The sequence below is a fragment of the Eionea flava genome, from assembly GCF_055393785.1.
Map to the genome: position 1 here is coordinate 1 of NZ_AP036018.1, position 57671 is coordinate 57671.

The following is a 57671-nucleotide window of genomic DNA, read 5'->3' on the forward strand; positions in this document are numbered from 1 at the left end:
AATTATGCATTAGTAACATAATAAATGCGTTAAAGAGTAACGGGCGGGATCAATGGCACGCAAAAACGGCAACCGCAACTATAAATAATAGAGAAAAATAATGACGGTTTCTATTTGGCAGCAGTGTTTGTCATCTTTACAACAAGAACTCTCCTCTCAACAATTTAATACTTGGATTAGGCCTCTCACTGTGGATGAGTCGGTTGATTCCCCCTATGAGTTTTGTTTGTTGGCGCCGAATCGTTTTATTTTAGATTGGGTTAACGATAAGTTTTTATCTCGTATTAAAGAGTTGGTGCAACAGTTCTTTTCAGACGCACAATTACCCTCTCCGCAAAAAATAATGCTAAGGGTCAATGCTCAGTTACAACCACGATTTGCGCCTCGTGGCTCATCTCTACGTAAACAGCCATCGGCGGCACAATTCCAACCGTCATATGAAGAGAGTGCAGCTAATGTCCCGTCTCTTGCTTCGGGTAATGAGTCAATAGCTCGAGTTGAGTCAATAGAGAGTACCAAAGATGGTACACCGAAAAATCTAAGCCAACAGACATCTAATGAGTGGGCTGAGCATCAACATGCCGTTAGTCGCCCAGAAGATGCTTATCTTAAAGCAACGGCTTATTTGTCTGAAGATGCTAACTCTGAACCCTCTCGTTTTGATGATAACTTGCGTGAAATCGATAAGTTTATCGAATCTCCAGTATTAAGTGATATTTCTGAGGCAGAACAAGCGAGTATTACACAAAACGTTACTAGTCAAAGTGAGACAATGGGCTATCAAATGCCTACAGCAACCCCTTCGAATAGAAGTACGATATCGGGGGCTAATAGTGCAGAAGGAGGTTTGCAGCATCGTAGTGCACTGAATAAGTCATTTACATTTGATAGTTTTGTAGAAGGGAAGTCTAATCAAATGGGCTTGGCGGCTGCCCAGCAAGTGGTTGAGAATCCAGGAGGGTCATACAACCCTTTGTTTATTTACGGAGGGGTGGGTTTAGGTAAAACGCATTTAATGCATGCGGTAGGTAACGAAATGCAGCGTCGTAATCCCAACGCTAAAATTGTTTACCTGCATTCCGAGCGATTTGTTGCTGATATGGTAAAAGCATTACAGTTAAATGCGATTAACGACTTTAAGCGTTACTATCGCTCGGTTGATGCTCTACTGATTGATGATATTCAGTTTTTTGCGGGTAAAGATCGTTCACAAGAAGAGTTTTTCCATACTTTTAATGCGTTATTAGAAGGTAACCAGCAAATCATATTGACCTGCGACCGTTATCCTAAGGTGATCAATAATTTAGAAGAGCGCTTAAAATCGCGCTTTGGTTGGGGCCTCACTATTGAGGTAGAACCGCCAGAGCTAGAAACCCGAGCAGCGATTCTATTAAAGCGAGCAGAGGAAATTAATATAGAGCTTTCTTATGATGCTGCATTTTTTATCGCGAAGCGCGTACGTTCTAATGTCAGAGAGCTTGAAGGTGCGTTAAAGCGTGTAATTGCTAATGCGACGTTTACTCAGCGTGCGATATCCGTTGACCTTGTCAAAGAAGCGTTGAAAGACTTGCTTGCTTTGCAAGATAAGCAAGTGAGTATAGGTAATATTCAAAAGGTCGTTGGTGAATACTATAAAGTGAAAATGTCAGACTTATTATCGAAGCGTCGAAGTCGCTCAGTTGCTCGACCTCGTCAAGTCGCCATGGCACTTGCTAAAGAACTAACCAACCACAGTTTGCCAGAGATTGGCGATGCCTTTGGTGGGCGAGATCATACGACGGTTCTTCATGCTTGTCGAAAAATAAAAGAGTTAACCGATGTTGATTCAGAGATCCAGCAAGACCTTAAAAACCTTCAGCGCCAACTTACGACATAGCTTGTCATTTAAATGCGTTTGAACATCTAATAAACGACAATCTTTTTTACGAGTATGCGATTAGCCTAGAGCTTGGTCGCAGATTTTATCGTACAATAATGCACAACAGATAATTAAAAAGTTAGTGTTTGCTAACATGGGTGTGTCTCTCTAGTTTTAATAGAATGCCCCATGGTTAAATGGTTTTAATTCCTTTCTTGCCGAGCAAAACACTATCCACAACAACAAAATTAAAGGGAAATCACATGAAATTTTCCGTATCGCGTGAAGCGTTACTTACTCCATTACAACTGGTTGCCGGTGTTGTTGAACGTCGACAAACCCTGCCGGTGCTGGCTAATGTATTACTCGTACTCGACCAAAATACGCTTTCATTAACCGGCACAGATTTAGAAGTTGAAATCGTCGCGCGTTTACCTTTAGACAGCCCTGTTGAAAGCACGGGTGAAATTACTATTCCTGCTAAAAAGCTGGTCGATATTTGTCGTTCTTTACCGGATGGGGTAACGATTGAGTTTGTGTTACAGGAAGACCAAAAAGTATTGGTTAAAAGCGGTCGAAGCCGTTTTACCTTAGCGACCTTGCCATCGAATGATTTCCCTTCTACGGAAAAAAGCGAGGGTGATATGCAGTTCTCTTGCCCTCAATCCATTATAAAGCGTCTGATTGATCGCACAGCTTTCGCTATGGCTCAGCAAGATGTACGTTATTACCTGAATGGCATGTTGTGGGAAGTAGAAAGCAATCGTTTACGTTGTGTTGCTACCGACGGACATCGATTAGCCATGTGTGTTCGAGAGCTTGATATTGACTCGCCAGAAAAAACACAGGCTATTTTACCGCGTAAAGGGGTAATCGAATTGTCTCGTTTGCTCTCAGACCAAGAAGCAGAGATCGATCTAACTTTGGGCACTCACCACATACGTGTTGAAACACCTAACTATACGTTTACCTCTAAATTGGTTGATGGCAAGTTCCCTGACTATGAGCGTGTGCTACCGAAAGGCGGTACTAACGTTGTATTGGGTAATCGTACCGAGCTTAAACAAGCGTTTGCGCGTACAGCGATTTTATCGAATGAGAAGTACCGAGGAGTTCGCTTAAATTTTACGGAAGGTTTGTTAAATATTGTTGCGAACAACCCAGAGCAAGAAGAAGCGGAAGAGCAGGTGGTGATCGATTACAGCGGTGATGATATCGAAATTGGCTTCAACGTGAGTTATTTGCAAGATATTACTAGCGTTCTTAATACCGATAATATCCGTATTACCTTGTCCGATGCTAATAGCAGCGCATTACTAGAGGAGCCAGAAGAAGGTGATTCTGTATATGTTGTTATGCCAATGCGACTCTAACTGAGAAAGATTAATGAAAGAAGTGAGTGTCCTTTTCACAAAGACACTCGCTTTCTTTAGATTAATTGTTTACTGAAGCGTGAAACGTCCTTGTCTGTCTTAAAGACTTTATCTGTCCAGTCCCTCAGAAATCTTGCATCTGTCAATATAGCCTTGTCCCCGTCAATCAATATATTCTATGGTGATAATGGCAGTGGAAAAACAAGTATCTTAGAAGCCGTAGCATTACTCGGCTTAGGGCGTTCTTTTCGCAGTCATAAAAGCCGATCTCTGATCCATCATGACAAGAGTGATCTTACGGTTTTTGCTTCATTACAGTTAGAGGATGATGCTACTTCATTAGAGATCAAATCCGAGTCTCTCTTAAGCCCACAGCAAGAACCTTGTTTTCCTGTGGGTATTCAAAAATTCCGTAACGGCTCTAGCCTTATCAAGTCATCGGGTGAAGTGGTTCGTTCAGCCGCTTTGTTGGCTAAACAGCTACCACTATTAATCATTAATGCAAACTCCTTCCAGTTAATAGAAGGATCACCTGTCCAAAGAAGGCAGTTTTTAGACTGGATAGTGTTTCACGTGAAACCTGAGTTTGCGACATTGTGGCGTGGGTTGCAAAAGATACTTAAACAACGCAATAGCCTCTTGAGACGTGATAAAATAAGCAGAGAAGATCTAGCACCTTGGGATAGTGAATTTATTAGGCTTTCTGAGGCGATAGATCAGGTGCGGCGAGAGGTCTTTGATATTTTTATTCGAGACTTTGAACGTTTTGATACGATATTTTCTCTTAGCTCACACAATATCAGTATGGAGTACTACTCTGGTTGGGATAAAGATCAATCTATAGGCGAGTCCTTAGAAGCAAACTTTGACAGAGATTGTCGTGATGGATATACCCACCATGGGCCTCAGCGAGCAGAAATAAAAATTAAAGCTCAGTCAAAGCCAGCGATTGATGTGCTGAGTAGGGGCCAAGAAAAAGCGCTTGTATGTGCGATGACGATTACTAAAGCACATGTATACCAGCAGTTAGTATCAAAAAAGTGCGTTTTCCTGATCGATGATCTGCTAGCCGAGCTCGATCAACACCATAGTAAAATACTGGTTGATTGGTTGCTTAGCCTTAATGTACAGGTGCTAATTACGGGTGTTATGCAAAAAGAGTTGCTTAAACCGTGGTTGGAAAAAGGTGTTTCACCGGCCGTGTTCCACGTGAAACATGGAGAGGTTGTGCTACAACCACAAGAGAGCGGTAACGAAGAAACCGTGAATAGTCTAAAAAACTAGGAGAATAGGATGACAATTGATGTTTGGCTAACTTTTATAGCTGCCGTTTTAATCTTTGCATTGATTCCTGGCCCAACCGTTGTTCTCGTTGTAGGGCAAGCGATTACTCATGGTAAAAAATCGGTTCTTCCCCTTGTTGCTGGTGTTCTTTGTGGTGATTTTGTGGCTATGTCTTTATCGTTATTAGGGCTTGGTGCTGTCTTAGCAACGTCAGCGACATTGTTTTTTCTTTTAAAATGGTTTGGTGTCGCTTATCTGATTTACCTTGGAGTGAAGACTTGGCGAGAAAAGCCTGATATGGAGTCCGTTTCATTTAAGGGGATAGATATATCTTCCAAAAAAATGTTTCGCTCATCCTTTGTCGTTACCGCTTTAAACCCTAAAGGCATCGTATTTTTTGTGGCTTTTTTACCGCAGTTTGTGAATTCAGAGGCTGTTGCTTTACCTCAGTTATTGATACTCATGGCCACGTTTCTAATGATAGTGGCTACGACAATTACTTCTTTTGCACTATTTGCTGGTTTGATAAATCATAAAATAGGAACTTATCAGACTCGGAAAAGGCTTAATCGAGTAGGTGGCGGTGCATTAATTGGTGCAGGTGTATTAACATCGGCTATGCAGCGTGGTTAAAGTCGTTATTAAGTAAATCTTCAAAATTTGAAAGTAGGGTGGGTATAAATTGATTTCTTAACAAAAAAGAGTTAAGTAAGAAAAAACCGACATTATTTATAAAAGACTCCAGCGTAACGGGATATAAAGCACTATGTCAGACGATAATAAAACTGAAAATAACTACGATTCCTCAAGTATTAAAGTCCTCAAGGGCTTGGATGCAGTACGAAAAAGACCCGGCATGTATATCGGTGATACAGACGACGGTACCGGTTTACACCATATGGTGTTTGAGATCGTCGATAATTCGATTGATGAGGCATTAGCCGGTCATTGCTCTGAGATTCGAGTGGTTATTCACCCTGATGAGTCAGTATCCGTTTCGGATAATGGTCGTGGTATTCCTACAGAAATACACGAGGAAGGGGTCTCGGCCGCAGAAGTCATTATGACCGTACTCCATGCGGGCGGTAAGTTTGATGATAATACCTATAAAGTCTCTGGTGGTCTTCACGGTGTGGGTGTGTCGGTTGTTAACGCCTTATCATCTGAGTTGAAAATGACGATTCGGCGACAAGGAAAAATCCATGAGCAAACCTACCATCACGGTGTTCCTCAAGCGCCGTTAACGGTTATCGGTGATACCGACCAAAGTGGTACCGAAGTTCACTTTACGCCTTCTGCCGAAACGTTTAGTAATATTAAGTTTCATTTTGACCAACTCGCTAAACGCCTTAGAGAATTATCTTTTTTAAACTCCGGTGTTCGTATCGTGTTAAAAGACGAACGTAGTGGCAAAGAAGATGTGTACGAATACCAAGGTGGTCTACATGCTTTTGTTGCTTATCTGAATACCAATAAAAACCCGATTAATAAGGTGATGCACTTTAATAATAGCCGCGAAGAAGACGGTGTCGGTGTTGAAGTTGCACTTCAGTGGAATGACAGCTTCCAAGAAAATATCCTTTGCTATACCAATAATATTCCTCAGCGAGACGGAGGAACGCACCTAGCGGGCTTTCGTGCATCTCTAACTCGTGGCCTAAATAGCTATATTGAACGTGAAGGTTTATTGAAAAAAGATAAAGTTAATACAACTGGCGATGATGCGCGTGAAGGGCTGACAGCCATTATTTCTGTCAAAGTGCCTGATCCTAAGTTCTCGTCGCAGACAAAAGATAAATTGGTGTCTTCTGAAGTTAAGTCTGCCGTTGAGCAGGAAATGGGGCAAGCCTTTAATGAGTACCTATTAGAGAACCCTCAAGAAGCAAAAAGTATTGTGGGTAAAATGATCGAGGCAGCCAAAGCTCGTGAAGCAGCGCGTAAAGCCCGCGAAATGACACGCCGTAAAGGCGCATTAGATATTGCCGGTTTGCCCGGTAAACTAGCTGATTGCCAAGAAAAAGATCCCGCGCTTTCAGAAGTGTACCTTGTGGAGGGTGATTCCGCTGGCGGTTCAGCCAAGCAGGGGCGCGATCGTAAAACACAGGCGATCTTACCGCTTAAGGGAAAAATCCTTAATGTAGAAAAAGCACGTTTTGACAAAATGTTATCAAGTGCAGAAGTCGGTACGCTTATTACTGCTTTAGGGTGTGGTATTGGAGCGGAGGAATTTAATGCTGATAAATTACGTTACCACCGTATTATCATCATGACGGATGCCGATGTGGATGGCTCGCATATTCGAACACTATTGCTAACGTTCTTTTTCCGTCAAACAAGAGAACTGGTAGAGCGTGGTCATATCTATATTGCGCAGCCACCGCTTTACAAAATAGCAAAAGGTAAACAAGAACAGTACTTAAAAGATGATCAAGCATTAACAGACTTTCTTACTAATGCTGCGCTTGATTGTGGGCAAGTGTTTACTAACCCAGAATCGCCCGCTATTTCTGGCGGTACATTAGAGACCTTGGTAAAAGACTACCGCCAAGTGATGGCAACAATAGATCGCTTGTCGCGCTTATATCCAGAAGCCGTACTAGAAAAAATGATCTATATGCCAGCGCTCTCTATTGAGCAGCTAGCTAACCAAGAAGCGGTAAGCCATTGGAGCGAACAGCTATCGGCGGATTTAGGTGAAGGAGAAACCAGTGGTAGTAGCCGCTACTTGGTCACTGTAAAAGAAGACGAAGAGAGACAGTTATTTTTGCCACAGATTGAAAAACTGTCTCATGGCTTGAGCCACGAATATCCCTTTAGCCATGACTTTTTTGCATCTGGCGAATATCAGTCGATCGTCGATTTAGGTCAAAAGCTTGATGGGTTAATTGAAGAGGGTGGAAAAGTAAAACGTGGAGAGCGCGAACAGGCAGTGACTAGCTTTAAAGAAGCCTTGGACTGGCTGATGGTTGAGTCTCGTCGTGGCTATATGATTCAGCGCTACAAAGGGCTGGGTGAGATGAACCCAGATCAGCTATGGGAAACTACCATGGATCCAGAAACTCGACGCATGTTGCAAGTCAGTATCGAAGACGCTATTGCGGCTGATCAAATATTCACCACATTAATGGGGGATAACGTTGAGCCTAGACGCGACTTTATTGAGACTAATGCATTAACAGTGGCTAACTTGGATGTATAAACTAAAAGAGATAGGCACATATATACATATGTGTCTTAGCTCTTACGCCTAACACCTACTCAAGCCGGCTACCTGTCGGCTTTTTGATATATCACACTTCTTATGCTTTTTTGTTCTGTTTCCCAGCGAAACTTAAAATATCGCATATACTTAATAGACCACGCATCAAAACGCGCCATTAGATGAGCGCGGGTTAATCAACTATATAAGTTCTATTAAGATTATGAGTGTATTAGTTCAACAGTCACAACAAAAAATGCAGCAGATAGATGTTATAAAAATCTATGAAAAAAAGCGCTGCTTAGTCGTCGACGATTTAACTGAAGTACGAGCCTTGTATAAACGCATGTTGCGCTCTTTTGGTGTTCGTCAATTAGATACGGCTGCGACTGCCGACCAAACGATGGATTTATGCAGAAATCATAATTACGGAATGATCATTTGTGATTACAACTTGGATGATTCTCGTGATGGTCAACAAATTTTAGAAGAGCTGCGGCATATGCAGATGCTTCAGTACACCACCTTGTTTATTATTATTACTGCAGAAACCTCTCGCGAGATGGTACTTGGAGCGATTGAAAATCAGCCAGATGATTATATTACAAAGCCCATATCACAAAAACTAATGCGCACACGCTTAGATCGTGCCTTGCTTAAACACGAGGACCTGTTTGCGATTAAACTTTGCATGGATAGCAAAAACTTCTCTAAAGCCATTAAGCTATGCGATGAAAAAATTCAAGATAAACACCGTTACGCGCTGGATTGTATTCGCTACAAAGCACAAATTTATATGATGATGAATAAGCCAGAAGAGGCGCGTAAAATTTATGAATCTATGCTGCGTCAAAAAGATTATGCTTGGGCTAAGATTGGCTTAGCAAGAGCGTTGATGGCGAATGAAGACTATGAAAATATTGAGCCATTACTGCAAGAAATTTTAGAAAAAGATCATCGCTATATTGAAGCCCATGATTTATTGGCTGACTATTATGAAAAAACCGATCAACCTGATAAAGCACAAGACGCGACCGAACAGGCAACGGCACTTTCCCCTAAATCTATTCTTCGCCACCGCCGCTTAGCGCAACTAGCGGAAAAAAATGGTGATGATCCTACGTGTTTAAAAGCCTATGAAGAATCCATTCGTTGGAATTATAATTCTTGTCATGCCGTACCAGAAGACTATTTGAGCCTTGCAAGAAAAACGGTCGATGTTGCAAAAACAGCAAGTCCAAGAGATGCTGTCGATAAAACTAAGAAGGCACTGGGCCTTTTAGAGCGTATGCAGCGTCGATTTCCACAACGAAAAAATAAAGTAAAAAGTGGTTTTATAGAATCGCAGCTTTATGCTTGCCAAGGGAAAGATGCATTGGCTAAATCCTTGTTAGAAAAAGCAGAAAGCGAATACGGTATTTTAGAGCCTAAAGATATTGATGCCCGTCTTGATTATTCTTGTGCTCATATAATGAGTGGTGATAAGCAAAAGGCCTATAAAGAATTGCACCTGCTATCAAAAGAACAAAAGAATATTGAAGCGGTACAACAACGTATTGATAGGATTAGTGAAGAGCCCATTAGTATGGCAGGAAAAACCTGTGCCGCTCAGCTATCAAAATCAGGTATTAATGCTTACCAAGCGCGACGTTTTGATGATTCTATCAAAATATTTGGTGATGCCCTAAAAATGTTTCCTAACCATGTTGGCGTTAACCTCAATTTAGTACAGGCGATTCTTGCAAAAACAGAAGCGGATGGAAAAACGAATGAGGCTTATCTACGGTGTCAGGATTGCTTTAAAAAAGTGGGAGAGCTTGATAACGAACATAAGCAATATGCTAGGCTTCAATTTTTAATGAAACAATTTTCAGAAACCTATAAAGATTATGCATTAATGTCGCGCTAACCATGCTCGCTTAAAAGCGCCTACTTTTGGTGCCTGAGAGCAAAATCATCTTCCGTGCAAAGGTCTCAAAGTGTTTTTCGCAATTGATCAATAACGCTTTTTGTTGTCGGTTTAATTCCTCGCCATTGATAAAAAGATTCTGCTCCTTGGCATACCAACATCCCTAAACCATCGGCTATTTCTTTCGCACCGCATTGGTTAGCCCATACCATAAATGCAGTAGGCTCTTTCCCATACATCATGTCATAACAATGGCTATTTTTATTGATCACCTCTGACGAAACATTGGGTAAGTCGCCTTGTAAACTAGCAGAGGTGCCATTAATAATAATATCGAAGGCAGTGTTTATCTCATGGTAGTGGCAGGCGTGACGTTCACATGCAGGCGCTACTTTTTTGATCGTAGCAAGTAAGCCTTCTGCTTTTTCTACCGTCCGATTAGCAATGGTCAATGCTGCTGGTTGAGTTTTAAGTAAAGGCGCTAAAATACCTCTGACAGCACCTCCAGCACCGAGTATAAGAACGCGCTTATTTTTTAATGTCCACTGTAAGTTATGGCTAATATCATCGACAAAACCAATACCATCAGTATTGTCGCCAATAATGCCGTTTTCTTTTTTAATCAGAGTATTAACAGCACCAGCCGCTTGAGCACGTGCGGTTAATTGATCGGCATAATGTAAGGCATCGATCTTAAACGGCACGGTCACATTTAAGCCATGTCCACCACGGTTAAAAAAATCATTTGCGCTGGCCGTAAACTGATCGACATCGACTAACTCTGCGGTGTACTGAATGTTATGCCCTGTTTGTTCAGCAAATGCGCGATGCAATGTTGGTGATTTTGAGTGGTGGATAGGGTTGCCAAAAACCGCATATATTCCCGTGTCTTTGGTATTCGGTGTTAGAATTATTGATGGATCATTCACGGTTTTGTCTCTATTTTTAGCCAATCTTGAGCAGGTAAAAAGTCTTGGGTAAGTTGTGCTTCAGGGGAGTCGTCATCGGGTTGATAATTATATTCCCATCTTACGAGAGGAGGGAGCGACATCAAAATAGATTCGGTTCGTCCACCAGTTTGTAAGCCAAACAACGTCCCTCTATCAAATACTAAGTTAAACTCAACATAGCGTCCTCGGCGATAAAGCTGAAAATTCCGCTCTTTTTGAGTAAATACTACTTCCTTTTTACGTGAAAGAATGGGCGCGTAAGCGTCGACATAGCTATCACCGATAGCGCGCATAAAAGCAAAGCTCTGATCAAAACCTAAATCATTAAAGTCATCAAAAAATAAGCCGCCAATCCCTCGCGCTTCGTTGCGATGCTTTAAGTAAAAGTACTCATCGCACCAGTGCTTAAACTTAGGATATAGATCATTGCCAAATGGGTCACAAGCGTCTTTAGCGGTTTGATGCCAATGAACGCAATCCTCTTTATCACCATAATAAGGTGTTAAATCATAGCCGCCACCAAACCACCATACGGGTTCTTCACCTTCTTTTTCGGCAATAAAAAAACGTACGTTCATGTGGCTCGTTGGCGCATAAGGATTGTTAGGGTGAATAACGAGAGATACCCCCATTGCCTCAAAACATCGCCCCGCTAATTCTGGACGATGGGCTGTAGCTGATGCAGGCATTTTGTCGCCGAATACATGAGAGTAATTAACGCCACCCTTTTCGATGACATTCCCATCAGCGAGTACACGCGAGCGACCGCCGCCACCTTCTTCACGGTGCCAGCTATCTTCAGTAAAAGTTTGCCCATCAATAGCGGCGAGCGCGTCACAAATGGCATCTTGTAGTTGCATTAAGTAACGAATAACTGCGGTTTTATCAGGTGTACTCATCATATTTACATTATGTGTTTATGTTAGGTTACGTGCTAAATTTAGCGCGAGAGAGTCAATAGAGCGGTAGCAGTTTAATAGAAAAACCATAATTGGTATTTGATTATAAATAAAAAATATCGGTAAATTCACCGTATTTGTTTTTTCTGCTCTTGCTGATGCACGATTAGTCTTTAGTGAGTAAAAGATTATCGAATGACTTTACCGGTGACAAGGTCGGTAATGGTGGATGGTATTTTACGTGAACCGACACAACCACTAACAACCCAATTTAACATTGTTGGCCGATTTTTATTGGACTTACTATGTTGTTGGCTATGTAAAAAATAGCGTTCAACTTGCCACGCGTGAGTCGGTGCGGGTTTTCCCTGAGGATTTGCTGAGGTCGATACAATAGGCCCGCCGAAAGCATCACAAAGGTAGCGTACCTGAGGGTGTTGGCTAACACGCAGAGCAATTGATTCATGTTTGCCTGATACCCAAGAAGGAACGAGACCGTGATGAGGGACTAGCCAAGTAAAAGGACCCGGCCATGATGCGGTTAAGGTTGTGCGTTGTTCATCGGTAATATGTTGTAAATAAGGCTCGAATTGTTCCAAGGTCGATGCCACAAGAATGAGTCCCTTTGATACGTGACGCTGCTTTAAGGCAAGAATTTGATGCACGGCTTCTTCATTATCGGGATCACAACCCAACCCCCAAACGGCTTCAGTTGGGTAAGCAATGACACCGCCGCGATGCATAATATTAGCGGCAATACGAATTGATGGATTATATTGTTGAAACAGCATAAAAATGTGCCAGCATAAATGGTCGGTCAGTGAAAAAATAACAGGAGTATTATACGCGTTCGTAACCCCAGACAGAGCGCTTTATCCATCCCTTTATTTCTAGCTCAAGTAAACACTGGTTGATTTGTGAGTGGGGCAGTGGTGCTGATAGCAGTAATTGATCAGTCGTCACAGGGTCAAAACCAATATAGCTAAGTAGTCGTTCTTCTTGGGTGGATAAGGTTGCTTGCGTGACAGAAGGCTTATCAACTGATGAGTAGGGAAGGTTGCTATCGCCGCTCAATTTATCTGGCTGACAGCATTCGATGATCCCTTGCAGTTGCTCAACAATATCATGGCTCGTTTGCACTAAGTGAGCCCCTTGCTGAATGAGTTGATGGCAGCCTTTGCTCTGAGGGTTGTGAATTGAGCCGGGTATAGCAAAGACCTCGCGGTTTTGTTCAAGCGCGTATTTGGCAGTAATCAACGATCCACTTTTTATTGCAGCCTCCACCACCAACGTGCCTAGACTTAAGCCACTGATGAGTCGGTTGCGTTGAGGAAAGTGGCCTGCCTTAGGTGCTGTGTTAGGCATAAATTCAGTGACAAGCGCTCCACCTAGACTAACAATTTCCTCAGACATTGTGTGATTTTTACGCGGATAGACGTGGTCGATTCCTGTTGCCATTACCGCGATGGTTTTACCCGTTATCGTTTGTTGTTGGTGAGAATCAATAACCGCTTGATGAGCAGCACTATCAACGCCGAGAGCTAGCCCACTGGTAACGGTAAACCCAGCATTGGCAAGGTGTTTAGCAAAGAGAGCGGTTGTCGATAAGCCTTGGTGTGTTGCATGTCGAGAGCCGACAATTGCTAACTGTGGTAACGATAGTGCCTGTTTATTGCCTTTAATGAAGAGTAATGGTGGTGGTGTGTGAATCTGATGTAATAAAGGCGGGTAAGCCGTGCAAGCAACACTAATCATCGTTGCTCCCGCCGCTTTCGTTTCTGCAATGATTTGATGGGCACGATCATAAAGCGGATTATCATTGGGTGCTTTATGGTAGTGTGCGAGTAATGTTTTAGCTTCTTGGTTAAGTATGGGCAGAGTATAAGGGTCTTTGGTGAGAACCTGCTCAACTGTCTGACAATACTCAATTAAAGACCAGTAGCGCTGTGTGCCAATGGCAGGTAATAGTTTGACAAGTAGGGTATTAAAAAAAGAAGGGAGTGTCTTGCTTGTTTGCATGGTTCATCCTTGAACGAGTGTGATTAAGTTAATAAAAGTGTTTAAGGGTTGCCAACGATATCGCTAACGGTAACACCAATTTCAGCTTCTAATACGATGGCAAAGCTCATTTTTTTAAAGGTTTCAAAAACCATTAACAGGCCTGCTCGTTCATTAGGTAGATCAACATTTTTTTCAGTGTTTTGTTGAGCGGATCGATCTGTAATTGTGCCGCCTGCTTTATAAATCCCTAAAATAGTTCCTTGTGCTAAATCATTATCACGCCCTAAATTAATCGTTACAACGTCTAGTCGTCCGACCTGAGAAAGCCCGCTTTCTGTATTAATAATTTTTCCAGAAACCTCGCTATTAGGTGGCGTAGGTAAAAAAGTGGCCCTAATTTCTCGTTCTTTGTTAGGAAGTAAACGGTTTCCGGTGCCTACACGTATTTCCATTAACGAACGTGTAATGAGAAAGGTGGTAAGGTCACCTTCTTGAGCTGTTATTTCAGCAGAACCTAAAGCAATCGCTTGCACAGCGGTTACCGTTTTGGTGTCCGGATCAATAAATTCTTTACCTTTACTATAGATTCCATAAGTTTGTCGGGTATCGGTAAAGGTACCGCGTGCGTACATAGAATCACCAGCACCGAGTATGACACGCTGGCTTTGACCGGAAACAATATGCGGTGCTTGCTCTAATACTTGAGGCTCAACAATGCGGTTATGCATTAAAAAACTATTGATACGCTCGAGGGGGATTTCTGGAATAGCCGTTGTATTAATAGGCGTAGAGTAAATTTGAGGAGAGAGTTTCACCGTCGGTAATTTAGCGCTCGAATGATAAACCTGTTTATTAGGTGTTGATGCGTTGTTATCGGCAACGGGTGTGCTGCTATCTACGGTTAACACCGGCTTTCCATCAACTATCGTTAGTTTTACGATATCACCCGGGTAAATTAAATTTGGGTTAGATATTTGTTGGTTGCCTTGCCAAATTTCTCTCCAACGCCAAGGGTCTTCTAAAAATTTTCCTGAAATATGCCAAAGCGTATCCCCTTGCACTACGGTGTGACTGCTAGGGCTATTGGCTTTAATTACGGGTTGCTCTTGTGCATAGTTATTACTACTCAATACTATACATAGGCATAAAAGAAGGGGGTATAAAAAACGTTTATTCATAAAGATACTCGTATGTCTGACGCTCTTTTTTGCTCCTCAGCACAACTTCTTATGGCAATAGAGTAACAAGAGGAGTTTTGTTATTTTTGGCCAAGCTCGATCAATAGAATCGGCACTATGTATTCGTGAGCCTTCACCTGCCTTTATAGCACTAAATCCTGTATCATCATAGCTTTAGGGGTGTTTCTTAGTACTTTACCAGAAGTGATGACGAGGAACCCATTAAAACCAGCCCATTAACCACGATGATGCTATGACACAACTGACCATTTTAGAATTTCCAGATCCACGTTTACGCACGGTTGCTAAGCCAGTATCCGACGTCACGGATGAAATTCGTAAGATTATTGATGATATGCTTGAAACCATGTACGCAGCCCCAGGTATTGGCTTGGCTGCAACGCAAGTTAATGTTCACCAACAAATTATTGTTATTGATGTGAGTGAAGATAAATCTGAGCCTATGGTGTTTATTAACCCTAGCATTACGGTACAGAATGAAGCGCTTGAATCCTATGATGAAGGCTGTTTATCTGTGCCAGGGTTTTATGAAAAAGTCGAACGGCCTAAGGGCGTGAAAATCGACGCTATTGACCGTAACGGCAAAGCGTTTTCTATCGAGCCAGAAGGTTTGCTAGCAGTGTGTATTCAGCACGAGATTGATCACCTGAATGGTAAGCTATTTGTTGATTATCTCTCCAATATGAAGCGTCAACGTATTCGTAAAAAACTCGAAAAGCAGCAGCGGCATTGATTAACACTATGTCACTTCCCTCATCTTATCCATCGTTGAATATTATCTTTGCGGGCACACCGCATTTTGCGGCTCACCATCTACAAGCGCTGTTAGATAGCCATCATAAAGTAGTTGCTGTATATACCCAACCCGACAGACCCGCAGGGCGCGGTAAGAAACTAACCCCTAGCCCTGTAAAGTCTCTCGCACTAGACCACGCCATACCCGTACAACAGCCCCCTTCCTTAAAAGGTGCTGATGCGCAAACAGCATTAAGTGATTATCAAGCTGATGTCATGGTCGTTGTCGCCTATGGCCTATTGCTGCCAGACGTTGTATTGAAAACGCCACGTTTTGGTTGTCTCAATGTTCATGGCTCTTTGTTACCGCGCTGGCGTGGTGCAGCCCCTATTCAGCGCGCGATTGAGTCAGGTGATGCTGAAACCGGCATCACGATTATGCAAATGGATAAAGGCTTAGACACCGGCGATATGCTTCATAAGTCTGCTTGCGTTATAGAAGAAGGGGAAACGAGCGCCAGCTTGCATGACAAATTAATGGATCTTGGCGCGCCGGCTTTACTCCATGTATTAGCACAGTTACCGCTCGATAAATTAGAGCCTGAACAACAGAATAACGACTTAGCGTCTTATGCCGAAAAAATTACCAAGCAAGAGGCGGCGATCAATTGGGATGAGCCTTCGGATACGATTTTACGAAAAGTGTGTGCATTTAACCCTTTTCCGGTGGCGTATAGCTTTTTGGATGGCGAGAGAATCAAAATATATCAGGCTAAAAGTATTACCTTGGCCGCAGCGGCAAACACCCATCACATGCATGGAGAAATCATTCGTGTCGATGAGCAAGGTCTTATCGTTCAGTGTGGCGAAGGTAGCCTTTGTATAAAAACGCTGCAAATGCCTAATAAAAAAGCGATGCCTATTGCTGACTTACTGAATGGCCATGCCGATCGTTTCGCTGTCGGCAAATTGTTTTCTGCTCAGTAAATGAACCTATCAATGCACAACCCTCGCACTTTAACCGTAAAAATATTATTGCGCTTACTTCAACAAAAAGGCTCGTTAGCGAGTGAGTTAGCGCTCGCAGATAACTTGGCAGATAACGATAAGCGGTTTACCCAAGAGCTCTGTTATGGCACTTGTCGCTGGTACTTTTTATTGGAATACCAATTAAGCTCGCTACTCGATAAACCCCTCAAAAATAAAGATAAAGATATTCATCTATTACTGCTTTTGGGTTTATACCAACTACAATTTACTCGTGTTGCCGCACATGCCGCTATCAACGAAACCGTCAATGCTGCTATGCCTTTTCGTAAGCCGTGGGCAAAAAAATTGATCAATGGTGTACTGCGAAGCTTCCAACGTGAGCAAGATGTCGATACGACAAATAATGATGTTGAGCACGCATTGTCGGCAGACAGTATTAACGACAATATCCCCAGCGGGCATAAAATTGCACACCCGCAATGGCTACAGCAAATGATCGTTAACGCATGGCCGACTCAATCCAAAGCGATATTTGCCGCCAATAACTATCATCCACCTTTTACCTTAAGGGTGAATTCGCAGCACAATACGGTAACGAGTTATCAACAGCAATTGCGTGATCGTGATATTGATTCAATGCCCACGCCTTTCAGTAAGGTTGGCTTGACCTTATCGAAAGCCTACGCTGTTGATCAACTACCTAGCTTTGCCCAAGGGCACAGTAGTGTGCAAGATGAAGCCGCACAGCTGGCCGCAGACTTGCTACAGCTCGAACCTCATCAGAGAGTGCTTGATGCTTGCTGTGCCCCCGGTGGAAAAACCTGTCATATTGGAGAGCAAGAATCGCAGCTTGGTGCGTTGGTAGCGGTTGATCTTGAGCAACGCCGACTTGGGCGTGTGCAAGACAACTTACAGCGAGTTAATATTGAGGCACAAGTCATTTGTGGTAATGGTACAGAGCCGAATGATTGGTGGGATGGACAGCAATTTGATCGTATTTTATTAGATGCTCCGTGTTCAGCAACCGGTGTGATTCGTCGTCACCCAGACATTAAACTGCTGCGTCGAACCGAAGATATTGCCGATGCCGCTAAATTACAGTATCAGTTATTAGCAGCTCTTTGGCCGTTACTCACAGATGGCGGTATACTGCTTTATGCGACGTGTTCGATTCTTCCTCAAGAAAATACCCACGTGGTAGAACAGTTTATTGCGAACTATCCCGATGCAAGGCATGATGTGATTAATGCTCCATGGGGTATCGAACAGCCTTACGGTCGCCAATTATTGCCACAAATAAATGGGCATGATGGGTTTTACTACGCAAGATTAATAAAAACCCGTGATGTATTCTAAAATTTCGAACAGAAATAACCTGCTTTTTTGTTCTATGAATGCAATTTATCTCAGAATGCACGACGGACGAATAAAAGCACAATAATAAAAGTAAGAGCACGATAACCGAATGAACATAGTAATTCTTGGTGCTGGCCAAGTGGGCGCGACGATAGCGGAGCACTTAGCGGGCGAAAAAAACGATATCGTGGTAGTTGATCATTCCATGGAGCGCTTACGTGAGTTGCGCGATCGCTTGGATATTGCTGTGGTCTGTGGCCATGCCTCCTATCCGCATATTCTAGAGCAGGCAGATATTCAAGATGCTGATTTGTTGATTGCTGTTACAGTGAACGACGAAGTCAATATGGTGGCTTGCCAAATTGCCTATACGCTTTACCACACGCCCACAAAAATCGCGCGTATTCGTTCATCCGCTTACTCGATTAATAAAGACAAGCTGTTTCGTAATGAGCATTCACCGGTCGATGTGATTATTAGTCCAGAGCGTCTAGTGTCTGATTATGTGTTTCGTTTGGTCGAACACCCCGGCGCATTACAGGTATTAGATTTTGCCGATGGCGCGATTCGTTTAGTGGCGGTTAAAGCCTATCATGGCGGCCCACTGGTGGGGCAAGAGTTACGTTTTTTACGCCAGCATATTCCTAATGTAGATACGCGCGTGGCAGCCATTTACCGCCGCGGTAAAGCGATTATGCCGGAAGGCTCAACGGTGATTGAGGCTGATGATGAGGTTTTCTTTATTGCGGCACGCAAAGATATTCGCACAGTAATGAGTGAACTTCGCCGACTCGATAAGCCCTATAAACGCATTATGATTGCCGGTGGCGGTAATATTGGTTTGCGTTTAGCAAAAAAAATAGAAAACCGTTACTCCATTAAAATTTTGGAGCTTTCCGCTGATCGTTGCCGTTCACTGAGTGAAAAATTAAAGTATGCCATTGTGCTACAAGGTAGCGCATCAGATCAGGATTTATTGCTCGAAGAAAATATTGAAGAAACCGATGTATTTTTAGCGCTCACCAACGATGATGAAGCCAATATTATGGCTTCCTTACTGGCTAAGCGTTTGGGCGCCAAAAAAGTGATGACACTCATTAATAATCCTGCGTATGTTGATTTAATTCAAGGCGGCGAAATTGATATTGCGATTTCTCCTCAACAAGCAACCGTGGGTAGCTTGCTGTCGCATGTCCGCAGTGGCGATATGGTGAATGTGCATTCACTGCGTCGTGGTGCAGCCGAAGCCATCGAAGTGATTGCCCATGGTGATGAAAAAAGTTCAAAGGTTGTTGGCAAACGCATCGAAGAAGTCGATCTTCCCGAAGGGGCTACCATCGGTGCCATTTATCGAGAAAGCGAATCAGAAAAAGAGAAGCGCGTGGTTATCGCTCACGACAATACGGTGATTGAAAACGGTGACCATATTATTGTTTTTCTTGTTGATAAACGTTATACCAAACAGGTTGAAAAACTATTTCAGGTAGGCTTTTCTTTTTTCTAGTTTTTTCATTACGTTTCTAATAAAAAGGCACTGACACATGCGTTTTGCAATTGTCTCTCGTATTTTAGGTTTGTTGTTGATGCTGTTTAGCATTACCTTAATACCGCCTATTTTTGTGTCTCTCCTCTATCATGATACGGCGTTGTCTTCTTTTTTAACGTCGTTTTTTGTTATTTTTTTTATCGGTGTTGCTGTTTGGTTTCCTGTTCATAACAGTAAGCAAGATTTACGCACGCGCGATGGGTTTATCGTCACTGCACTTTTCTGGGCGGTGCTGGGTTTAGCGGGCGCCTTACCTTTTATACTGGTTGAAAGTACTTCACTGAGTATTGTTGATGCGGTATTCGAATCGTTATCGGGATTAACAACGACAGGTGCAACGGTGATTACTGGTTTGGATACATTGCCAAAATCACTGCTTTATTATCGCCAACAATTACAGTGGTTAGGCGGGATCGGCTTAGTGGTCATTGCGGTCGCTATTTTACCGATGCTGGGTATCGGTGGGATGCAGCTTTACCGCGCAGAAACTCCGGGGCCGGTAAAAGATTCCAAATTAACACCACGTATTACACAAACGGCTAAAGCACTATTCTTTCTTTACACCGGCTTAACGATCGTCTGTGGTCTCAGTTATTGGTTGGCTGGCATGACACCGTTTGATGCCATTGGGCATGCATTTTCTACGGTAGCCATTGGTGGATTTTCTACACACGATTCTAGCATGGCATTTTTTGATAACCCTACTATTTTAATTATTGCCATGGTGTTTATGGTGCTATCGGGTATCAACTTTGCCTTACACTTTGTAGCCTGGCGTTCGTTAAGTGTGCGACAGTACTTTACCGATCCAGAAGTTAAGTTTTACTTATCCTGCATTCTTATTGGTACGTTGGTTACCGTATGCTATCTCTATTTTTCTAAGGTCTACGACTTTTCTGGAAGCCTTATTAATGGCTCATTTGAATTAATTTCCATTTTAACGACGACGGGTTTTGGCGTAGCGGATTATAGTCAGTGGCCGACCTTTTTGCCGTTCATGTTATTTATGTTTGCTTTTATGGGGGGCTGTGGAGGATCAACCGCTGGTGGTATAAAAGTGATGCGAGTCCTGTTGATTTGTAAACAGGGTATTCGCGAGATTCATCGATTGATTCACCCTAATGCTGTGATTCTGATTAAGGTGGGTAGTCGTCCAGTACCGGATCGTGTCGTAGAAGCGATCTGGGGATTTTTTGCCGTTTATGTGATTAGCTTTATGGTGATGTTTTTATTATTGCTGGCGACGGGTTTAGATTTTATTACCTCGTTTTCTGCTGTAGGTTCGGCGATTAATAACTTAGGCCCCGGTATGGGCGATGTTGCCACACATTACGGCGGCATTAACGATGCAGCAAAGTGGATCTTATGCTTTGCTATGTTGTTGGGGCGCTTAGAAATTTTTACTTTACTGGTATTACTCACTCCGGCTTTCTGGAAAAGTTAATTCAGCGTTTTGTAGTACGGATTTTCTTTTACGTAAAAGTCTTCTCCTACCTGTGATGCATTCTGAGCTAAATTGCATTCATAGAACATAAAAGCCGGTGATTTCTTCAGCAGCACGCTGTAAATATATCCTATAAGCTTCGTGGCAGCTTTCCCCTATTTTTTCTCAACATTATTTGCGTGCGGCCGATAGCTTAGTTGTAAACATTCATTTACCGACTACAGGAGGTAAATATAATGGAGCAGCTATTAGTCGTTTTATTATTGTGGATTAGTCAGCATTCAGCATTTACTTATCACCCGGATATGGGGTTGCCCGTCGTTGAACATGTGACCCAGCGTCAGCTTGCACATATTTATATTGGTGATGATGAGGGAGCTAAAAAGGAAGGCACTATTAACACGCAAGGTTTTTTATCCGAAGCGGACTATCAGTCTTTAGCTGTGGGCTTAGAAGCTGTTTACGCTGCGGATAAAAACACGATTTATTTGGGTGAAAAAGTCGATCTTAATACCGATTACGGCCGATCCGTCTTAGTTCACGAATTGATTCACTTTTTGCAAAAAACGCATCAGCATCATACACAAGTGGCTTGCGGTAATGCCCTCGAAAAAGATGCCTATACGATTCAGGCGGATTTCATGAAAGCGCATGATCTTGTACCACCTTTCACAGGTTTTACCGTGATGATGCGAAGCTTATGTGAAGAAGATCTTGTTTGATATGCTCAAAGAAATTGGCTAACTAATAATTAGCCTTTTTGTTAATTGAATATCTAATTATTCGTTTCCATTTCGGTGACCAGCATCACATTGCCATCCACCTTAGCGATTATACAGTGTTCACCCTGTTCAATTGTGTCGACCTGGCTAGAAGGGTCAAGCCGAGCGGGCCAATTGATGCCAGAGTAACGAATAGCGCCACCAGAAACAGTAATAGTTTCCGCACAAGGCACTTGCCGTCCAGACATGTCACTGCTCTCATCGGTAGGCACCGCTTTTGATTGGAAGCGTTTTAGTGGCTTCCAAAGAATTAAAGCGGCGAGTGAGCTAAGTAAACCCACGCTAAACACTTCCGCTTCCCAGCTAGTGAGCATACCCGTGTAGGTGAGTATGCCAGTAATAAAGCAGCCAATGGCAAAAAATAACACTAGACCACTTAAGCCCATCACAGTGAGCTCTATAACAAAAGCAATACCCGCGAGTAAAAACAGTAAACTGGCGTGGTTATCTGAAAAATAGTTGAAAATATCCATGATGGCTTCCTAGTCAGGCGGGGCTTATTGTGCCGCGTTGTTTAGTGTTCCAGAAACAGCGATGGCTTGTGCGACGGTATTTGAGATATTGTCACTGGTTTTGCCATCGCTTAATACGACAGTGCTTTCACTGGCTATTGCTTTGTGAGCGGCAATGGCATCTTGAGCCAGCGTTAAGGTGACCGCCTTCGCGCCCTCATTAGTGGCAGCCGCTTTACCAACAACTTCTAGCGCTCTTGCGTCGGCTTCGGCAACTAACGAAATCGCTGCGGCCTTACCTTGCGCTTCTAAAATTTGTTGCTCTTTTGTGGCTTCAGCCGCCAGTACTTGTTCAGCTTTAGCCGCTTCGGCATCCAGTACCCGTGCTTGTTTCAAGCCTTCGGCCTCAGTAATCGCTGAGGTTTTCACACCTTCTGCGGTCAAAATAACCGAGCGCTTTTCGCGCTCCGCTGTCATTTGTTTTTCCATATCTTCACGAATAGACTGCGGTGGATCAATGTCTTTAATTTCATAACGCGTCACCATTACCCCCCAAGGCTGTGTGGCTTCCGTCATGGCAGCTAAAATTTTGGCATTAATCGCATCACGATTCTGAAAACAATCGTCAAGCTCTAACGAACCAATGGCATTACGCATTGTGGTCATTGCTAGCTGCGTGACCGATACTTTGTAGTCCGTGATGTTATTCGTGGCCGCTGCTGCATCCACGACTTTCATAAAGAGAATGCCGTCAATATTGAGGGTGATATTGTCTTTAGTAATAGCCGATTGAGAATTAATGTTGAGCGATTGCTCTTTGAGATTGCGGTCAGCAACAACAGCCTGCACGAAAGGAATAATAAAGTTAATACCCGCAGATAAGGTTTGGCTGTATTTCCCCATGGTATAAACCACAAAGCCACGGTTTTGCGGTACAAAATACACCGACTTTTTAATGGTAAACAACACAACAATCGCCGCCCAAACAAGTGGGCTAGTGAGAAAATCAAAAATATCATATTCCATGGTAGAGATCCTTTGGGTAATAGTGATTTATTGGCGCCTAGATTAGCGGTATTAGATGGCCTTGTCTAATCACTTGAAATCCATACCAATACCAGCGATACCTCGTTATAATCTCTGCTTTTGTATTCCCTAAATAGAAGAGGCTTCGCGTGTCGACACCCGACGTAAAAACTTTCCAAGGTTTAATTTTGGCATTACAGCAATTTTGGGCTGAACAAGGCTGCGTTATTTTGCAGCCGTTAGATATGGAGGTGGGTGCTGGTACATTCCATCCCGCGACATTTTTGCGCGCCATTGGCCCCGAAACGTGGAGCAGCGCGTATGTGCAGCCCTGCCGCCGACCGACGGATGGTCGCTATGGCGAAAACCCGAATCGCTTACAGCATTATTACCAATTTCAGGTGGTGCTCAAGCCATCCCCTGACAACATCCAAGACCTGTATTTAGAGTCACTACGCAGCCTAGGTATCGATACTAACGTTCACGATATTCGCTTTGTTGAAGACAATTGGGAATCACCGACTTTAGGCGCTTGGGGCTTGGGTTGGGAGTTGTGGCTCAATGGTATGGAGGTCACGCAGTTTACCTACTTTCAGCAAGTCGGGGGTTTAGAGTGTTTCCCTGTGACCGGTGAGATTACCTATGGTCTTGAACGTATCGCCATGTATTTGCAAGGTGTCGATTCTATTTACGACTTAGTATGGACGAAAAATGCGGATGGCCAAGTGGTGACTTATGGTGATGTGTTTCACCAAAACGAAGTGGAAATGTCGACATACAATTTCGAACATGCCGATGTCGAGTTTTTATTCCAAAGTTTTGATACCTACGAGCGTGAAAGTGAGCGATTAATTGAAGCCAAGTTACCGCTGCCTGCTTATGAGATGGTAATGAAAGCATCTCATGCTTTTAACTTGCTGGATGCTCGTCATGCGATATCTGTCACCGAACGCCAACGTTATATTTTGCGCGTGCGCACATTAGCTCGCGCTGTGGCGCAATCGTATTTTGACGTACGTAAAGATTTGGGCTTCCCGCTCGCAGAAGACGATTTACGTCAACAGACACTTACCGCTGCAGGAGAACAATCATGAGCCACGATTTTTTGGTTGAACTCGGTACCGAAGAGCTACCGCCTAAAGCGCTAAGTCAATTGTCCAATGCATTCACTAGCGGTATTCAAACCGGTTTAACTGCCGAGGGCTTATCGTTTGCTAAGGTTACGGCCTATGCGACGCCGCGTCGCTTGGCAGTCGTAGTGACCGCACTTGATGACAGCACCCCGATCACTGATGTCGAAGCTTGGGGGCCGCCGGTCAAAATCGCTTTTGATGCCGAAGGTAATCCAACAAAAGCGGCACAGGCTTTTGCGGCAAAAAATGGTATTGATGTTAGCCAAGTGAGCCAAGCGAACGATGGCAAAATTGATAAGTTGGTTCACCGTAGCCAAGCCGGTGGCGTTAATACCGTAACCTTATTAGAAGGCATCGTTGCCAATGCCTTAGCTAAACTGCCTATTCCTAAGCGTATGCGTTGGGGTAAGCGCCGTACCGAATTTGTACGTCCAGTGCATTGGTTGGTGATGTTATTTGGCAGTGACGTGGTTGATGCAATCGTTCTAGGGTTGCGCGCTAATCGTGAAACCCGTGGTCACCGCTTCCATTATAACCAGGTACTCGAGATTAGTTCAGCGAGTGAGTATGCTGAAAAATTACAGACCATTGGTCACATCGTTCCTGATTTTGCGCAGCGAAAACAGATCATCGAACAACAAGTGAATGCAGAAGCTAAAAAAGCCGGTGGTGTTGCGGTTATTGATGAAGGATTACTGGATGAAGTCACCGGCCTTGTTGAGTGGCCTGTTGCGCTGACGGGTCGATTTGAAGAGCGCTTTTTGTCGGTGCCCGCAGAAGCACTCATTTCTTCAATGGCGGAGCATCAAAAATATTTTCACGTGGTTGATACTTCTGGTGAGTTGTTACCGTACTTTATCACCGTATCGAATATAGAAAGTACTGACCCCGCTCAAGTCGTTGACGGTAACGAGCGTGTTATTCGTCCGCGCTTAGCCGATGCTGCTTTCTTTTTTGAAACCGATAAAAAAACCACCTTAGCGAGCAAGCGTGATCAATTACGATCGGTTGTGTTCCAAGCTAAGTTAGGCACTGTTTACGAAAAAACGGAGCGTATTGCGAAACTTTCCGCAGTGATTGCGAACACATTGTCGGTCAATGTCGATGAAGCTGTGCGCGCGGGTGAATTGTGTAAGTGTGATCTTGTCAGCGAAATGGTTTACGAATTTTCGGATATGCAAGGTATCGCCGGTTATCACTATGCGATACACGATGGGGAAGCAAAGCCTATCGCGTTGGCGATGAACGAACATTATATGCCACGTTTTGCAGGTGACCAATTACCATCATCGGATGTGAGTGCAGTGGTTGCTTTAGCGGATCGTTTAGATACCTTGGTTGGTATTTTTGGTATTGGTGAACAGCCAACGGGCTCAAAAGACCCGTTTGCTTTACGTCGAGCGAGTGTTGCCGTATTGCGTTTATTGGTTGAGCAACAACGTAATATTGATCTACGCGAATTACTAACGTTAGCCTATCAACAACACAATGATTTACCCGAAGGTGATGCCGTTATTGAACAGGTATTGGCTTATATGTTAGATCGCTTTCGTGCGTGGTATGAAGAGCAAAACATTCCCGTTGCCGTGTTCCAAGCGGTGAGTGCAAAACAATTATCACAGCCTTTAGATATTGATCAGCGCGTACAAGCGGTTGAATTTTTTAGACAGCTACCGGAAGCCGATGCCCTAGCCGCTGCTAATAAACGTGTGGCTAATATTTTAGCCAAAGCGGATGTTGTTCCCGATACCGTGAGCGTTGAATTACTACAAGAAGATGCAGAAAAAACACTTTATCAAGCTGTGCAAATACAGCAAGAGCAAGTGGCACCCTTATTTGCCGCTCGTCAATATAAAGAAGCACTCACGACATTAGCGTCTTTGCGTGAGGTCGTTGATCAGTTTTTTGATCAAGTAATGGTGATGGCCGATGATGAAGCGTTAAAAAATAATCGCTTAGCATTACTGCAACAACTGCGCGGGCTATTTTTTGAAATCGCCGATGTTTCTTGTTTAGCGGCGAGTAAAAAGTAACATGAAGCCGCTGTTTATTAGTCGTGATGGTGTGATCAATCAACGTATTGATGGGGGTGTGAATCAACGTACCGCATTAACGTTTGTTGACGGCAGTATCGATGCGATAGCGGCGTTATCTAAACGAGGCTTTACCGTTGTTGTGGTGACTTTTCAGCCAGGATTGAGTCAATGCAAACTCGATCTAGATGAAATGGAAGCCATGCATGAAATGATGATTGATCGTGTTGATACGCGTGGTGGTGAAATAGAAGGTGTGTTTTATTGCCCGCACGATGAAGCCGACCACTGTTATTGTCGTCCCCCGAACACAGGTTTGCTTGATGTGATAGAAATGGAGTTAGATTGTGACATTCGCGATGCTTTCTATTTTTGTGACAACGAAGAAGAAGCGTTCATCGCCAAAGAAAAAGGCTGCGAACCGATACTATGTTCGCCTAGTGAAACCCTAGCGATGCGCGTGCAATCGTTAAATATTTAACCCTATTTTTGTCAGCTAGTTTATGAGTAAATTCTATTTCGCTATCAACATGTTCCGTAGCATTTTATTTTATGCGGGCTATATGGTGAGCTTATTTTTGATTGGCTTACTCAGTGTAGTGTTATTGCTATTGCCTAAAAAAATAGCCGCCCCTGTCGTTTTGTTGTGGAATCATTTTGTATTATTTTGGTTGTACCTATGCTGCGGTATTCGATATGAAGTGAAGGGGGATTTAAAAAATATTTCTACGCCTTGTGTTGTGATTGCTAATCATCAAAGTCCATGGGAAACCATTTTTTTACAACTTCATTTTTATCCGCTCACGACAGTGCTTAAAAAAGAGCTATTACGTATTCCTTTTTTTGGCTGGGGTATGCGCATACTAGAACCGATTGCGATTGATCGCAGTAACCCGATGCAAGCACTCAAGCAAATTAAACGAGTGGGTGTTGAGCGCTTAACTTCCGGTCAGAGTGTGTTAATTTTTCCGGAAGGCACTCGCCAACCGCCAAAACAGTTGGGCAGCTTTGCCCGCAGCGGTGCAGATATTGCAAAAGCGGCCGGTGTGCCTATTGTGATGGTAGCGCATGATGCGGGAGAGTATTGGGCGAATAAGAAAATAGTAAAAACACCGGGTACAGTAACGGTGCATGTGAGTGATGCCCTTCACGTAGAGGACAAAAACACAAAGCAAGTAATGCAAGATATTAAACAGTGGATAGAGGAGAGAAAACGATGATTACGATATTTACCACCGGTGGCACCTTTGACAAAGTGTATTTTGATGCCAATAGCAAATTTCATATTGGTGAGTCGCAAGTTGAGCCTATTTTGAAGGAAGGTAATGTTACGATCGATTACACAGTTGAGTCTGTATTGCGTAAAGATAGCTTAGAGGTGACAGAGGAAGATCGTCAGCTATTGTGTGAGCGTGTTAAAGCCTCAAGTGCTCAACATATTATTATTACTCATGGTACCGATACCATGAGCCATACGGCGAAAGCCTTGGCTGCTCACGGTATTGATGGTAAAACTGTGGTGTTGGTTGGCGCTATGCAGCCTGCACGTATGCGCGTTACCGATGCGCCCTTCAATCTGGGCTTTGCTTGTGCGGCGGTACAATTACTGCCATCGGATATTTATATTGCGATGTGTGGACAGGTTTTTCAGCATAACAATGTGAAGAAAAACCTTGAAGCCGGCCGTTTTGAAAAAGAAGGCTAAGGTCTAGTACGATGGTGATGGATATACACTCGCGCGGCCTGAGTGTATATCACCACTTTTGTTATTCCACGTCTTATAACTCTTTGCCAGTAAGTACCCTCTACTATGGCATCAAATTATCTTAAAAAAATCTAAAATTAGCGCGCCTGCTGTCTATACTTATTTTTATCAACTAATGATATCAATAAAGGAGAGGAGAGCCCCTGTGACACAAGCCTATGTCGAAGTACAAGCCGAAGATTTTATGAAAATTGGCGGAGATAAGCCGCCACATATACTCATTGAACAACAACTTATCGCTCTAGGTAGCGCATCAGGTAATGGTGGTGCCTTTAAAAAAGAAGCGCTTAAATTAGCGGGGTGGACAGGAAGTTCATTGACGACTTATGCTTCCCGTGCAGATGTTGCCGCTGTTGCTTTTAATCGTATTCGAGAACTTCTCTGTGATGGAGTGAGTACGGCGGATGAGCTTAAACAACGGCTGACAAAACACTAAATAACCTAGGTGCCTACGGATAGGCTCCCAGCTACCATTGCCCCGTATTTTCCATCGATACCCAAGGTTCTTCCGGCGCTCGGGCATTACCCTTTTGTAATAATTCGATAGAAATACCATCCGGCGAACGGATAAATGCCATATAGCCATCTCGTGGTGGCCGATTGATGGGAATGCCTTGTTGCATCAATTGGTGACACAGTGTGTAGATGTCATCAACACGATAAGCCAGATGTCCAAAATTACGCCCGCTTTCGTACTGTTGAATCGTTCCATCATCATTCGGCCAATTGTAGGTCAGCTCGATAAGTGGCGCTTTATCGTGCTTTGCGCGTTCAGCATCTTCTGGTGCAGCTAAAAATACCAAAGTAAAACGCCCTTTTTCATTGTCGTAGCGTCGCGTTTCAATGAGCCCAAGTGCATCGCAATAAAATGCGAGAGAGTCGGCTAGATTACTGACACGAACCATAGTATGTAGGTATTGCATGGCCTGTTGATCCTTTTTTCTTAAAGAAAAGTATCTTTTAATACGACATAATTATTCGCAGAATAAGTGAAAAATGCTTTCTCATTGTCTTTTAATGGGCGAATTTTTTTACAGGGGCTGCCCATATACATAAAGCCGCTTTCTAGCACTTTTCCCGGTGGTACAAGCGTGCCAGCACCAATGACGACATCATCTTCAACGATTGCACCATCGAGCACAATAGAGCCAATGCCTACCAGTACGCGATTACCTATTGTGCAGCCATGTAAGTTAACGGAATGACCAATAGTGACATCGTCACCGATCACCAGCGGCCAGCCTTCAGCATTGAATTGCCCTGCATGCGTAATGTGTAAAATAGCGGCATCTTGCACGCTAGTGCGATGCCCGATGCGGATACGGTGCATGTCCCCACGAATAACGGCGCAAGGCCAAACGGAGCAATCATCGCCTAATATCACATCACCGATAACAACGGCGGCGGGATCAACGTAAACCCGTTCACCTAGTTGTGGCGTATGATCTTGATAGGTGCGTATAGAATCGGGCATAAGATGCTCCTTTAAATAGTGAGTTATTTTATATGGATTGATATGACGTGGGTGGTTATCCGGTACCACTATAGAGGTTGGTCACTTGGAAAAAGGTGATATAGCCCCCACTAATCATCAAGCCTAAAGTTGAATTAATATAAAATGACCTACAAAGAAATCAGCGACGTTGCTAGACGTAGTAATAACCTTTAACCTTTTTGGACGACGCTATTTTATATTGAACCAACATACTAACTGAGATTTACCATCATAGCGATGGCACAACCCTTCGGATATTCCATGACAAGTAACAATCCACTCCTTGAACAGCAGACGTTTCCGCCTTTTAGTCGTATTGATACTGCACATATATTGCCTGCTGTTGAGTCGCGCATCGCGCATGTACTTAGTGTGCTCAATACTCAATTAGATGTCATCGCACAGGGCATCGAACCCACATGGGAAAATCTTGTTGAGCCTTTGGAAACTGCATCCGATTTACTAGAGCAAACATGGTCGCCAATTAGCCATCTTAATGGTGTTAAAAATAGTGAGGCTCTGCGAGAAGTGTACGCCAAGTGCATTGAAAAACTCACCGAATTTAGTACAACAATGGATCAACATGAACCGCTATATCAAGCGTATAAATCACTATTGAATAGTGAGCAGGCAAAGCAGTTATCAGCGCCTAAGCGTGCTGTTTTAGAACAGGCGATACGCGACTTTGATTTATCGGGTGTTGGCTTATCAGCAGATAAAAAACAACGATACGGCGATATTAAAAAGCAGCTTTCGGCACTCTCCAACCAATTTTCTAATAACGTATTAGATTCAACACAGGCGTGGTTTCTTCAATTTGATGATGTAGAACGTTTGTCAGGTTTGCCGGATATGGCTATTGCCGCTGCGCAGCAAGCAGCTGAAATTAAATCCTTATCGGGTTATGTAATTACCTTAGATATGCCCGCTTACTTAGCTGTGATTACCTATGCTAATGATCGTACCTTACGCGAAAAAATCTACCGTGCTTTCGTGACGCGGGCATCGATAGAAAGCGAAAGTGATAATGCGCAGCAGTGGGATAACAGCGAAATTATTGAGCAAACACTGAGGCTACGCCAATCATTAGCGGAACTGCTTAATTTTTCTAACTATGCAGAGTTATCCCTAGCAACAAAAATGGCAGATACACCAGAACAAGTGGTTACATTTTTAGAAAATTTAGCCAAAAAATCACGTCCTTTTGCAGAAAAAGATTTACAGGAGTTAAGCGATTACGCAAAAAAATCAGACAGTATTAAAACGCTAGAACCATGGGATATGGCTTATTACAGTGAAAAGCTACAACAAGAAAAATATGCCATATCACAAGAGCAACTGCGCCCTTATTTTCCAGCAGAGAAAGTGTTGGACGGTATGTTTTCGGTGGTTAAAAAATTATTTAATATCACCATTTTTGAAGAAAAAAACGTTGACAGTTATCACCCCGACGTACGTTTTTACCGCATAGAAAAGTCAGAAAAAACCATCGCTTATTTTTATTTTGACATTTATGCCCGTGATAAAAAACGCGGCGGTGCTTGGATGGCAGATTGTCGCACTCGTCGCTTATCCGAAGGCAAGATTCAGTTGCCAGTTGCTTACTTAACTTGTAATTTTACACCGCCAGTAGGCAATACGCCGTCGTTATTAACACACCAAGAAGTCACCACGCTGTTTCACGAGTTTGGACATGGCTTACACCATATGCTCACTCAAATGACCGACGCGGCTGTTAGTGGTATTAATGGTGTTGCCTGGGATGCCGTAGAACTGCCCAGCCAGTTTTTAGAAAATTGGTGCTGGCAAAAATCGGTAATACCGATGATTTCAGGTCATTATGAAACGGGGGAAGCGTTACCCGAAGAGTGGCTAGAAAAAATGCTAGCGGCTAAGAATTTTCAATCAGGTTTGCAAATGGTTCGTCAGGTTGAATTTTCTCTTTTCGATATTTTATTGCACAAAAGTGATCGAGCTAATCATGCGGAGCCTGTACAGGCCGTGCTTGATCGTGTTCGCCAACAAGTGGCCGTAGTAATACCGCCAGCCTTTAATAAATTTCAAAATAGTTTTAGTCATATTTTTGCGGGTGGTTATGCTGCGGGTTACTACAGCTATAAATGGGCCGAGGTGCTATCTGCAGATGCGTTTTCTTTGTTTGAAGAAGAAGGAATTTTTGATACAAAAACAGGAGAGAAATTTCTAAACACGATCTTAGCTAATGGCGGTTCTCAGTCCGCAATGGATTTATTTGTTGCGTTTCGTGGGCGAGAACCCAGCGTTGATGCATTATTAAAACATAGTGGTTTTTAATTACATACATCATTATTTTTTCAAATTTTATAACTTGTGTTTAATGACAGCATACCCTGTACGTTTTAAATGACCTACTTAAAAGAGTAAATAACGATATTATGGCCACTATAAAAAAGCGATTTATTGCCGGTGCAGTTTGTCCACGATGTAGTGAAATGGATAGGCTCGTGACTTATAAAGAAGACGATAAAGAGTTTCGAGAATGCGTGAGTTGTGGCTTTAAAGATGAAATGCGCTTTAAGCAACAAACACGAGAATTGGATACGCGTGTTAATGTATTGGAAACACAGCGTACAGAGGAAACTCAGGTGATTATTCTTGATCCTAGTGGTTCATCTAAAAAGCATTAGTTTCAATTTGCGATGTCTTGTAGTCCAGCTTAATATCATGTTGTGGGTAATATGACTACAGTTTTATTATTTTGAATAAGAGTTTTCTATGGATAGTTCGAGAGGGAACTTTACTCGTCTATATTGTGTCCCAATACGGTAATTAATACGAGTAAAACACTCAGTAAGGCTATAAGCAGTCTATTAAAAATTCACGAATTAAAGTAATTAAATGAAAATACCAGCAAAACATACCGATAATAGTACCCATTACAACCATCCTAATTACCAAGATACCGTTCGTATTGAGCGAGGTTGTCGTATGGGGTTAAGTGAAGAGGAAGTGTATCAATTAGAAACAGATTTTTCTCTTCAGACTGCAAATATAGAATTACAAAATGATGATCGACTACTAGATTTAGCAAGCGGTGTAGCGAAGCATATGGCATGCATGGATAGGTATTTTAATGGAAAAATACAGATGGATGGTGTAGAAAAATCGGAAGAACTTGCGAAATATGCAAATGAAAATGTGCTTGCAGAATTGCAGCATGGCAATCGAAATAACCTCAAAGTACATATTGGCGATATGTTAGATCTTCGAAATGCGCTTCCGAAAAATGCCAAAAAATTAGAATTCAAGTTAATTACATGCCTTGGGTTCTCCTTTATGAATTTTAATAAAAAACAGAGAAAAAAAATTCTAGAAGATATTCTTTCTTTGCTATCAAAAGGCGGGAAAGTGGTTTTTCAATGGAGAGAAACAATACCGGAAGAATGGGAGCGCTGGAAGAAAACGTGTACACAAAAAAATACAGAAGAACCATTTGTATTACGAAATAAAAGCCGAAATGAAAGAGATGTCGTATTACACGTTGATAATATTAAAGGAGATGGTTTCTATTTTTATCTGGCCGATTGTCCGCACCCGGACAGTGATAATCCTCAGGATTATGAATCTTATGTCAGTGAAACCTCAGGCTGTATTGAGTATCGAGAAAAGTGTGAAAATAGCGGGGATAATGATGGAGCAATGTATAAAGCATGGGGCCGTGTTTACGATCCAGATATTAATGCTACAGGTGATTCGGCTAAGAGAGAAATTGATTTAAAGACAACAACGACCAACCGATGGTTATGGTCAACTAGAAAGGCAGCGGTACAACATGAATTAAAGACGATGGGGTTTTCACAAGTTGAATTTCATCAATCGGAGCGCACAGGAAATATACATAGATTACATTCAATGGTTGCGATGAAGCCTTTGGCGTAATTTTAGATTCACAAGATTTAGAACAGTAGAGTCAGCTATTAGCAACTATTTTCTCTAAGCCCCTGAGTTCCTAAAAAGTGTCTGGCAGTAGGTGGTTGATTTTCTTTTAATAAGCCATGCACCTTTTTTTCAAGAGCGTAATCTTTGCCTGTAATACGTTTTCTATGTCTTAGATGTTCCATCCAAGAGACATCGAAAAAACATTCAATAAAAACGTCAGCCTTGTCGGATTGTTGTAATACTTCCCATCCGTAAGCACCGTATTGTTTTCTGGCTTCTCCTAAATGGCACATCAGTGATAGAAATTCATTGACATCACTAGGTTCAATGCGATATTCAATCATAATCATCACGGGTGAGCGCTCATTGAGTAAGGCTTTGTCTTGTTCTGAATTCGCTAGAAGGTTAGGCTCAGCCCAGTGTTCAGATGGTGCTAAATCTATTGCTTCTCCTAAATTTAATTTTTGTTTACGCGATAAGATTATTCCTAAGGTTAACGTACTTGATGCGATAATGAGCGCCGTCTTGATACCCATGTGGCTTGCTACCGCTCCCCAGACAATACTGCCTAAGCTCATCGAGCCAAAAAATACCATCAAATAAATTGCTAAACCGCGAGCTCTGACCCAGTCGGGCAGTGCACTTTGAGCGGATACGCTAAATGTTGATAGCGTCCATATCCAGCTTATACCAAAAAAAATGCTACCAATAACAGCCAATATTTCGTCGATGGGCCAACTTGGGAAAAGATAAGTAAGAAAGGTGTTATTGACGGGGAATGCTGAAAACATCATCGTTGCGATGATGAACGACGCAGCAACCCATGTAATTTGATCGGAGTTTAACCGCTTTTTAACTTTTGGTGAAAGAAACGCCCCAATCACAGCACCTAAACCAATAGCAGCTATCAGTAGGCCATATAAATCAGCACCTCCTTGCATTTCTAATTTAACGAAAATAGGTAGCAATGCCCAAAACGCACTAGCCGATATGAAAAATGCGAATGCCCGCCAAAGTGTTGCGCGTAGTGGTTTGCTGTAACGGGCATAACGTATGCCTGCTTTGATTGCACCTGGTATTGGCTCTTTGGGTAACGGCTCATTCGCTTTTGCCGGACTCCACCAAAGAAAAGCCCAGATGATGGCAATAAAACTTAGCGCATTAATAATGAATGGACTTTCGGGACCCAAGGTAACAATAAGCACACCAGCAATGGCCGGGCCGATAGAGCGGCTTATATTAAAGCCGATACTGTTTAGCGAAATGGCAGCTTGTAAATCTTCTTTTGGTACTAATAGAGGGTTAATTGCCTGCTTAGGGGGTGCTGTAAACGCTGCGCAGCTACCTATCAAAAAGATGAACAGCAGTAGTAAATAAGGCGTCAGCAATTGCAAATAGGCTAGCGCTGCCAAGATAGCAGCGACGATAGCCATAATCACATTGATGATAAGTAGCATCTGTCGTTTATTTACAACATCGGCTATAGCACCTGCGAGCAGAGCAAAAAGAAAAATTGGTAACGTCGTTGCTGCTTGAACTAAAGAGACAATAAAGGGGTCGTCGGTCATGGTGGTCATTAACCAACCAGCCCCTATTTCATGCATTCGCAGGCCTATCGTCGATATAATAGTCGCACCCCAGATAACGGTAAAATTTTTCGACTTAAAGGGCGCTGTTGAGCTGTTTTTTTCCATAGCAAAGGGTCTCTTTTTCGATGCAGGCCGTTATGTTTTTATCTAATGAACCCGCCAGCACTATGTAGTTCCAATACAAGCAGTAATTACCAAGCAATGGATGGAAGTAGGTAGTGCTTACGATAATAAACAATGAGTATTTTAATGTCTTTCTGCTGGTGCAGCGCTAGTTATCTTTAATTTACTTCACGCACAGTGCTTCAATTAGTTAGCTTTGTCGTTCCTTATAATAGTGTGGGCGACAAGATTAGTATAGGCCTGACATAAGAAATCGACAGTGGTGCTTTCGTGCAAATAATTATAGAGTTAAGAACTCTTATTTTTTGGGCCCTTCTATTAGGAAATTAGGGATAATTCATGAATAACATAATCAGCGATGGCTTGTGAAACATGGTGGCCATGTTGATCGAAAGTTTTTGTGCCCGGGCCATCGTTAACTTCTAGCACAACAACATGTTGCTGCCCTCGATACTCGTATTCCATCAAGTCTACTCCGGAAACATTGAGCCCAGAAATTTTAGCGGCCTCTAAGGCCGTATTCATTAATAAACCAGAGTTAACATGGAAAAACTCTGTAGCACTACCAGCAGCAAAGTTAGAAATAGTCATCGGGGATTTAGCGGTAGTTTTTCTACCGATTGGAAAAGCTTGGTTTCCTATAACGATTACGCGGTAGTGATAAATAGGCTTATTAGGGTTGCCAATAAACTCTTGAACGATGAACTTTCCGCCCTCTTTGTTGAGGTCTAAAAATGTATTTAAGTGCCCTTCAAACTCTTGTTGGTTATGAAAAAACTGAACCCCCTTACCCTGAGTACCATAATCATGCTTTAAAACATAAGGAGGTGCGCCCAACTTTTTTACGATATCCAAATAACTGGGTTCTGATTTTCGTGTATCAAAAAAGCAGGTTTTAGGTGTAGCAATATTATTTTTGATAAGTGCTTTGGCAAACTGTGTTTTGCTATCGGTAATAGCGGTATTATTGATAGAGTTGAGCACCCAAACGCCTTGATCCTCAAATATTTTCAGATACTTTCTTCCTAAGGCTGCGGTGCCCCAGCACCAAAGTACTGCCGCATCGTAATCTTTGGGGTTATGCAAAATGGATTGATGTTTAAGAAACGATAGTTGCCCTCTGTTAATAACAGCCACTTGCTCTTTATTGTCTTGGTAGTAAGGTACGACTTCAATATTATGGCCTGTCTGTTTAAAAGCTTGAATTAAATTAATGGCAGTTAAGTTGTCTAAACTTTGAAGTAGTAACAAAATATTCATCGAGGCTTTAACTCTATTGTGGAATTGACATAACTGAGCTATCAGATGTACTAGTTGTGAAAAAGTTCACATAGAGCGAGTAACTGACTGTATTAGCTTTTATCACATACTTTCGTTAGTAACTCTGGGACTATATGCATCATTGTCTGGATTAAATAAAAATAAGAATTGATGTTTAAATAGCTACTTTATTCGGGAGCTCGGATATAAAAAGCGATGTTGTGGCTTTAAAGATGAAATGCGCTTTAAGCAACAAACACGAGAACTGGATACGCGTGTTAATGTATTGGAGGCACAGTGTATGGAGGAAACTCAGGCGGTTATTTTAGATCCTAATGCTTCACCTAAAGAGCATTAAGGTCGAGGGATGGTTCGCGTTTCTCTTCACTTTTTTACGTGATGTCTTTAGCGAAAAACTCATACTTTTCATAAACATCTTGCCATCCCCTATCTCTTCTTTGCTCGGTTAGTGCTTGCGTGGAAGGATTTTGGAAAATGACTTCTGCTGTGTCAGCTAAGGTTGCGCTAGTAATTTCCAGTTTAATCAGCACATTTTGATCAAGTAAGTTGGCCTCTTCATCGCCAATAATGGTATGAGCGATAAGGTTGGTATATGCCATGTCAATCGGTGCTAAGGGTAGCTGTCTCTCTAGTGCAACGCGATCGTTGAGCTCTTCTATCATTCGATGAAATGAATAGGCTTGCGACAATAAATCAACAATATTATCGTCTGAACGATGACTCATCGTGTTATCTGTTGCTTCTTCCATTGAAAAAAACTGAATAGCATCATCTAAAAAAGGTGTGGTATAAGCCTGAATATTGTCCATTTCTGACAAGGCGTTAAGTGCAGAAAAGTAATGGGGTACTAATGCTATATAGTCGTGGACAAAGTTAATGGTCTTTTTAGCGGGATCACTGGCGCCTCCAAAAAAAGCCTCTAACAATGGCAATCGTTTGGTGATGAGCAAGGTTATTGCTTGGTCGGTCAAAGGGTTGCCAAGACAATTAGCAATATGCTGTTGCAGTAAGCGATAGGTGTCGTCAGTGGATATAGGCATAAGTTTATTTTTGCAAAAGTTAAATCACAAGGCTAGTCAAGCCGCTTAATAATCACGACCCTATCAGCATAGTATAGGTCAGTATGATTTGCGACATTTTGCGACGCATGAAATTTAATAGATTTTCCGTTTTTTCTGGCATATCGCTGTTGATGAGTGTCGTTTTAGCGTGCTGGTAAATGGCGGTAATCAATCATGTATTTGACGGTAGATAAGCGAACAGTTATGTGAGGCAAATACATAAATTTATTGACATTATTTTTATTTTGTGGCTCCCTATACACCTACGAGGTGAATGGTTTTTATCGCTTCGTGTTGTGATAAGCGATGCGCTGTATCTCACAATGATTCCATAAATACGTTATTGTGTGATCTCGATCCGCTGCTTAAACGCATTTATACCCACGCAGATAGGCTGCCTATCTCTGTAGTGCGAGAGTGTAAATCTGAGCATCTGCTGCAGAATTCTCTCCCCTAAGATAGTTACTTTTGGTCGTCAGTTATTGTCGGCTAATGCCACTGTTTGGGTTTGATAACTATCGCTAAGTGTTTGATTAATAATTATAAGCTGTACAGACACTGCGCCAAAAATATCATCACAACAAGTAAAGCTATAACAATACGCACAATAAAAAATTATCGTATGTATAGTGATTTTTACGGCTATTCGCTATTCGACTCAGCATAAAAATCAACGGTTTAATACAGTGTAAGAATAAATATAACGCTATCTACACGGAGCACCGGGAAATGATAAACGCAATAGGTCGGCTTACTGCTCGACTCTCTACGCCTGCCATTTGGCTAGGCTCACTACTTGCCAGTAGTCATACATTGGCGCAAGAAGCTGAGCGATCAAAACTCAATATGCCAGAAGGGGTTACCCCTATTAGTTTGGATGTCTATGGTTTGCACATGGATATTTTTTGGTGGTGTGTGGGTATTGGCGTCGTAGTATTTGGCATTATGTTTTATTCGATGATTGTTCATCGGAAGGCAAACGGTGCAAAAGCCGCCAATTTTCATGATAGTACGGCCTTAGAAATATTGTGGACAGTTATCCCCTTCGTCATCCTGATTATCATGGCATACCCTGCGACTAGAACACTGGTTAAGTTATACGATACTTCGGAATCTGAAGTTGATGTCGTGATTACCGGTTATCAGTGGTATTGGAAATACGAGTATCTTGATCAAGACGTTTCCTTTTTCAGTCGCCTTAGTACACCTCAAGAGCAAATTCGCAATGAAGCCCCTAAGGGCGAGCATTATCTACTAGAGGTGGATGAGCCTCTCATTATTCCAGTGAATAAAAAAGTACGTTTCTTGGTGACATCAAACGATGTTATACATGCGTGGTGGGTGCCTGACTTAGCGGTTAAGCGTGATGCGATCCCGGGTTATGTTAACGAGAGCTGGGCTAAGGTTGAAAAGCCGGGAACTTATCGCGGTGTTTGTGCAGAGCTTTGTGGTAAAGATCACGGTTTTATGCCGATTGTTGTTAAAGCGGTACCTGAAGATGAATATACCGCGTGGTTAGCGCAGCGACGTGAAGAAGCCGCAAAAATTAAAGCGCTAACCAGTAAAACATTTACGCTGGATGAATTGATGGTGCAGGGTGAGCAGGTCTACGCTAAGGCATGTTTGGCTTGTCACGGCGCTAATGGTGAAGGTGGTGTGGGTAAAGCCATTGCCGGTAGCCCTATTGCCAATGGGGCTTTGAATGCTCACCTTGATATTATCATTAATGGTAGTCGAGAAAATCCAGCAATGGCGGCATATAGAGAAACCTTGTCAGAGGTTGATACAGCCGCGGTGATTACCTATCAGCGTAATGCTTTCGGTAACAGTACAGGTGATGTGGTGCAGCCCATCGATATTCTTAACTTCAAGAAAGCTAATTAATAAAAGGTAGGAGAATTATCATGGCTCACGGTCCTGCTAAAGGTTTTACTCGGTGGTTGTATACCACTAACCACAAAGATATTGGTTCAATGTACTTGTGGTTTAGTTTCGCAATGTTTCTGCTTGGCGGCGTCTTTGCCCTAGTGATTCGTGCGGAGTTATTTGAACCGGGTTTACAAATTGTTGAACCCGAATTTTTTAACCAAATGACCACCATGCATGGTTTGGTTATGGTCTTTGGTGCGGTTATGCCTGCCTTTGTAGGATTGGCAAACTGGATGATTCCGATGATGGTCGGCGCGCCTGATATGGCATTGCCGCGAATGAATAACTGGAGCTTCTGGATTCTACCCTTCGCCTTTGCCATGATGGTATCGACGTTATTTATGGAAGGTGGTGGCCCTAACTTTGGTTGGACATTCTATGCGCCACTTTCGACGACATATGCGCCACCCAGTGTTACTTTCTTTATTTTTGCTGTGCATATTATGGGTGCTAGTTCGATTATGGGTGCGATCAATATTATCGCGACCATTCTTAACATGCGTGCTCCAGGCATGACGTTAATGAAGATGCCGCTTTTCGTGTGGACATGGCTTATTACCGCTTATTTATTAATTGCGGTAATGCCAGTACTGGCTGGCGTAGTGACCATGATGTTGATGGATATTCATTTTGGTACTAGCTTCTTCGATGCCGCTGGGGGTGGTGACCCTGTGCTGTTCCAGCACGTATTTTGGTTCTTTGGTCACCCTGAAGTGTATATTATGATTTTGCCTGCTTTTGGTATTGTTAGTGCCATTATTCCTACCTTTGCGCGTAAGCCTTTATTTGGTTACTCCTCAATGGTGTATGCAACAGCATCAATTGCATTTTTAAGTTTTATCGTTTGGGCGCATCACATGTTTACGGTGGGTATGCCAATCGCTGGTGAGCTGTTCTTTATGTACGCTACTATGCTGATTGCTGTGCCGACAGGAGTAAAAGTCTTCAACTGGGTGACGACCATGTTCCGAGGTGCTATGACCTTTGAAACTCCCATGCTGTTCTCTATTGCTTTTGTAATTTTATTTACCATCGGTGGCTTTTCCGGTTTGATGCTAGCGATTGCACCTGCCGACTTCCAATATCATGATACCTACTTTGTTGTGGCTCACTTTCACTATGTACTCGTGCCTGGTGCTATTTTCTCTATTACCGCGGGCGTGTACTACTGGCTACCTAAGTGGTGCGGCAATATGTATAACGAGACTATGGGGAAAACGCAATTTTGGTTAGCGTTTATCGGTTTAAACCTCACCTTCTTCCCCATGCATTTTGTTGGTTTAGCCGGCATGCAGCGCCGTGTACCGGATTACAACCAATTTTTTGCCGACTTCAATATGATCTCTAGTTGTGGTGCGTTTCTCTTCGGCGCCGCGCAAATTATGTTGTTATATAACGTTATTGCGACGATTCGTAGTGGCAAAAAAGCGACTGCTGAAGTGTGGGAAAATCCTGAAGGTTTAGAGTGGACGGTTGCATCGCCCGCGCCATACCATACGTTTACCACACCACCAGAAATTAAGTAGCAGATGACAAATACTTAAGTGGTCATGTTCGTGAAATGTAATTTATCGATGCATTAAGAGGCTTAATAAGTGATGGGGTTTTTGGGAGGTAAGGGGCAAAAAAACGCAACATCGGTCATTTGCGCTAAATTAGGCGTAACGGTTGTGGTGATGTTTGTGTTTGCTGTTTTTATTATGCCCCCACTTTATGATTTATTTTGTGATGTTACCGGTTTAAATGGAAAAACAGGCGGTGCGGTATCGATTGATAAAGCCAATAGCTTTGGCGTCGACACCTCAAGAACGGTTAAGGTACAGTTTTTGGCAACCAATAACGAAAATATGCCATGGGACTTTAAGCCGCAAATAAGCTCGGTTACGGTGCACCCCGGTGAGCCAACGGTTATTAATTATTTGGCTAAAAATACGACGGTCGACAATATGGTGGCGCAAGCTATTCCTAGTGTTGTGCCATTCAAAGCCGCGAGTTATTTCCATAAGACAGAATGTTTTTGTTTTAATCAACAACCATTAGCTGCAGGTAAATCGACAGAATTAGGTTTAAGTTTTATTGTTGACGTTGATATTCCTAAACATATAAAAACGATTACGTTGTCTTATACGCTATTTGATATTACCGATGAAAACACGGAGAAGAGCGCTGAAAATAATGCGCAACTCATACCCACATTAGCTGTGGTTAACGAATAAAAAACTGAAGGCTTTCATAACATAATGAAATAGTTTTTATGAAAGCACCGCAAGATTAATAAAAAATAACGGAGACATTTCATGTCTGAAGGTACTTACTACGTTCCAGAACAAAGCCGGTTACCGATCTTTGCTTCTTTAGGTATGGGCGCTATGGCATTTGGTTTAGCGACATGGATCAATGGCGGTAGCGCAACTATTTTTCTTGTTGGTTCCGCTATTATGGCGCTTGTTTTGTGGTGCTGGTTTAGTACGGTAATTACCGAAAATATGAACGGCCTTAACGATGCACAGCTCAAACGATCTTACGTTTGGGGTATGGGTTGGTTTATTTTTAGTGAAGTGATGTTTTTTGCGGCTTTTTTTGGTGCGCTATATTATATTCGAACCTTTGCGCTTCCGTGGTTATCTGGTGAAGGTGCGCATGCATCTACCAATGCAGTTTTATGGAGTGGGTTTGCGGCAGAGTGGCCATTAATGGTTACACCTGATGCGGCGGTAAACGGTGATGCTGCCAAGATGATTGGCCCCGGTGAAACGATGAGCTATTCAACGGAAACCCCATTATGGAAATGGTTGCCGTTTTGGAATACATCTGTGTTACTGCTTTCAAGTGTTACCGTTCACATGGCGCATTTGGCGCTTAAAAATGATAACAGAAAAAGTTTTAACAACTGGTTGGGCGTTACTGTTTTATTAGGTATTATTTTTGTTTGTTTACAGGCGGCAGAATACAGTCATGCTTATGAAGTAGGCTTGCAATTAGACAGTGGTATTTATGGTTCTACCTTCTTTATGCTCACAGGATTTCACGGTGCACACGTTACCATCGGTACTTTTATGTTGCTGGTCATGTGGCTGCGCTCCGTGCTAAAAGGTCACTTCAATCACGATGATTGCTTTGGCTTTGAGTCAGCGAGCTGGTATTGGCACTTTGTTGATGTGGTTTGGGTTGGATTATTTATATTCGTTTATATTCTTGGATAGTAAAACTGGAGAAACTGGGATCAGATCAACATTTTTCTAATGTCGAATGATTTGGTATGGCTTTCACACCAAAAAAATGTTGATCTGACCCCAGTTTTACACAGTTTTACAAAGCTACTTTAACTTCTGCTGTACTTGCTCTTTTGTGAGCTTAATATCCCACGGTGCGTTGCTACCTAATTGGCCGGTGTATAAGCCATAAAAAATAGTCACCATTAATAGTGTCGCTAAACTAATTCGAATGCCCAAGGCATACACCGTACGCTTTGTCGGAGACTCAATATCTTTGAGTAAAAAAACTAAGCCGCTACTCAAACTTACGAGTATGCCAATAAAGAGTAAAACAATAATAACTTTTAACATGGTGATGTTTCCTGTGGTAAGCACTATTTCCAAAATAGTAAAAGAGCAATGGAAATTATCGCTGTTTGTATTGTTATTTTTGCCCTTGCTGATTCGGCTGGGCTTTTGGCAGCTTGATCGCGCCGAAGAAAGACAACAACTATTAGCAGTGTATCAATACCAACAAAACTTAGCAGTAGAAAATATTGAACAGCTCTCGGTTATCGGTGAAGAAATACGTTATCGACCAGTGAGAATCACTGGCGAATACGACCCACAGCGTTACTGGCTGCTCGATAATCAATCCAGAGCAGGAAAAGTAGGCTATGAAGTGATTGTGCCACTACAGACAACAAATGCTGAATGGATATTAGTAAATAGGGGCTGGGTTGCTGCTCCACGATTACGCAGTGATTTACCGGTAATTGATACACCATTAGGTTCTGTTACTATTGAAGGTTATTTTTCTCCGCCGTCAAAAAATGCTATTTTTACTCAACCATCAAATAATAATGAACAGTGGCCCAAGCGTATTATTGAACTCAATATGACGAATGCAGAAATTGCGTTGTCAGCAGAGATTTATCCTCAATTGCTGCGCATAAATAGTGATAGCGCTGGTGCTTTTGTTACGGATTGGCCGGTGATTAATACATCGCCAGAGAAGCATTATGGTTATGCTGTGCAATGGTTTTTAATGGCGCTTGCCTTAGTTTTTTTGTATGCTTGGGCCATTATAAGAAATGATAACAATAAAAAATAAGGAACCTCTGAATAAGGCTAAATAAATTTTCGGCTAGATAAAGTGGATGGAGTTGAGGCAAAGTATTCAACAAAAAAGTCGTTCATTTCACCTAGCGAAAAACCATTGATGGTCTGTTCAGATACCCCTTGAATCAAACGCTGATTAGAGAGCCGTTTTATGTCTCAGCAAAGTCCCAACGTTCAACATGGTTTTGAGCAAGAACAAGAAAAGGCCACGCTTATTAAGCGTAATCGCTTTTTTGCCATACTGATTATTCTTATCGTTGCAGCTCCAATGGTGGCAGCTTATATTATGTTTCAAACGGGTTGGGGGGTATCATTACATACGACTAATAAAGGTGAGCTCATCAACCCGCCATTGCCGATTTCAGCATTAACATTGGCAAGTGATAGCCAAAGTATTCAGTCCTTAGTTAAGTCATCATCGTCGGCAAAAAAATGGCGTTTGCTCGTTTTGGTTGATGCCTCTTGTGATGATATTTGTCAGAAAAACCTGTACACGACACGACAAGTTCATATTCGCCTTGCAGAAAAAGCCTATCGCGTTGAACGAGTTATCCTTTCGATTAGCGCCGATTTGCCAGCTGTGTTGGAAAAGCAACTGGCAGATGATCATCCAAACACGCAGCGTATTATTGCTAGTGAACAAAGCCTCAAACAATGGTTATCTGCAGCGGGTATTCAAGAAAATGCGCGTGAATACTATTATTTAGTTGATCAAGAAGGTTTTGCCATGATGCGCTATAACACATCGCATACCGGCCAAGATTTATTAGATGATATTAAAAAGTTGCTTAAATTTACTTACGATAAATAATGACTATGCTGTTTCGATCTGAAAAAACACACGCCACATTATTTCGTTTAACCATTGCTGCTTTTTTGTTGGCAATTGTCGTTGTTGTATTGGGCGCCTTTACCCGCTTAGTTGATGCAGGCTTAGGTTGCCCTGATTGGCCGGGTTGCTACGGTCATTTGCTATGGCCTGACGAGGCTCATGAAATTATTAAAGCAGAAGCGGCTTTTCCTGATGCACCCGTAGAGGCAGATAAAACATGGCCAGAAATGGTCCATCGTTATTTTGCGGGCACTCTGGGTTTGTTCATTTTAGCGATTACTATTCTTTCGGTTAAATACACGCGAGCCGCTCACGCAGCGCAGGATACATTGACGAGTACTATCGTTCGTATACCGCTCAAACTATCTCTGTTTTTATTGGCATTAGTGATATTGCAGGCTGCCTTTGGAATGTGGACGGTGACATTAAAGTTATGGCCAAAAGTCGTCACCGCACATTTAATGGGTGGCTTTGCGACGCTGTCGTTATTATGGCTGCTTGGTCAGCGCTTAGGCGGCCAACGCTGGGTAATATCTGCGGAAGCACTGCATCGGTTACAGTCATTAAAGCCCTTATTATGGTTATCGTTGGTGGTGGTTGTTATTCAAATTATGCTGGGGGGCTGGGTGAGTTCGAATTATGCGGCTTTGGCGTGCCCTGATGTGCCTCAGTGCTTTGGACAATGGCTGCCACGTATGGATATCGCTACAGGGTTTGCTGTTTTTCAAGATATAGGCCCAAACTATCTAGGCGGGCAGCTCGACAATTACAGCCGTATTGCTATTCATGTCGTTCATCGCATTGGTGCGGTAACCGTGTTAATTACACTGTGTATTTTTGGCCTTCTTTTGTGGCGTACGCGGGTAAACGTGGTGCGCCAATGGGTGTTAGCTATGGTGCTAGTGCTAGCGGTACAAATTGGTTTAGGCCTGAGCAATATTATTTGGGCTTTACCTCTAAGTATTGCGGTTGCACATAACGCGGTTGGCGCTTTGCTATTATTAGTGATTGTCTCTATTGCCTATCGCATATTGACCGCAAAGGCGATAGAGTAAGATAGTATTCAACACCAGTCACGGTCATACCGTGCCACATAATAAAAATCAATGTGAGCCATTTGCGCGATAGCGTACGGTGTCTTACGTTAATGAATAATAAGAGAAAATTATGTCGTCTCCCCAACACGCTATTCATTCATCACAGCCGGTGTGGCGTGATTATTTAGAACTGTGTAAGCCAAAAGTGGTCGCGCTAATGCTGCTGACGTCGCTCATCGGTATGCTATTGTCGGTGCCTGGTGCTGTACCATTAGATATTGTATTTTGGGGAAATATAGGCATTGCGTTGTGTGCCGGTAGTGCCGCCGCGATTAACCATTTAGTCGATCGCCAAATTGACCAAAAAATGAAGCGCACACACAATCGTCCTATTGCCAAAGGCCGTGTTGAGCCGATGAATGCGGTGCTATTTGCTTTTGCGATTGGTGTTATCGGGATGGTGATTTTATTGGTATTTGTGAATGCCCTCACCGCGTGGTTAACTTTAGCGTCTCTGGTGGGTTACGCGTTGATCTATACTCTATTCCTCAAACGAGCAACACCACAAAATATTGTTATAGGGGGGTTGGCTGGAGCAGCGCCGCCACTGTTAGGTTGGACAGCCGTGAGCAATAGTATTGATGGCCATGCGTTATTATTGGTGCTCATTATTTTTGCATGGACACCACCACACTTTTGGGCGCTGGCTGTTCATCGTAAGGATGATTACGCTAAAGCCGATATTCCTATGCTGCCAGTAACTCATGGTGAGCAGTACACAAAAATCCATATCGTGTTGTATACGATTATCATGATTATTGTCACAGTACTTCCCTATATTACGGGGATGTTCCGTGAGCTGTATTTGGTGGGCGCGCTAGTGTTGGGGGCTGGATTTTTATATTGGAGTTTGGTGATGCTATTTAATCGACATCCGAATGCGCCAATGGAGACTTTTAAGTATTCGATTATTTACCTTATGGCTCTATTTGTGGTGATGTTACTTGATCATTACCTATTGCCTTGGGCTTAATCATGCATCCCCTAACAGTAGATAGATTACACATAGGTTGATGGTGTATGGCTGGTGAACAACAAATAAGTATTAAAAAAACAGTATGGATTATCGTGGCTGTAATGGTGACGATTTTAACGTTGTTTATCCATAAAATCACGACGCCGCGTTACTTGTCGCAAATAGAATTAAAAATTAATGGCTTAGTGTTATTTGGTAAAAATAATCCGCAGACGATAGAGTCGCTTAGTCATGCTGGCTCATCGTGGATGTTACTTGTCGATACCGAAGAAGAACGGCAATTGTTTAAAGAGATTATGCCGTTGCTGGATAACAGCGTTAAAACAAAGATAGTCGTTAAAGAAGAGGCGGATATTGGCGATACCCAAAATATTCAGCAGCAGATTCAAACCAGTAAAAGTATTATTCCGCTTATAAAGCCCAATGGCGAGTATATTGGTTACTTCGTTTCTCCTTATGATAATAACAAAGTGATTTTAACGCTTTCTTCTGTTGTGACCCACCGCTAATCATCGGTTTTCGATGCTAACTATTTTAGTCGCTTAGTCTTTCTGTACCTGACAGTCTTGACACACCCCCAGCACTTCCAACCATTGTTGTTGAATACTAAATCCCATGGAGTCTCCCGCCTGCAGGACTTGCTGGTGCATTGCATCACTTGAGTATTCTTGTGCGGTGTTACAGCTCGTGCAAATAAAAAAGTAACTGGGATGTACAGTCGACGGCTCAGGGCAGCCAATATAGGCATTTAGCGAATTAATACGGTGGATTAGACCAACCTCCAACAGAAATTCTAGCGCTCGATATACGGTAGGTGGTGCAATACGTTTATCTGATTCTCTAGACAGCATATCTAGCAACTCATAGGCACCTAACGGTTGGTGGCTTTGCCAAACAAGGCGTAGCACCTGCTCGCGGATCGCGGTTAGTCGTAGTTTTTTGTCTGTACAAATGCGATGTGCGTTTATCATCGCATCATCAATACAATGTTGGTGGTTGTGGCAAGTATTCATGGTTAATTTATCTGTTGTTAGCCGCAGTGTATTTGCGAAATTCACCACTGACATTGTTATTTGTTGTTATTCTGTAACATCCTTGAAATGAATAATACTCGGCTGGCCGTTAGTTTCATAGTTAAGCGTTTTATCATCAAGTAGCAAATGAGAAAAAAGGGGACAATTTTACGGATGGTCTGCGCTACTAATCGCATGTCGTAAGTTATCTGCTATACAACAGGGTATATGGCGATGGTGCAGATACCGCCAAAGGCTTTAAAAAAATAGCAGTAATAACGTGGGGTTAGGCTGCTATGGTGAGCCCATAACTGTGTAAAAAGTCACGTTGACTGCTGTCTAGCTCGGTAAGAAACGAGTGATAGGTCTCACTGATTTGGTGGTCGTTTGATCGACAGCAAAACCGCAACATATGAATCGCATCTGTTGGGTCTGAGATGCTATATCGCACATTGGCTTTTTGTTTAACCAATGTTGATAGTTGTTGGAGATAAAAAAGATTCGCAGGGGATAGGTTGAGCGCTTTCATGGGTACACCTTACATCAGATAGCTTAATGATCAGTATAGTCAGAGGAAGAGCAATATGTTGAATAACGGGACAAAAAAGAAGAAAAAGCGACAAAAAGATCTCTGCGCTGAACGATATATATGAAATATAACGAGTCAGCGCAGAGTAAATAATAACTTAACCAAATTAGCAGTACACTAATATGTTACTGATGGTAACGAAATATTTGGTGCAGTGCAACATTTTTAGGTTAAAAAATTAACAATTATGTCCATTTAATGACAAAGAGTAGATAATTCACTCATTTTTTGGAAAACAGTCAAATCCTTGGCCGATTTCCTTTATCATCTTTTCCCCCTGAAAATAGTAAAACAGTGGTTTTTCAGCTTGCCGTTAGATTTTAGTGTTGCAAGCCAAGCTTTCTTTCACCCCATACAAAATGTGTTAATACTATGGCAACCCCTATTGTTCTTGTTGATGGCTCTTCTTACCTATACCGTGCTTTTCATGCCATGTTTAAAGCTGATTTACGCAATGCTAGCGGCGAGCCAACAGGTGCCATTCGTACGGTGACGAGCATGTTACGTCGTTTACAGAAAGACTATGCTGGCAGTACGCTAGTGGTTGTTTTTGACGCTAAAGGTAAAACCTTTCGTGATGACATCTATCCCGATTACAAAGCGAACCGTCCTTCGATGCCAGATGACTTACGCTTACAAGTTGAGCCAATACATCAAATTATCCATGCGATGGGGTTGCCGCTGCTTATGATTGATGGGGTAGAAGCTGATGATGTGATTGGTACTTTGGCGCATCAAGCCACCGAGCAAGGCATCGATGTTGTGGTATCGACCGGTGATAAAGATATGGCTCAGCTCGTTAATCAGCATGTGACGCTGGTTAATACTATGACAGAAACCACGATGAATGTTGCTGGTGTTGAAGAGAAGTTTGGTATTCCTCCCCATTTAATTATCGACTTTTTGGCGCTGATGGGCGACAAAGTAGATAATATCCCCGGTGTTGCAGGCGTTGGTGAAAAAACGGCGCTTGCTCTATTGCAGAATATCGGGGGCATTGATGATATTTATAGCAACCTTGAGAGTATTCGAGAACTCGACTTCCGTGGCGCGAAAAAAATGCCTGAAAAATTAGCAGAAAACGAAGAGGCTGCGCGTTTATCGTATACCTTGGCAACCATCAAAGTCGACGTTGATGTGGGGGTAAGCATCAACGAGCTACAACACCAGTCCATAGATCAAGCGGCGCTACATGCGCTCTATACCCAATTTGAGTTCAATAGCTGGCTGGATGAGTTAGAGGGTGGTGATGGTAGTGTTGGTCATGAACAAATAGAGCAGCCTCCTACAAACTACGAAACGATTTTTACTCAGCAACACCTAGACGATTGGCTAAAAAAATTATCGGATGCAGACTATTTTGCTTTTGATACTGAAACGACCAGCCTTGATTATATGCAGGCCAGCATTGTCGGTGTGTCCTTCTCCGTTACCCCAGGTGAGGCCGCCTATTTGCCTTGTGGTCATGATTACATGGGCGCACCCGAGCAGTTGTCTTTAGATGCTGTGTTGGGAGCGCTAAAGCCGCTACTGGAAGACCCTCGCAAGCGTAAGCTAGGGCAAAACCTTAAATACGATAAGCATGTGTTACTTAACCACGGCGTTGACTTGCAAGGTGTTGCTTATGACTCCATGCTCGAATCTTATGTATGTAACTCGGTGGCTACTCGTCACGACATGGACAGCCTTGCGCGTTTTTATCTTGATCGCTCGACCATTTCTTTTGAAGATGTTGCTGGTAAAGGGGCCAAACAACTCACGTTTAATCAAATTGATATAGATGTCGCCGCGCCATATGCCGCAGAAGACGCGGATATCACGCTACAGTTACATCAGGTGCTTTGGGAAAAATTAGCGGCTGAGCCGACATTAAGGCAAGTTCTCACTGATATCGAGATACCCCTCCTTTCTGTTATTGCTCGTATCGAGCGTAATGGCGCCTATGTTGATGCAAATTTGTTGGGTCAGCAGAGCATAGAGCTTGATCAGCGCCTCAAAGAACTAGAAAAACAAGCATTTGATAGTGCTGGGGAAGCATTTAATTTGAGCTCCCCTAAGCAGCTGGCTGCTATTTTATTTGAGAAACTAGAACTGCCAATCATTAAAAAAACGCCTAAGGGCGCCCCTTCCACGGCCGAAGAAGTGTTGCAAGAGCTATCACTTGATTATCCTTTGCCTAAAATACTCATCGAGCATCGTGGCCTTGCTAAATTAAAGTCGACCTATACCGACAAGTTACCACAGATGATTAATCCTATCACTGGGCGTATTCATACCTCTTATCATCAGGCGGTAACAGCTACAGGGCGTTTGTCATCTTCTGATCCAAACTTACAGAACATTCCTATTCGTAATGCTGAAGGGCGTCGTATTCGTCAGGCTTTTGTTGCACCTGAGGGGTATCAGATCCTAGCGGCGGACTATTCGCAAATTGAATTACGCATAATGGCGCACTTATCGGGCGATGAAGGCCTCGTAGCCGCCTTTAATGAAGGTAAAGATGTACATACAGCCACAGCCGCCGAGGTGTTTGATGTGCCGCTTGATGAGGTGACCCAAGAACAGCGCCGTCGCGCAAAAGCCATTAATTTCGGATTGATCTATGGTATGTCAGCCTTTGGCTTGGCTAAACAATTAGGTGTTGGGCGCAATGATGCGCAGCAGTATATCGATGTTTACTTTGAGCGTTACCCGGGCGTTAAAGTCTATATGAAGAATGTGCGCCAACAAGCTGCTGAAAAAGGTTATGTGTCAACCCTAAGCGGTAGACGTCTTTATTTGCCTGAAATCAATGCGCGTAATGGCATGCGTCGGCAAGCGGCCGAGCGAACCGCAATTAACGCACCGATGCAGGGGACTGCGGCGGATATTATCAAAAAAGCAATGATAGCCGTTGATGAATGGTTGCGACCTCGTAGCGGCGAGCCGAGTGTAGACGCAAAATTGATTATGCAGGTGCATGATGAATTAGTGTTAGAGGTGAGCCAGAGAGATGTTGAGCTTGTTCAGCAGCAAATAGCAGACATTATGTCGAATGCGGCTGAACTTTCTGTGCCTCTTATCGTCGATATAGGCATCGGCAGTAATTGGGATGAAGCGCATTAGCCTATATAAGAGGGTAAATGCTATTGCTAAGGGTAGACGGTGTTGAATGTTTTGCTTTTTTATTTCTAAGCGTTTGATTTATAAGGAATAAAAAATATTTTTAACTTTTTTCTATTTTTTTATGAACTTTTTGACGAACGGCAAGTCATAGTTATGCCCCTAATTTTCAGGCTCTCGATGCGCCCCCTAATTTGCTAGAGAGAGCCGCGAAAATGACTTAGCCAAATATGAGGAATTTATCCCCCTTCAGGCGCCCCGATTATATCGGGGTTTTATTTTTTTGCCCAAACAAAAAGAAGATCAATAACTTAGGTAATGTTGTTAAACTGAAGTATACGAAAAATAGTGGCATTTTCTCTAAAAAGCATTTTTTGTTCAAAAAATGATCTAAAACACGACAAAATCACCTTTTTGCAAAAAAAAAATTGACATCCCTTCTCTATCCCTATATAAAAAGCGCTCTTCATAACTTAACCAATAAATTAGGGGGCAAAACAATGAAGAAAGCTCTTTTAGCTTTAGCAGTTGCGGGCGCAGCTGTATCAGCACAGGCTGATGTTTCACTTTCAGGTCACGTTAACTACTCAGCAGGTAACACTAAAGATTTTACAGGCGATGACGGTTTTGACGTGCTAAATAACGGCGCAAGTGGCTCACGTTTCCGTATCGTTGCTAGCACAGAAGCTAACGGCATTACCTATGGTGCTCGTCAAGAGCTAGGTTTAGCGAATCGTGGCGGTTCACCAACTGGTCGCGTTAGTCAGATCACAATTGGTGGTGACTTTGGTCAGCTTTCTTTGGGTCAGGGTTGGGAGTCAGGTGATGATATCGCTGAGCTAGATTTCTCTGGTACTTACATTGCTGGTTCTGGTGCTGGTGGTTACAACATGGGCGGCACTCAAACTGACAACATCGACGGTGGTCGTGACCAGCGTTTACGCTATGATTCACCAAAGTTGGGCGGCGCTATAAACATTGCTGCTGACTTCGACGAAGATGATAGCTTTGGTATTTCTGTTTTAGCTGGTGGCGACAACTGGTCTGCTGGTGTTTTCTCTGAAAGCGATGGCGATACTGCAGCTGAATCTCTAGGTGGATCTGTTGCTATTAAAGTAGCAGGTTTCACTGCTGCACTTCAAATGGGCGAAGCTGATCGTAACACGGACAGCGATCCAAAAACTGATGAAGGTGACGTTGAGTACACAGGCGTAATCTTAGGTTATAATGTAGGTAAAGTGTCTGTTGCAATTCACACTGAGTCTCGTGAAGAAAGCGATGCAACTAGCGTTAAAGTTGTAGATAACACTAGTAAAGGCATTAGCTTCAACTACCGTCCAACTGGTGGTGTAGAGCTTTATGCTGGTTACCGTACAGCTGAGTCTGATATTGCTGGTTCAACTATCTATAACGGTAGTAATGACGGTGACGGCTTTGTAGTTGGTGGTCGTGTTAAGTTCTAATTTTTAGTTCTTAGCTCTTCATCTAGAGCGCACTACTTTAGGGTAGTGCGTTTTTTTTGTCTGTAATATTCATATAGTCCTAATTCTGTTAGTATTTCTACCTCAAGTAATTGTTCATAGAGCTTTGATAAATGAAGATAAGTTTACGTACAACATCTGCACTAATTATTCTGCTTTCGATCTTGGTGTCATGTACCACCGAACGTTTTGTTGAACGGCCTCGCAATGATGAGCCTCAAGGTCCTGGTTTGTTTACGGGGTCAAAAGGTGCATTTGTCGTGGGAGATGTTTTCGATGAAGAAAAACAAAAGCTCAAGAGTGGCGGCTATTACATCTTAGACTTAGATGGTTCTCCTAGAATGACGGAGGAAGAGTTTAAAGAGTTTGAAAGTTTTCGCGCATGGTTACGTTCACGTGAGCAAGATACGGAAGAATATAAAGAGTATGAGGCGTGGAGAGCGTATCAACAGTTTCGAGATAGTCAGGCCCAATAACGCCTGAATACTCATTTTGTAATAAAAATGTCATATATGGTGATTATTATCTAGATAAATTATAATCGCACTTCACCATTGCCTGAGTTAATCTGTCTGATTTTCTTTTAAGTGCCCTTAAATTCTTTGTGGTATCAATCATATGACATTATCCATGCTTTTTCTTGTCGTCGTCATTGGTACGTTAGTCACTTTCTATATTTGTCGTCAACGTTCTCTAGCTATTGCTAAAAATCTTGGTGGTATTCGCCACCTACATTCCCTTCCTGTCTTTTATGGCATTCAGTCAGCGCTGTGGTGTGTCATCCCGTGTCTATTGATTTTTGGTCTGTGGGTAATCTTTGACGATATAGTTATTCGCCAGTTAGTTATGCAGCATCTGACATTAGAGCAGCAAGCGTTACCTGCCAATGAGTTGCAATTGCTACTAAGTGCGGTGGAGAGCATTGGGTCGGGTACTTCCTCTATCAATGATCCGCAGTTGATCGCTATATCAGTACGCATAGAAGAGTTGCGTCATACCAGTCGTATGGCTTTAACAGTTGCGATACTTTGCATTTTAATTGGTTTAAGCTTTTTAGCTTTTTCTAAGCTTAAACCAGAGATACAGGCGCGCACGAATGTAGAACGCGCGTTTATGTTGTTTTTACTCCTTTGCTCAACGCTTGCTATTTTTACGACTGTCGGTATTGTGTTTTCGGTATTGTTCGAGTCCATTCGTTTCTTTCAAATTGTTCCTCCTGCCGAATTTCTTTTTACGACTCAATGGAGTCCGCAGCTGTCTATTCGTGCTGATCAAGTGGGTAGTTCAGGTGCATTTGGTGCAGTACCCTTGTTCACAGGAACCTTGCTAATTTCAGCGATTGCAATGCTTGTAGCCGTGCCTTCTGGTTTAATGACAGCCATTTATTTATCCGAATATGCTAACAAACGTGTGCGCGCTACGGTTAAACCTATTTTAGAAATTCTCGCAGGGATTCCCACCGTTGTTTATGGTTTCTTCGCTGCGTTGACCATTGCACCAATGATAAAAAACTTACTTCACGGTCTGGGGTTGGATATCGCGTTTTTGGGTGTATCTATCGGCCCACTAGCAGTGTCTGGTGAAAGCGCTTTAGCGGCTGGTTTGGTCATGGGAGTTATGATTATCCCCTTTGTTTCTTCTTTGTCAGATGATGTGATTAATGCAGTGCCTCAGTCTTTGCGAGACGGTGCATATGGCTTGGGTTCTACTCAGTCAGAAACTATCAAAAAAGTAATTTTCCCTGCAGCATTGCCGGGTATTGTGGGTGCTATTTTGTTGGCGATCTCACGCGCTATTGGTGAAACGATGATCGTGGTGATGGCCGTGGGAACGGCTGCTAAATTAACCGCTAATCCATTGGAGTCAGTGACTACGGTTACTGTCCAAATGACGACCCTTCTTATTGGTGACCACGAATTTGATAGCGCTAAAACGCTAGCGGCATTTGCGTTAGGGCTTGTGCTATTTATTATTACATTGGGCCTAAACTTTCTAGCCCTCAATATTGTGAAGAAGTATCGAGAACAATATGACTAAACCCGCTGAAAAAACGATTGATAGAGTCAATCGTACATTAGGTAAGCGCCATCGCGCGGAAAAGCGTTTTCGTATCTACGGAATGCTATCAATAGCTTTTGGTCTATTGTGTGTGCTTTTTCTGTTTACCAATATTATTGGTAAAGGTCTTCGAGGTTTTACTTATCATTATGTAGAAATTCCCGTTGTATTAGATGCTGATATTTTAGGTATATCTGATACAGAAAGTCTCGACCAAATTTTAGCGGCAAATTATTCTTCGGTTGTTAAAAAAGGGGTATACGGCTATTTTGGTGCTGAGACGCGTCGAGAAAAAAGCCAAGCGCGTAAGCTGCTAGCTATCGATGGGACAGGTTATCTTTTGCAAGATCGTTTTAAAACGGAAGCAAAAACTATTATCAACACAGAAACATCTGTTTGGGCATTAGTTGATGACAAGGTGGACTTTTATCTTAAACGCATAAATGAACCAGGTGAGCAGGGTAAGCAAGAGTTTAGTGAGTTGCAGTTGCAATGGATAGAAAAAGCGATTGAGAATGGAGACCTAAAGCGCAAAATTAATTGGGCATTTTTTAATACTGGCGATTCAGCCCATTCGGAAGAAGCCGGTATTCGTGGTGCAGTAATGGGTTCGTTCTATTTGTTGTTAGTGACTTTGATGCTGTCTTTTCCTATTGGTATTGCCACAGCCATCTATTTGGAAGAGTATGCTCCTAAAAATAAGTGGACAGACCTTATCGAAGTTAATATCAATAATCTTGCTGCGGTACCTTCAATTATTTTTGGTTTATTAGGTCTGGCTATTTTCTTAGCATTTTTTGGTATGCCCCGTTCGACACCTTTAGTGGGCGGTTTTGTGCTAACGCTAATGACCTTGCCGACCATAATTATTTCTAGCCGTGCATCCATTAAAGCCGTGCCTCCTTCTATTCGAGAAGCCGCTTACGGTCTGGGTGCGTCAAAAATGCAGGTGACATTACACCATGTTTTACCGCTGGCAATGCCGGGCATGCTAACCGGCACCATTATTGGTTTGGCTCAAGCATTAGGCGAGAGCGCACCTCTTTTGATGATTGGTATGGCTGCATTTATTCCAGAAATTCCCGCTAGCATTACCGACCCTGCGACGGCATTGCCTATGCAAATTTTCCAATGGTTTAGAAATGCAGACGCAGGTTTTAACGAGAAAGCATCGGCAGCTATTTTAGTGCTGCTCATTTTCTTAATTATGATGAATACACTCGCAGTGTGGGCGCGTAGACGCCTTGAGCGACGTTGGTAAATTCACCTTACTTGATTAGGTATTATCCATGAATGATAGCGTAATAGCAGAGTCTGCGAAGGCGACGCCTATAGAAAAGCCGTCAGCAAAAAAAAATGTTATCACCGAAGAAAACAGTGATGCATATACTACCGTAGGCCAAGCATTCTCTGAAAATGCGAAAATGTCGATGCGTAATGTCGATGTTTTTTATGCTGAAAAGCAAGCCATCTATGATGTTAATCTTGATATTGGTAGGAACGAAGTTGTTGCTATGATTGGCCCGTCTGGCTGCGGTAAATCTACGTTTCTACGTTGCCTCAACCGCATGAACGATACTATTGATATTTGTAAGGTGACAGGTAAGTTCTTCTTAGAAGACCAAAATATTAACGATAAAAAAATGGATGTTGTGCCGTTACGTGCTCGCGTAGGTATGGTATTTCAAAAGCCGAATCCATTCCCAAAATCTATTTATGATAATGTTGCCTATGGTGCTCGTATTCATGGTTTAGCGGATCGTCGTTCAGACCTTGATGAAATTGTAGAGACGAGTTTACAAAAAGCTGGGCTTTGGAATGAAGTAAAAGATCGTTTGGCACAGCCGGGCACGGGCCTATCAGGTGGCCAACAGCAACGCTTATGCATTGCTCGAACTATTGCAGTTAGCCCAGAAGTTATACTCATGGATGAGCCGTGTTCGGCACTTGATCCAATTGCGACGGCAAAAATTGAAGAGCTCATTGATGAGTTAAGCCAGAATTACACCATTGCTATTGTTACTCACTCGATGCAGCAGGCAGCAAGGGTTTCTCATCGAACGGCGTATTTCCACTTGGGTAAGCTTATCGAAGTAAACGAAACAGAAAAAGTTTTTACTAACCCTGATCATGCGTTAACAGAAGCCTATATTACGGGTCGATTCGGTTAGTACAGCGATAACACGCGGAGAAAAAGATGGATAAGTTAAATATTGATCAACATATATCGCAACAATACAACACGGCCTTAGATGATTTAAAAACGGAATTTTTAGAGCTCGGTGGTATCGTTGAGCAGCAGATTGTCAATGCAGTTACGGCAATTACTGATGTTGATATTGAGTTAGCTCAAGATGTGTTGCGAGTAGAAAAGGAAGTGGATTCGCGAGAAATGGCACTGGATGATTTGTGCACGCAAATTATTGCTCGTCGCCAGCCGACCGCTTCTGATCTACGTTTGGTTATGGCCATTTCAAAAGCGACTCGTGACCTAGAGCGTATCGGTGATGAAGCCAATAAAATTGCTAAAATGGCCATTGCGATTTCAGAATCGAATGATATTCCTCATGGCTTCAGTGAGTTACGAAACTTAGGTCGACATGTGCAACAGATTGTCAATGATACGCTAACGGCTTTTGCACGTTATGATATTGATATGGCATTAAAAGTGGTTAACAAAGATAAAGAAATTGATCGCGAATACGGTACGGCCATGCGCGAATTGATTACTTACATGATGGAAGATCCACGTAATATTAGCCGTTCAATGAATGTCATTTGGGCTCTACGTTCGCTAGAGCGTATTGGTGACCATGCTGGAAATATTTCAGAACAAATATTTTATTTAGTGAAAGGTTTGGATGTTCGTCATAAAAC

At 42.6% G+C, this 57671-nt stretch carries 52 protein-coding genes (1 of these 52 running past the window's edge); 37 read left to right on the top strand and 15 right to left on the bottom strand.

The annotated features are described in order from the left end of the window. Window positions 1-100: 100 nt before the first annotated feature. The 6 genes from dnaA (at window position 101) to ACZ5O6_RS00030 (ending at window position 9623) form a co-directional block, all read left to right on the top strand. The gene (gene dnaA / locus ACZ5O6_RS00005) at window positions 101-1876 is read left to right on the top strand and encodes a chromosomal replication initiator protein DnaA (protein ID WP_447092461.1); all 1776 of its coding nucleotides are present in this window, start codon (window positions 101-103) and stop codon (window positions 1874-1876) included. Between the two features lie 245 nt (window positions 1877-2121). Next, window positions 2122-3231: a DNA polymerase III subunit beta gene (dnaN, locus tag ACZ5O6_RS00010; RefSeq protein WP_447092462.1), complete on the top strand. Its 1110-nt coding sequence runs from the start codon at window positions 2122-2124 to the stop codon at window positions 3229-3231. A gap of 90 nt (window positions 3232-3321) precedes the next feature. Beyond that, window positions 3322-4515 carry a DNA replication/repair protein RecF gene (gene recF / locus ACZ5O6_RS00015; protein WP_447092463.1) on the top strand — a complete coding sequence of 398 codons (1194 nt, stop codon included), beginning with the start codon at window positions 3322-3324 and terminating at the stop codon, window positions 4513-4515. Window positions 4516-4524: 9 nt separating this feature from the next. Beyond that, the gene (locus ACZ5O6_RS00020) at window positions 4525-5148 is read left to right on the top strand and encodes a LysE family translocator (protein ID WP_447092464.1); all 624 of its coding nucleotides are present in this window, start codon (window positions 4525-4527) and stop codon (window positions 5146-5148) included. A 133-nt stretch (window positions 5149-5281) separates the two neighbouring features. Continuing rightward, window positions 5282-7714 carry a DNA topoisomerase (ATP-hydrolyzing) subunit B gene (gene gyrB, locus ACZ5O6_RS00025; RefSeq protein ID WP_447092465.1) on the top strand — a complete coding sequence of 811 codons (2433 nt, stop codon included), beginning with the start codon at window positions 5282-5284 and terminating at the stop codon, window positions 7712-7714. Between the two features lie 223 nt (window positions 7715-7937). Continuing rightward, window positions 7938-9623, top strand: a complete 1686-nt coding sequence (locus ACZ5O6_RS00030) for a response regulator (protein WP_447092466.1) — start codon at window positions 7938-7940, stop codon at window positions 9621-9623. 65 nt (window positions 9624-9688) lie between these two features. Here ACZ5O6_RS00030 and aroE read toward each other — a convergent pair whose 3' ends face one another. The 5 genes from aroE to ACZ5O6_RS00055 all read right to left on the bottom strand — a co-directional run bounded on the left by aroE (window position 9689) and on the right by ACZ5O6_RS00055 (window position 14651). After that, on the bottom strand, window positions 9689-10552 hold the full coding sequence (aroE, locus tag ACZ5O6_RS00035) for a shikimate dehydrogenase (protein ID WP_447092467.1): 864 nt from the start codon (window positions 10550-10552) through the stop codon (window positions 9689-9691). Further along, window positions 10549-11472 carry an oxygen-dependent coproporphyrinogen oxidase gene (gene hemF, locus ACZ5O6_RS00040; protein WP_447092522.1) on the bottom strand — a complete coding sequence of 308 codons (924 nt, stop codon included), beginning with the start codon at window positions 11470-11472 and terminating at the stop codon, window positions 10549-10551. The genes aroE and hemF overlap by 4 nt, the downstream gene beginning before the upstream one ends. A gap of 188 nt (window positions 11473-11660) precedes the next feature. Further along, window positions 11661-12263, bottom strand: a complete 603-nt coding sequence (gene tsaC, locus ACZ5O6_RS00045) for an L-threonylcarbamoyladenylate synthase type 1 TsaC (protein WP_447092468.1) — start codon at window positions 12261-12263, stop codon at window positions 11661-11663. Window positions 12264-12312: 49 nt separating this feature from the next. Then, window positions 12313-13491: a DNA-processing protein DprA gene (gene dprA / locus ACZ5O6_RS00050; RefSeq protein WP_447092469.1), complete on the bottom strand. Its 1179-nt coding sequence runs from the start codon at window positions 13489-13491 to the stop codon at window positions 12313-12315. Window positions 13492-13532: 41 nt separating this feature from the next. Next, window positions 13533-14651, bottom strand: a complete 1119-nt coding sequence (locus ACZ5O6_RS00055; protein WP_447092470.1) for a LysM peptidoglycan-binding domain-containing protein — start codon at window positions 14649-14651, stop codon at window positions 13533-13535. A 253-nt stretch (window positions 14652-14904) separates the two neighbouring features. Here ACZ5O6_RS00055 and def point away from each other — a divergent pair, with 253 nt between their 5' ends. The 6 genes from def to ACZ5O6_RS00085 all read left to right on the top strand — a co-directional run bounded on the left by def (window position 14905) and on the right by ACZ5O6_RS00085 (window position 21465). Beyond that, complete coding sequence (def, locus tag ACZ5O6_RS00060) at window positions 14905-15405, top strand: peptide deformylase (RefSeq protein WP_447092471.1); 501 nt, start codon at window positions 14905-14907, stop codon at window positions 15403-15405. Between the two features lie 8 nt (window positions 15406-15413). Continuing rightward, complete coding sequence (gene fmt / locus ACZ5O6_RS00065; RefSeq protein ID WP_447092472.1) at window positions 15414-16394, top strand: methionyl-tRNA formyltransferase; 981 nt, start codon at window positions 15414-15416, stop codon at window positions 16392-16394. Between the two features lie 12 nt (window positions 16395-16406). Next, entirely contained in the window at window positions 16407-17753 is a 1347-nt protein-coding gene (gene rsmB, locus ACZ5O6_RS00070; protein WP_447092473.1) for a 16S rRNA (cytosine(967)-C(5))-methyltransferase RsmB, read from the top strand. Window positions 17754-17862: 109 nt separating this feature from the next. Next, complete coding sequence (gene trkA, locus ACZ5O6_RS00075; RefSeq protein WP_447092474.1) at window positions 17863-19257, top strand: Trk system potassium transporter TrkA; 1395 nt, start codon at window positions 17863-17865, stop codon at window positions 19255-19257. Between the two features lie 37 nt (window positions 19258-19294). Beyond that, window positions 19295-20743, top strand: a complete 1449-nt coding sequence (locus ACZ5O6_RS00080) for a TrkH family potassium uptake protein (RefSeq protein WP_447092475.1) — start codon at window positions 19295-19297, stop codon at window positions 20741-20743. 236 nt (window positions 20744-20979) lie between these two features. Next, a complete protein-coding gene (locus tag ACZ5O6_RS00085) occupies window positions 20980-21465 on the top strand; it encodes a DUF6647 family protein (protein WP_447092476.1) in 486 nt (161 codons plus the stop codon). Window positions 21466-21518: 53 nt separating this feature from the next. Here the strand turns inward: ACZ5O6_RS00085 and ACZ5O6_RS00090 are convergent, their stop codons facing one another. Together ACZ5O6_RS00090 and ACZ5O6_RS00095 are read right to left on the bottom strand one after the other, a co-directional pair. Further along, a complete protein-coding gene (locus ACZ5O6_RS00090; protein WP_447092477.1) occupies window positions 21519-21998 on the bottom strand; it encodes an NfeD family protein in 480 nt (159 codons plus the stop codon). Window positions 21999-22022: 24 nt separating this feature from the next. Next, the gene (locus ACZ5O6_RS00095) at window positions 22023-23003 is read right to left on the bottom strand and encodes an SPFH domain-containing protein (protein ID WP_447092478.1); all 981 of its coding nucleotides are present in this window, start codon (window positions 23001-23003) and stop codon (window positions 22023-22025) included. Between the two features lie 149 nt (window positions 23004-23152). Between ACZ5O6_RS00095 and glyQ the strand changes: the two genes are divergently transcribed. The 6 genes from glyQ (at window position 23153) to ACZ5O6_RS00125 (ending at window position 28370) form a co-directional block, all read left to right on the top strand. Then, a complete protein-coding gene (glyQ, locus tag ACZ5O6_RS00100) occupies window positions 23153-24097 on the top strand; it encodes a glycine--tRNA ligase subunit alpha (RefSeq protein WP_447092479.1) in 945 nt (314 codons plus the stop codon). Then, on the top strand, window positions 24094-26169 hold the full coding sequence (gene glyS / locus ACZ5O6_RS00105; protein ID WP_447092480.1) for a glycine--tRNA ligase subunit beta: 2076 nt from the start codon (window positions 24094-24096) through the stop codon (window positions 26167-26169). The genes glyQ and glyS overlap by 4 nt, the downstream gene beginning before the upstream one ends. 1 nt (window position 26170) lies before the next feature. Then, window positions 26171-26650, top strand: coding sequence for an HAD-IIIA family hydrolase (locus ACZ5O6_RS00110; protein WP_447092481.1), 480 nt, complete (start codon window positions 26171-26173; stop codon window positions 26648-26650). Window positions 26651-26672: 22 nt separating this feature from the next. Continuing rightward, the gene (locus ACZ5O6_RS00115) at window positions 26673-27389 is read left to right on the top strand and encodes a lysophospholipid acyltransferase family protein (protein ID WP_447092482.1); all 717 of its coding nucleotides are present in this window, start codon (window positions 26673-26675) and stop codon (window positions 27387-27389) included. Then, the gene (locus tag ACZ5O6_RS00120) at window positions 27386-27874 is read left to right on the top strand and encodes an asparaginase domain-containing protein (protein ID WP_447092483.1); all 489 of its coding nucleotides are present in this window, start codon (window positions 27386-27388) and stop codon (window positions 27872-27874) included. Before ACZ5O6_RS00115 ends, ACZ5O6_RS00120 begins: the two co-directional genes overlap by 4 nt. 205 nt (window positions 27875-28079) lie before the next feature. Next, entirely contained in the window at window positions 28080-28370 is a 291-nt protein-coding gene (locus ACZ5O6_RS00125; RefSeq protein ID WP_447092484.1) for a hypothetical protein, read from the top strand. A 31-nt stretch (window positions 28371-28401) separates the two neighbouring features. Here ACZ5O6_RS00125 and ACZ5O6_RS00130 read toward each other — a convergent pair whose 3' ends face one another. Next, entirely contained in the window at window positions 28402-28857 is a 456-nt protein-coding gene (locus ACZ5O6_RS00130) for a VOC family protein (RefSeq protein WP_447092485.1), read from the bottom strand. A gap of 20 nt (window positions 28858-28877) precedes the next feature. Further along, window positions 28878-29408: a gamma carbonic anhydrase family protein gene (locus tag ACZ5O6_RS00135; protein WP_447092486.1), complete on the bottom strand. Its 531-nt coding sequence runs from the start codon at window positions 29406-29408 to the stop codon at window positions 28878-28880. A gap of 282 nt (window positions 29409-29690) precedes the next feature. Between ACZ5O6_RS00135 and ACZ5O6_RS00140 the strand changes: the two genes are divergently transcribed. The 3 genes from ACZ5O6_RS00140 (at window position 29691) to ACZ5O6_RS00150 (ending at window position 33347) form a co-directional block, all read left to right on the top strand. Then, on the top strand, window positions 29691-31742 hold the full coding sequence (locus ACZ5O6_RS00140; protein WP_447092487.1) for a M3 family metallopeptidase: 2052 nt from the start codon (window positions 29691-29693) through the stop codon (window positions 31740-31742). Between the two features lie 110 nt (window positions 31743-31852). Continuing rightward, window positions 31853-32095 carry a YheV family putative zinc ribbon protein gene (locus tag ACZ5O6_RS00145; protein WP_447092523.1) on the top strand — a complete coding sequence of 81 codons (243 nt, stop codon included), beginning with the start codon at window positions 31853-31855 and terminating at the stop codon, window positions 32093-32095. A gap of 211 nt (window positions 32096-32306) precedes the next feature. Next, the gene (locus ACZ5O6_RS00150) at window positions 32307-33347 is read left to right on the top strand and encodes an SAM-dependent methyltransferase (RefSeq protein ID WP_447092488.1); all 1041 of its coding nucleotides are present in this window, start codon (window positions 32307-32309) and stop codon (window positions 33345-33347) included. Window positions 33348-33385: 38 nt separating this feature from the next. Here the strand turns inward: ACZ5O6_RS00150 and ACZ5O6_RS00155 are convergent, their stop codons facing one another. The 3 genes from ACZ5O6_RS00155 to ACZ5O6_RS00165 all read right to left on the bottom strand — a co-directional run bounded on the left by ACZ5O6_RS00155 (window position 33386) and on the right by ACZ5O6_RS00165 (window position 37380). After that, window positions 33386-35041 carry an MFS transporter gene (locus ACZ5O6_RS00155; RefSeq protein WP_447092489.1) on the bottom strand — a complete coding sequence of 552 codons (1656 nt, stop codon included), beginning with the start codon at window positions 35039-35041 and terminating at the stop codon, window positions 33386-33388. A gap of 336 nt (window positions 35042-35377) precedes the next feature. After that, window positions 35378-36319, bottom strand: coding sequence for an ATP-grasp domain-containing protein (locus ACZ5O6_RS00160; RefSeq protein WP_447092490.1), 942 nt, complete (start codon window positions 36317-36319; stop codon window positions 35378-35380). Between the two features lie 392 nt (window positions 36320-36711). After that, window positions 36712-37380 carry a hypothetical protein gene (locus tag ACZ5O6_RS00165; protein WP_447092491.1) on the bottom strand — a complete coding sequence of 223 codons (669 nt, stop codon included), beginning with the start codon at window positions 37378-37380 and terminating at the stop codon, window positions 36712-36714. A 750-nt stretch (window positions 37381-38130) separates the two neighbouring features. Between ACZ5O6_RS00165 and coxB the strand changes: the two genes are divergently transcribed. The 4 genes from coxB to ACZ5O6_RS00185 all read left to right on the top strand — a co-directional run bounded on the left by coxB (window position 38131) and on the right by ACZ5O6_RS00185 (window position 42533). Next, entirely contained in the window at window positions 38131-39285 is a 1155-nt protein-coding gene (gene coxB / locus ACZ5O6_RS00170) for a cytochrome c oxidase subunit II (protein WP_447092492.1), read from the top strand. 20 nt (window positions 39286-39305) lie between these two features. Beyond that, complete coding sequence (gene ctaD, locus ACZ5O6_RS00175; protein WP_447092493.1) at window positions 39306-40856, top strand: cytochrome c oxidase subunit I; 1551 nt, start codon at window positions 39306-39308, stop codon at window positions 40854-40856. 72 nt (window positions 40857-40928) lie between these two features. Further along, window positions 40929-41546, top strand: a complete 618-nt coding sequence (locus tag ACZ5O6_RS00180; protein ID WP_447092524.1) for a cytochrome c oxidase assembly protein — start codon at window positions 40929-40931, stop codon at window positions 41544-41546. An 81-nt stretch (window positions 41547-41627) separates the two neighbouring features. Then, window positions 41628-42533 carry a cytochrome c oxidase subunit 3 gene (locus tag ACZ5O6_RS00185; protein WP_447092494.1) on the top strand — a complete coding sequence of 302 codons (906 nt, stop codon included), beginning with the start codon at window positions 41628-41630 and terminating at the stop codon, window positions 42531-42533. Window positions 42534-42647: 114 nt separating this feature from the next. Here the strand turns inward: ACZ5O6_RS00185 and ACZ5O6_RS00190 are convergent, their stop codons facing one another. After that, window positions 42648-42896 (bottom strand): DUF2909 domain-containing protein, encoded by a 249-nt coding sequence (locus tag ACZ5O6_RS00190; RefSeq protein WP_447092495.1) that lies wholly within the window; start codon window positions 42894-42896, stop codon window positions 42648-42650. A gap of 13 nt (window positions 42897-42909) precedes the next feature. Between ACZ5O6_RS00190 and ACZ5O6_RS00195 the strand changes: the two genes are divergently transcribed. The 5 genes from ACZ5O6_RS00195 to ACZ5O6_RS00215 all read left to right on the top strand — a co-directional run bounded on the left by ACZ5O6_RS00195 (window position 42910) and on the right by ACZ5O6_RS00215 (window position 47060). After that, window positions 42910-43638, top strand: a complete 729-nt coding sequence (locus ACZ5O6_RS00195; protein WP_447092496.1) for an SURF1 family protein — start codon at window positions 42910-42912, stop codon at window positions 43636-43638. Window positions 43639-43797: 159 nt separating this feature from the next. Further along, window positions 43798-44457: an SCO family protein gene (locus ACZ5O6_RS00200; protein ID WP_447092497.1), complete on the top strand. Its 660-nt coding sequence runs from the start codon at window positions 43798-43800 to the stop codon at window positions 44455-44457. 5 nt (window positions 44458-44462) lie between these two features. Further along, window positions 44463-45533, top strand: a complete 1071-nt coding sequence (locus ACZ5O6_RS00205; protein WP_447092498.1) for a COX15/CtaA family protein — start codon at window positions 44463-44465, stop codon at window positions 45531-45533. Between the two features lie 112 nt (window positions 45534-45645). Further along, window positions 45646-46548 (top strand): heme o synthase, encoded by a 903-nt coding sequence (gene cyoE, locus ACZ5O6_RS00210; RefSeq protein ID WP_447092499.1) that lies wholly within the window; start codon window positions 45646-45648, stop codon window positions 46546-46548. A 47-nt stretch (window positions 46549-46595) separates the two neighbouring features. Continuing rightward, the gene (locus ACZ5O6_RS00215; RefSeq protein ID WP_447092500.1) at window positions 46596-47060 is read left to right on the top strand and encodes a hypothetical protein; all 465 of its coding nucleotides are present in this window, start codon (window positions 46596-46598) and stop codon (window positions 47058-47060) included. Between the two features lie 33 nt (window positions 47061-47093). Here ACZ5O6_RS00215 and ACZ5O6_RS00220 read toward each other — a convergent pair whose 3' ends face one another. Together ACZ5O6_RS00220 and ACZ5O6_RS00225 are read right to left on the bottom strand one after the other, a co-directional pair. After that, window positions 47094-47564: a Fur family transcriptional regulator gene (locus tag ACZ5O6_RS00220; RefSeq protein WP_464283519.1), complete on the bottom strand. Its 471-nt coding sequence runs from the start codon at window positions 47562-47564 to the stop codon at window positions 47094-47096. A gap of 286 nt (window positions 47565-47850) precedes the next feature. After that, the gene (locus ACZ5O6_RS00225) at window positions 47851-48093 is read right to left on the bottom strand and encodes a hypothetical protein (RefSeq protein WP_447092502.1); all 243 of its coding nucleotides are present in this window, start codon (window positions 48091-48093) and stop codon (window positions 47851-47853) included. Between the two features lie 432 nt (window positions 48094-48525). Between ACZ5O6_RS00225 and polA the strand changes: the two genes are divergently transcribed. The 7 genes from polA to phoU all read left to right on the top strand — a co-directional run. Further along, the gene (gene polA, locus ACZ5O6_RS00230; protein WP_447092503.1) at window positions 48526-51258 is read left to right on the top strand and encodes a DNA polymerase I; all 2733 of its coding nucleotides are present in this window, start codon (window positions 48526-48528) and stop codon (window positions 51256-51258) included. Between the two features lie 497 nt (window positions 51259-51755). Continuing rightward, the gene (locus ACZ5O6_RS00235; protein WP_447092504.1) at window positions 51756-52718 is read left to right on the top strand and encodes a porin; all 963 of its coding nucleotides are present in this window, start codon (window positions 51756-51758) and stop codon (window positions 52716-52718) included. Window positions 52719-52849: 131 nt separating this feature from the next. Then, window positions 52850-53212 (top strand): hypothetical protein, encoded by a 363-nt coding sequence (locus tag ACZ5O6_RS00240; RefSeq protein ID WP_447092505.1) that lies wholly within the window; start codon window positions 52850-52852, stop codon window positions 53210-53212. Between the two features lie 142 nt (window positions 53213-53354). Continuing rightward, window positions 53355-54773, top strand: a complete 1419-nt coding sequence (gene pstC, locus ACZ5O6_RS00245; protein WP_447092506.1) for a phosphate ABC transporter permease subunit PstC — start codon at window positions 53355-53357, stop codon at window positions 54771-54773. Next, a complete protein-coding gene (gene pstA / locus ACZ5O6_RS00250; protein WP_447092507.1) occupies window positions 54766-56055 on the top strand; it encodes a phosphate ABC transporter permease PstA in 1290 nt (429 codons plus the stop codon). Before pstC ends, pstA begins: the two co-directional genes overlap by 8 nt. Before the next feature lie 163 nt (window positions 56056-56218). Next, the gene (gene pstB, locus ACZ5O6_RS00255) at window positions 56219-56965 is read left to right on the top strand and encodes a phosphate ABC transporter ATP-binding protein PstB (protein ID WP_447092525.1); all 747 of its coding nucleotides are present in this window, start codon (window positions 56219-56221) and stop codon (window positions 56963-56965) included. A 26-nt stretch (window positions 56966-56991) separates the two neighbouring features. Further along, window positions 56992-57671: the 5' portion of a phosphate signaling complex protein PhoU gene (phoU, locus tag ACZ5O6_RS00260; RefSeq protein ID WP_447092508.1), read on the top strand. Its footprint extends 34 nt past the window's final position; the window shows 680 of its 714 coding nt (coding positions 1-680); the start codon lies at window positions 56992-56994; its stop codon lies beyond the right edge, outside the window.

Excerpts from the sequence above, each read along its gene's own strand:
- dnaA (WP_447092461.1), top strand. The coding sequence starts at position 101 with ATGACGGTTTCTATTTGGCAGCAGTGTTTGTCATCTTTACAACAAGAA.
- dnaN (WP_447092462.1), top strand. The coding sequence starts at position 2,122 with ATGAAATTTTCCGTATCGCGTGAAGCGTTACTTACTCCATTACAACTG.
- ACZ5O6_RS00020 (WP_447092464.1), top strand. The coding sequence starts at position 4,525 with ATGACAATTGATGTTTGGCTAACTTTTATAGCTGCCGTTTTAATCTTT.
- gyrB (WP_447092465.1), top strand. The coding sequence starts at position 5,282 with ATGTCAGACGATAATAAAACTGAAAATAACTACGATTCCTCAAGTATT.
- ACZ5O6_RS00030 (WP_447092466.1), top strand. The coding sequence starts at position 7,938 with ATGAGTGTATTAGTTCAACAGTCACAACAAAAAATGCAGCAGATAGAT.
- hemF (WP_447092522.1), bottom strand. The coding sequence starts at position 11,472 with ATGAGTACACCTGATAAAACCGCAGTTATTCGTTACTTAATGCAACTA.
- tsaC (WP_447092468.1), bottom strand. The coding sequence starts at position 12,263 with ATGCTGTTTCAACAATATAATCCATCAATTCGTATTGCCGCTAATATT.
- dprA (WP_447092469.1), bottom strand. The coding sequence starts at position 13,491 with ATGCAAACAAGCAAGACACTCCCTTCTTTTTTTAATACCCTACTTGTC.
- ACZ5O6_RS00055 (WP_447092470.1), bottom strand. The coding sequence starts at position 14,651 with ATGAATAAACGTTTTTTATACCCCCTTCTTTTATGCCTATGTATAGTA.
- def (WP_447092471.1), top strand. The coding sequence starts at position 14,905 with ATGACACAACTGACCATTTTAGAATTTCCAGATCCACGTTTACGCACG.
- fmt (WP_447092472.1), top strand. The coding sequence starts at position 15,414 with ATGTCACTTCCCTCATCTTATCCATCGTTGAATATTATCTTTGCGGGC.
- rsmB (WP_447092473.1), top strand. The coding sequence starts at position 16,407 with ATGCACAACCCTCGCACTTTAACCGTAAAAATATTATTGCGCTTACTT.
- trkA (WP_447092474.1), top strand. The coding sequence starts at position 17,863 with ATGAACATAGTAATTCTTGGTGCTGGCCAAGTGGGCGCGACGATAGCG.
- ACZ5O6_RS00080 (WP_447092475.1), top strand. The coding sequence starts at position 19,295 with ATGCGTTTTGCAATTGTCTCTCGTATTTTAGGTTTGTTGTTGATGCTG.
- ACZ5O6_RS00085 (WP_447092476.1), top strand. The coding sequence starts at position 20,980 with ATGGAGCAGCTATTAGTCGTTTTATTATTGTGGATTAGTCAGCATTCA.
- ACZ5O6_RS00090 (WP_447092477.1), bottom strand. The coding sequence starts at position 21,998 with ATGGATATTTTCAACTATTTTTCAGATAACCACGCCAGTTTACTGTTT.
- ACZ5O6_RS00095 (WP_447092478.1), bottom strand. The coding sequence starts at position 23,003 with ATGGAATATGATATTTTTGATTTTCTCACTAGCCCACTTGTTTGGGCG.
- glyS (WP_447092480.1), top strand. The coding sequence starts at position 24,094 with ATGAGCCACGATTTTTTGGTTGAACTCGGTACCGAAGAGCTACCGCCT.
- ACZ5O6_RS00110 (WP_447092481.1), top strand. The coding sequence starts at position 26,171 with ATGAAGCCGCTGTTTATTAGTCGTGATGGTGTGATCAATCAACGTATT.
- ACZ5O6_RS00115 (WP_447092482.1), top strand. The coding sequence starts at position 26,673 with ATGAGTAAATTCTATTTCGCTATCAACATGTTCCGTAGCATTTTATTT.
- ACZ5O6_RS00120 (WP_447092483.1), top strand. The coding sequence starts at position 27,386 with ATGATTACGATATTTACCACCGGTGGCACCTTTGACAAAGTGTATTTT.
- ACZ5O6_RS00130 (WP_447092485.1), bottom strand. The coding sequence starts at position 28,857 with ATGCAATACCTACATACTATGGTTCGTGTCAGTAATCTAGCCGACTCT.
- ACZ5O6_RS00135 (WP_447092486.1), bottom strand. The coding sequence starts at position 29,408 with ATGCCCGATTCTATACGCACCTATCAAGATCATACGCCACAACTAGGT.
- ACZ5O6_RS00140 (WP_447092487.1), top strand. The coding sequence starts at position 29,691 with ATGACAAGTAACAATCCACTCCTTGAACAGCAGACGTTTCCGCCTTTT.
- ACZ5O6_RS00150 (WP_447092488.1), top strand. The coding sequence starts at position 32,307 with ATGAAAATACCAGCAAAACATACCGATAATAGTACCCATTACAACCAT.
- ACZ5O6_RS00155 (WP_447092489.1), bottom strand. The coding sequence starts at position 35,041 with ATGGAAAAAAACAGCTCAACAGCGCCCTTTAAGTCGAAAAATTTTACC.
- ACZ5O6_RS00160 (WP_447092490.1), bottom strand. The coding sequence starts at position 36,319 with ATGAATATTTTGTTACTACTTCAAAGTTTAGACAACTTAACTGCCATT.
- ACZ5O6_RS00165 (WP_447092491.1), bottom strand. The coding sequence starts at position 37,380 with ATGCCTATATCCACTGACGACACCTATCGCTTACTGCAACAGCATATT.
- coxB (WP_447092492.1), top strand. The coding sequence starts at position 38,131 with ATGATAAACGCAATAGGTCGGCTTACTGCTCGACTCTCTACGCCTGCC.
- ctaD (WP_447092493.1), top strand. The coding sequence starts at position 39,306 with ATGGCTCACGGTCCTGCTAAAGGTTTTACTCGGTGGTTGTATACCACT.
- ACZ5O6_RS00180 (WP_447092524.1), top strand. The coding sequence starts at position 40,929 with ATGGGGTTTTTGGGAGGTAAGGGGCAAAAAAACGCAACATCGGTCATT.
- ACZ5O6_RS00185 (WP_447092494.1), top strand. The coding sequence starts at position 41,628 with ATGTCTGAAGGTACTTACTACGTTCCAGAACAAAGCCGGTTACCGATC.
- ACZ5O6_RS00190 (WP_447092495.1), bottom strand. The coding sequence starts at position 42,896 with ATGTTAAAAGTTATTATTGTTTTACTCTTTATTGGCATACTCGTAAGT.
- ACZ5O6_RS00200 (WP_447092497.1), top strand. The coding sequence starts at position 43,798 with ATGTCTCAGCAAAGTCCCAACGTTCAACATGGTTTTGAGCAAGAACAA.
- ACZ5O6_RS00205 (WP_447092498.1), top strand. The coding sequence starts at position 44,463 with ATGCTGTTTCGATCTGAAAAAACACACGCCACATTATTTCGTTTAACC.
- cyoE (WP_447092499.1), top strand. The coding sequence starts at position 45,646 with ATGTCGTCTCCCCAACACGCTATTCATTCATCACAGCCGGTGTGGCGT.
- ACZ5O6_RS00215 (WP_447092500.1), top strand. The coding sequence starts at position 46,596 with ATGGCTGGTGAACAACAAATAAGTATTAAAAAAACAGTATGGATTATC.
- ACZ5O6_RS00220 (WP_464283519.1), bottom strand. The coding sequence starts at position 47,564 with ATGAATACTTGCCACAACCACCAACATTGTATTGATGATGCGATGATA.
- ACZ5O6_RS00225 (WP_447092502.1), bottom strand. The coding sequence starts at position 48,093 with ATGAAAGCGCTCAACCTATCCCCTGCGAATCTTTTTTATCTCCAACAA.
- polA (WP_447092503.1), top strand. The coding sequence starts at position 48,526 with ATGGCAACCCCTATTGTTCTTGTTGATGGCTCTTCTTACCTATACCGT.
- ACZ5O6_RS00235 (WP_447092504.1), top strand. The coding sequence starts at position 51,756 with ATGAAGAAAGCTCTTTTAGCTTTAGCAGTTGCGGGCGCAGCTGTATCA.
- ACZ5O6_RS00240 (WP_447092505.1), top strand. The coding sequence starts at position 52,850 with ATGAAGATAAGTTTACGTACAACATCTGCACTAATTATTCTGCTTTCG.
- pstC (WP_447092506.1), top strand. The coding sequence starts at position 53,355 with ATGACATTATCCATGCTTTTTCTTGTCGTCGTCATTGGTACGTTAGTC.
- pstA (WP_447092507.1), top strand. The coding sequence starts at position 54,766 with ATGACTAAACCCGCTGAAAAAACGATTGATAGAGTCAATCGTACATTA.
- pstB (WP_447092525.1), top strand. The coding sequence starts at position 56,219 with ATGTCGATGCGTAATGTCGATGTTTTTTATGCTGAAAAGCAAGCCATC.